Annotated in this window: 46 protein-coding genes, 2 tRNA genes and 1 other RNA gene (2 of these 49 cut by a window edge); 35 read left to right on the top strand and 14 right to left on the bottom strand. The window is 49.0% G+C overall.

Annotated elements, in window-relative coordinates; genetic code table 11:
- The 15 genes from dnaQ to LAT77_RS01430 form a co-directional block, all read left to right on the top strand.
- On the top strand, positions 1-332 hold the end of the coding sequence (dnaQ, locus tag LAT77_RS01500) for a DNA polymerase III subunit epsilon (protein ID WP_290562763.1). The gene continues 421 nt to the left of window position 1, outside the view; the window shows 332 of its 753 coding nt (coding positions 422-753); the start codon falls outside the window, past its left edge; it ends in the stop codon at positions 330-332.
- A 184-nt stretch (positions 333-516) separates the two neighbouring features.
- Positions 517-593, top strand: a tRNA-Asp gene (locus LAT77_RS01495).
- 99 nt (positions 594-692) lie between these two features.
- Positions 693-769 (top strand) — tRNA-Asp (locus LAT77_RS01490).
- Between the two features lie 172 nt (positions 770-941).
- Positions 942-4,478 (top strand): DNA polymerase III subunit alpha, encoded by a 3,537-nt coding sequence (dnaE, locus tag LAT77_RS01485; protein ID WP_290562762.1) that lies wholly within the window; start codon positions 942-944, stop codon positions 4,476-4,478.
- A 16-nt stretch (positions 4,479-4,494) separates the two neighbouring features.
- Positions 4,495-5,451: an acetyl-CoA carboxylase carboxyl transferase subunit alpha gene (gene accA / locus LAT77_RS01480; RefSeq protein ID WP_290562761.1), complete on the top strand. Its 957-nt coding sequence runs from the start codon at positions 4,495-4,497 to the stop codon at positions 5,449-5,451.
- A gap of 12 nt (positions 5,452-5,463) precedes the next feature.
- Complete coding sequence (gene tilS, locus LAT77_RS01475; RefSeq protein WP_290562760.1) at positions 5,464-6,459, top strand: tRNA lysidine(34) synthetase TilS; 996 nt, start codon at positions 5,464-5,466, stop codon at positions 6,457-6,459.
- Positions 6,460-6,767: 308 nt separating this feature from the next.
- Entirely contained in the window at positions 6,768-7,955 is a 1,188-nt protein-coding gene (locus LAT77_RS01470) for an efflux RND transporter periplasmic adaptor subunit (RefSeq protein ID WP_290562759.1), read from the top strand.
- A gap of 2 nt (positions 7,956-7,957) precedes the next feature.
- Complete coding sequence (locus tag LAT77_RS01465) at positions 7,958-11,092, top strand: efflux RND transporter permease subunit (RefSeq protein WP_290562758.1); 3,135 nt, start codon at positions 7,958-7,960, stop codon at positions 11,090-11,092.
- 146 nt (positions 11,093-11,238) lie between these two features.
- Positions 11,239-11,976, top strand: coding sequence for a DUF599 domain-containing protein (locus LAT77_RS01460; protein ID WP_290562757.1), 738 nt, complete (start codon positions 11,239-11,241; stop codon positions 11,974-11,976).
- 36 nt (positions 11,977-12,012) lie between these two features.
- Positions 12,013-13,053 (top strand): succinylglutamate desuccinylase, encoded by a 1,041-nt coding sequence (gene astE, locus LAT77_RS01455; RefSeq protein WP_290562756.1) that lies wholly within the window; start codon positions 12,013-12,015, stop codon positions 13,051-13,053.
- A 165-nt stretch (positions 13,054-13,218) separates the two neighbouring features.
- Positions 13,219-14,400: a thiamine pyrophosphate-dependent dehydrogenase E1 component subunit alpha gene (locus LAT77_RS01450; protein WP_290562836.1), complete on the top strand. Its 1,182-nt coding sequence runs from the start codon at positions 13,219-13,221 to the stop codon at positions 14,398-14,400.
- Entirely contained in the window at positions 14,400-15,377 is a 978-nt protein-coding gene (locus tag LAT77_RS01445) for a transketolase C-terminal domain-containing protein (protein ID WP_126790422.1), read from the top strand. Before LAT77_RS01450 ends, LAT77_RS01445 begins: the two co-directional genes overlap by 1 nt.
- 11 nt (positions 15,378-15,388) lie before the next feature.
- Positions 15,389-17,002 (top strand): dihydrolipoyllysine-residue acetyltransferase, encoded by a 1,614-nt coding sequence (locus LAT77_RS01440; RefSeq protein ID WP_290562755.1) that lies wholly within the window; start codon positions 15,389-15,391, stop codon positions 17,000-17,002.
- 166 nt (positions 17,003-17,168) lie between these two features.
- Positions 17,169-17,852 carry a heme-binding protein gene (locus tag LAT77_RS01435; RefSeq protein ID WP_290562754.1) on the top strand — a complete coding sequence of 228 codons (684 nt, stop codon included), beginning with the start codon at positions 17,169-17,171 and terminating at the stop codon, positions 17,850-17,852.
- Positions 17,853-17,964: 112 nt separating this feature from the next.
- Complete coding sequence (locus tag LAT77_RS01430; RefSeq protein ID WP_290562753.1) at positions 17,965-20,106, top strand: prolyl oligopeptidase family serine peptidase; 2,142 nt, start codon at positions 17,965-17,967, stop codon at positions 20,104-20,106.
- Between the two features lie 80 nt (positions 20,107-20,186).
- Here LAT77_RS01430 and rnhB read toward each other — a convergent pair whose 3' ends face one another.
- The 3 genes from rnhB to LAT77_RS01415 form a co-directional block, all read right to left on the bottom strand.
- Positions 20,187-20,765 (bottom strand): ribonuclease HII, encoded by a 579-nt coding sequence (gene rnhB / locus LAT77_RS01425; protein WP_290562752.1) that lies wholly within the window; start codon positions 20,763-20,765, stop codon positions 20,187-20,189.
- Between the two features lie 18 nt (positions 20,766-20,783).
- Entirely contained in the window at positions 20,784-21,950 is a 1,167-nt protein-coding gene (argE, locus tag LAT77_RS01420; protein ID WP_290562751.1) for an acetylornithine deacetylase, read from the bottom strand.
- Positions 21,951-22,074: 124 nt separating this feature from the next.
- The gene (locus LAT77_RS01415) at positions 22,075-23,631 is read right to left on the bottom strand and encodes an AbgT family transporter (RefSeq protein WP_290562750.1); all 1,557 of its coding nucleotides are present in this window, start codon (positions 23,629-23,631) and stop codon (positions 22,075-22,077) included.
- A 313-nt stretch (positions 23,632-23,944) separates the two neighbouring features.
- Here LAT77_RS01415 and LAT77_RS01410 point away from each other — a divergent pair, with 313 nt between their 5' ends.
- Both LAT77_RS01410 and rrtA read left to right on the top strand, forming a co-directional pair.
- The gene (locus LAT77_RS01410; protein WP_290562749.1) at positions 23,945-26,398 is read left to right on the top strand and encodes a prolyl oligopeptidase family serine peptidase; all 2,454 of its coding nucleotides are present in this window, start codon (positions 23,945-23,947) and stop codon (positions 26,396-26,398) included.
- Positions 26,399-26,989, top strand: coding sequence for a rhombosortase (rrtA, locus tag LAT77_RS01405; protein ID WP_290562748.1), 591 nt, complete (start codon positions 26,399-26,401; stop codon positions 26,987-26,989).
- On the opposite strand, the gene LAT77_RS01400 is transcribed toward rrtA, so the two are convergent.
- The 3 genes from LAT77_RS01400 to LAT77_RS01390 all read right to left on the bottom strand — a co-directional run bounded on the left by LAT77_RS01400 (position 26,946) and on the right by LAT77_RS01390 (position 31,987).
- Positions 26,946-27,443 (bottom strand): hypothetical protein, encoded by a 498-nt coding sequence (locus tag LAT77_RS01400; protein ID WP_290562747.1) that lies wholly within the window; start codon positions 27,441-27,443, stop codon positions 26,946-26,948. The two genes, rrtA and LAT77_RS01400, sit on opposite strands and share 44 nt — an antisense overlap.
- 44 nt (positions 27,444-27,487) lie before the next feature.
- Entirely contained in the window at positions 27,488-27,925 is a 438-nt protein-coding gene (locus tag LAT77_RS01395) for a hypothetical protein (protein WP_290562746.1), read from the bottom strand.
- A gap of 96 nt (positions 27,926-28,021) precedes the next feature.
- A complete protein-coding gene (locus LAT77_RS01390) occupies positions 28,022-31,987 on the bottom strand; it encodes a S8 family serine peptidase (RefSeq protein WP_290562745.1) in 3,966 nt (1,321 codons plus the stop codon).
- A 169-nt stretch (positions 31,988-32,156) separates the two neighbouring features.
- Between LAT77_RS01390 and LAT77_RS01385 the strand changes: the two genes are divergently transcribed.
- Both LAT77_RS01385 and LAT77_RS01380 read left to right on the top strand, forming a co-directional pair.
- On the top strand, positions 32,157-33,089 hold the full coding sequence (locus LAT77_RS01385; protein WP_290562744.1) for a 2-oxoglutarate and iron-dependent oxygenase domain-containing protein: 933 nt from the start codon (positions 32,157-32,159) through the stop codon (positions 33,087-33,089).
- Between the two features lie 9 nt (positions 33,090-33,098).
- Complete coding sequence (locus tag LAT77_RS01380) at positions 33,099-33,674, top strand: thioesterase family protein (RefSeq protein ID WP_290562743.1); 576 nt, start codon at positions 33,099-33,101, stop codon at positions 33,672-33,674.
- A 246-nt stretch (positions 33,675-33,920) separates the two neighbouring features.
- On the opposite strand, the gene fadE is transcribed toward LAT77_RS01380, so the two are convergent.
- Positions 33,921-36,377 carry an acyl-CoA dehydrogenase FadE gene (gene fadE / locus LAT77_RS01375; RefSeq protein WP_290562742.1) on the bottom strand — a complete coding sequence of 819 codons (2,457 nt, stop codon included), beginning with the start codon at positions 36,375-36,377 and terminating at the stop codon, positions 33,921-33,923.
- A 218-nt stretch (positions 36,378-36,595) separates the two neighbouring features.
- Here fadE and LAT77_RS01370 point away from each other — a divergent pair, with 218 nt between their 5' ends.
- Complete coding sequence (locus LAT77_RS01370; protein ID WP_290562741.1) at positions 36,596-37,465, top strand: DUF3108 domain-containing protein; 870 nt, start codon at positions 36,596-36,598, stop codon at positions 37,463-37,465.
- Between the two features lie 73 nt (positions 37,466-37,538).
- Here LAT77_RS01370 and purN read toward each other — a convergent pair whose 3' ends face one another.
- Both purN and purM read right to left on the bottom strand, forming a co-directional pair.
- On the bottom strand, positions 37,539-38,195 hold the full coding sequence (gene purN / locus LAT77_RS01365; RefSeq protein WP_290562740.1) for a phosphoribosylglycinamide formyltransferase: 657 nt from the start codon (positions 38,193-38,195) through the stop codon (positions 37,539-37,541).
- Positions 38,192-39,235: a phosphoribosylformylglycinamidine cyclo-ligase gene (purM, locus tag LAT77_RS01360; protein WP_290562739.1), complete on the bottom strand. Its 1,044-nt coding sequence runs from the start codon at positions 39,233-39,235 to the stop codon at positions 38,192-38,194. The genes purN and purM overlap by 4 nt, the downstream gene beginning before the upstream one ends.
- Before the next feature lie 223 nt (positions 39,236-39,458).
- On the opposite strand from purM, the gene LAT77_RS01355 reads away from it, so the two are divergent.
- The 4 genes from LAT77_RS01355 (at position 39,459) to ssrA (ending at position 42,175) form a co-directional block, all read left to right on the top strand.
- Positions 39,459-40,562, top strand: coding sequence for a GNAT family N-acetyltransferase/peptidase C39 family protein (locus LAT77_RS01355; protein WP_290562738.1), 1,104 nt, complete (start codon positions 39,459-39,461; stop codon positions 40,560-40,562).
- A gap of 62 nt (positions 40,563-40,624) precedes the next feature.
- Positions 40,625-41,227, top strand: coding sequence for an NAD(P)H:quinone oxidoreductase (wrbA, locus tag LAT77_RS01350; protein ID WP_290562737.1), 603 nt, complete (start codon positions 40,625-40,627; stop codon positions 41,225-41,227).
- Between the two features lie 161 nt (positions 41,228-41,388).
- Positions 41,389-41,715, top strand: a complete 327-nt coding sequence (locus LAT77_RS01345) for a YebG family protein (RefSeq protein WP_290562736.1) — start codon at positions 41,389-41,391, stop codon at positions 41,713-41,715.
- A gap of 105 nt (positions 41,716-41,820) precedes the next feature.
- Positions 41,821-42,175, top strand: a transfer-messenger RNA (tmRNA) gene (gene ssrA, locus LAT77_RS01340).
- Positions 42,176-42,211: 36 nt separating this feature from the next.
- Here the strand turns inward: ssrA and LAT77_RS01335 are convergent.
- The gene (locus LAT77_RS01335; protein WP_290562735.1) at positions 42,212-42,352 is read right to left on the bottom strand and encodes a hypothetical protein; all 141 of its coding nucleotides are present in this window, start codon (positions 42,350-42,352) and stop codon (positions 42,212-42,214) included.
- Between the two features lie 685 nt (positions 42,353-43,037).
- Between LAT77_RS01335 and LAT77_RS01330 the strand changes: the two genes are divergently transcribed.
- The 6 genes from LAT77_RS01330 to LAT77_RS01305 all read left to right on the top strand — a co-directional run bounded on the left by LAT77_RS01330 (position 43,038) and on the right by LAT77_RS01305 (position 50,314).
- Positions 43,038-44,516, top strand: coding sequence for a right-handed parallel beta-helix repeat-containing protein (locus tag LAT77_RS01330; RefSeq protein ID WP_290562734.1), 1,479 nt, complete (start codon positions 43,038-43,040; stop codon positions 44,514-44,516).
- Between the two features lie 157 nt (positions 44,517-44,673).
- Positions 44,674-45,948: a phosphotransferase gene (locus LAT77_RS01325; protein WP_290562733.1), complete on the top strand. Its 1,275-nt coding sequence runs from the start codon at positions 44,674-44,676 to the stop codon at positions 45,946-45,948.
- Between the two features lie 346 nt (positions 45,949-46,294).
- A complete protein-coding gene (locus LAT77_RS01320; RefSeq protein ID WP_290562732.1) occupies positions 46,295-46,597 on the top strand; it encodes an IS66 family insertion sequence element accessory protein TnpB in 303 nt (100 codons plus the stop codon).
- Positions 46,594-46,950 carry an IS66 family insertion sequence element accessory protein TnpB gene (tnpB, locus tag LAT77_RS01315; RefSeq protein WP_290562731.1) on the top strand — a complete coding sequence of 119 codons (357 nt, stop codon included), beginning with the start codon at positions 46,594-46,596 and terminating at the stop codon, positions 46,948-46,950. The genes LAT77_RS01320 and tnpB overlap by 4 nt, the downstream gene beginning before the upstream one ends.
- A 114-nt stretch (positions 46,951-47,064) precedes the next feature.
- Positions 47,065-48,648 (top strand): IS66 family transposase, encoded by a 1,584-nt coding sequence (locus tag LAT77_RS01310; protein ID WP_290562730.1) that lies wholly within the window; start codon positions 47,065-47,067, stop codon positions 48,646-48,648.
- 104 nt (positions 48,649-48,752) lie between these two features.
- Positions 48,753-50,314, top strand: a protein-coding gene (locus LAT77_RS01305) for an IS3 family transposase (protein WP_290562729.1) whose coding sequence is annotated in 2 segments (ribosomal slippage) — positions 48,753-49,203 and positions 49,203-50,314 — 1,563 coding nt in all. Because the reading frame shifts where the segments join, the coding sequence is not laid out codon by codon here.
- A gap of 18 nt (positions 50,315-50,332) precedes the next feature.
- On the opposite strand, the gene LAT77_RS01300 is transcribed toward LAT77_RS01305, so the two are convergent.
- A complete protein-coding gene (locus LAT77_RS01300) occupies positions 50,333-50,971 on the bottom strand; it encodes a hypothetical protein (protein WP_290562728.1) in 639 nt (212 codons plus the stop codon).
- A gap of 183 nt (positions 50,972-51,154) precedes the next feature.
- Between LAT77_RS01300 and LAT77_RS01295 the strand changes: the two genes are divergently transcribed.
- The 4 genes from LAT77_RS01295 (at position 51,155) to LAT77_RS01280 (ending at position 53,882) form a co-directional block, all read left to right on the top strand.
- Positions 51,155-51,682 carry a phosphatase PAP2 family protein gene (locus LAT77_RS01295; RefSeq protein ID WP_290562727.1) on the top strand — a complete coding sequence of 176 codons (528 nt, stop codon included), beginning with the start codon at positions 51,155-51,157 and terminating at the stop codon, positions 51,680-51,682.
- A gap of 25 nt (positions 51,683-51,707) precedes the next feature.
- Positions 51,708-51,986 (top strand): peptidylprolyl isomerase PpiC, encoded by a 279-nt coding sequence (gene ppiC, locus LAT77_RS01290; RefSeq protein WP_290562726.1) that lies wholly within the window; start codon positions 51,708-51,710, stop codon positions 51,984-51,986.
- A gap of 113 nt (positions 51,987-52,099) precedes the next feature.
- Entirely contained in the window at positions 52,100-52,858 is a 759-nt protein-coding gene (locus tag LAT77_RS01285) for an SDR family NAD(P)-dependent oxidoreductase (protein ID WP_290562725.1), read from the top strand.
- Between the two features lie 88 nt (positions 52,859-52,946).
- Positions 52,947-53,882 carry a M14 family metallocarboxypeptidase gene (locus tag LAT77_RS01280; protein WP_290562724.1) on the top strand — a complete coding sequence of 312 codons (936 nt, stop codon included), beginning with the start codon at positions 52,947-52,949 and terminating at the stop codon, positions 53,880-53,882.
- 35 nt (positions 53,883-53,917) lie between these two features.
- On the opposite strand, the gene LAT77_RS01275 is transcribed toward LAT77_RS01280, so the two are convergent.
- Positions 53,918-54,862, bottom strand: coding sequence for a phospholipase A (locus LAT77_RS01275; protein ID WP_290562723.1), 945 nt, complete (start codon positions 54,860-54,862; stop codon positions 53,918-53,920).
- Between the two features lie 57 nt (positions 54,863-54,919).
- Between LAT77_RS01275 and LAT77_RS01270 the strand changes: the two genes are divergently transcribed.
- Entirely contained in the window at positions 54,920-55,885 is a 966-nt protein-coding gene (locus LAT77_RS01270; RefSeq protein WP_290562722.1) for a hypothetical protein, read from the top strand.
- On the opposite strand, the gene LAT77_RS01265 is transcribed toward LAT77_RS01270, so the two are convergent.
- Both LAT77_RS01265 and LAT77_RS01260 read right to left on the bottom strand, forming a co-directional pair.
- Entirely contained in the window at positions 55,874-56,776 is a 903-nt protein-coding gene (locus tag LAT77_RS01265) for a DUF1028 domain-containing protein (protein WP_290562721.1), read from the bottom strand. The two genes, LAT77_RS01270 and LAT77_RS01265, sit on opposite strands and share 12 nt — an antisense overlap.
- A 61-nt stretch (positions 56,777-56,837) precedes the next feature.
- On the bottom strand, positions 56,838-57,671 hold the 3' portion of the coding sequence (locus tag LAT77_RS01260; protein ID WP_290562720.1) for an efflux RND transporter periplasmic adaptor subunit. Its footprint extends 378 nt past the window's final position; the window shows 834 of its 1,212 coding nt (coding positions 379-1,212); the start codon falls outside the window, past its right edge; its stop codon occupies positions 56,838-56,840.

The following is a 57,671-nucleotide window of genomic DNA, read 5'->3' as shown; positions in this document are numbered from 1 at the left end:
TAGCCTTTGCTCGCGAACAATTTCCGGGTCAACGCAATAGCCTTGATGCATTGTGCAAGCGTTTCGATGTGGAGAATGGTCACCGTACCTTGCACGGCGCCTTACTCGATGCGGAAATTCTCGCTGACGTTTATTTGTTGATGACCGGAGGGCAGCGCAAATTATTCCAAGCTGCACAGCAACAACATCAGCAAACCGATGGATCGCAAATTCAGCGACTCAATAGTGCCGGTAAATCATTGCGCGTGATTTCTGCGAGTGCCGCTGAGCAACAAACTCATCAGCAATATTTACAAGGTATTTTAGCGGATGCTCCGGAGAAACATTGGTAGTTGACGGTTTTTGCAACATTTTTTGTGTGAATAGCGATCAATTGCCTTAAACATGAGCAAACGAGCCAAAAAGTGTAAAAAAAGGGGTTGACTCGAAACATTCTCCCTCGTATTATCCTCGCCGCGTTGAGGGGAACAGTTTCAGGAACACTTCAAACTGTTTTAACAACGTTACTTGACGGATGGAGCGGTAGTTCAGTTGGTTAGAATACCGGCCTGTCACGCCGGGGGTCGCGGGTTCGAGTCCCGTCCGCTCCGCCACTTTCTCTCATCGAAGAGTAGGCAAGACAAAATCTATTCCGCATTTGAACTACCTCGCGGTTTAGATTTCTGCAGCACTGAGCGGCTGCAATCAAATACGGAGCGGTAGTTCAGTTGGTTAGAATACCGGCCTGTCACGCCGGGGGTCGCGGGTTCGAGTCCCGTCCGCTCCGCCATTTTGGTTCTTCTCTTATCCTGATCCACATTTAATTTGCACTGCAAACGCGGTGATTTTGCCTTTTCTGATTTTCATTGGTTGCGCACCTCTTGCGGGTGACAGCTGCGCCGCTTTCAGGCACAATGCTAGGTCTTTTCAAGTATAAAATAATAACGATGAAATAGGTCCGTATGAGCTCACCAGCGTTTGTACATTTGCGCATCCATAGCGATTTTTCCATGGTCGATGGATTAGCGAAAGTGAAGCCAATTTGCCAACGTGTGGCTGATTTGAACATGCCAGCGATGGCGCTGACGGATGAAATGAACCTTTGTGGTTTAGTGCGTTACTATCAAACTGCCCGTGGCCTTGGCATTAAGCCTCTCATCGGTTGCGACTTCAATGTATTAAGCGCGGATTGGCCGGATGAGCCATTTCGATTAACTGCTTTGGCCATGAATGAAACGGGCTATAAAAACCTCACAGAACTGATTTCTGCTGCGTATCTGCAGGGCCATCGTTGTGGCAAGCCATGTATAGACCAAGCGTGGTTGCAACAATGGGGCGAGGGACTGCTGTTGTTGTCTGGCAGCCGCGACGGTGATATTGGCCGCGGGTTACTGCGTAGTCAACGAAAAGCAGTGCAGCAAAGCGTCGCTTTTTATCAAGCCCATTTTCCTGACCGCTTTTACTTGGAATTAAGTCGCACTGGGCGTCCGGATGAAGAACGGTATGTTCATGCCGCAGTGGCTTTAGCTGAAGAGGCTGACTTGCCCGTCGTTGCTACCAACGAAGTGGTATTCTTGCGTGAAGACGACTTTGAGGCGCACGAAATCCGCGTGGCGATTCATGACAGTTTTACCTTGTCCGATCCACGTCGACCACAACGCTATAGCAAGCAACAGTACTTGCGCAGTGAAGAAGAAATGCAGGAGCTCTTTGCTGACATTCCCGAAGCACTCGCAAATACGGTTGAAATTGCACGTCGCTGCAATGTGACGGTGCGACTGAATGAGTATTTTTTACCGAACTTTCCGACCGGTGGTTTGACGGAAGGTGACTTTCTCATCAAGAAATCAAAAGAAGGCTTAGAAGAACGCTTAGCTTTCTTATTTCCGGACCCGACGGTTCGTGCTGAGAAACGCGTCGAGTATGACGAGCGCTTAGATATCGAACTCGAAGTCATCAACAACATGGGTTTCCCCGGCTACTTCTTAATCGTCATGGAATTTATTCAGTGGAGTAAAGACAATGGCATTCCGGTAGGACCGGGGCGAGGATCGGGTGCTGGCTCTTTAGTAGCTTATGCACTAAAGATTACTGATCTTGATCCGCTGGAGTTCGACCTCCTTTTCGAGCGATTCTTGAATCCGGAACGGGTTTCCATGCCTGACTTTGACGTCGACTTTTGTATGGATCGTCGTGACGAAGTCATCGATCACGTTGCCGAGTTGTATGGTCGTGAGGCCGTGTCACAGATTATTACCTTTGGTACCATGGCGGCGAAGGCCGTCGTCCGTGATGTTGGGCGGGTGTTGGGGCAGCCTTATGGGTTCGTCGACCGAATCTCTAAGTTGATCCCGCCAACGCCGGGAATGACACTTGCCCAAGCCTTTGAAGAAGAACCACGACTGCCCGAACTCTATAATAGTGACGATGAAGTGCGCGAGGTCATTGATATGGCCCGTCGTCTCGAAGGTGTGACCCGAAATGCTGGTAAACACGCGGGTGGCGTGGTTATTGCACCAACAAAAATAACTGATTTCACGCCATTATATTGTGATTCGGAAGGGAAATTCCCCGTCACTCAGTTTGATAAGAATGATGTTGAAACAGCCGGACTGGTAAAGTTCGATTTTCTTGGTCTGCGCACATTAACGATTATTCAGTGGGCGCTCGACATGGTGAATGCGCGCCGGGCCGAGACGCAACAAAAGCCAATTTTTATTGAGTCCATTCCGCTCAACGACCCACGCTGTTTTGAAGTGTTAAAACGGGCTGAGACAACGGCGGTGTTTCAGCTTGAATCGCGTGGCATGAAAGAGCTGATTAAGCGCCTTTTACCGGACAGTTTTGAAGACATTATCGCGTTAGTCGCACTGTTCCGCCCAGGTCCGTTGCAGTCAGGCATGGTCGATAACTTTATCGACCGAAAGCATGGGCGCGAGGAAATTTCCTATCCGGATTCCACGTATCAGCATGATTCGCTAAAGCCGATTCTGGAGCCGACCTACGGGGTTATCTTGTACCAAGAGCAAGTCATGCAGATCGCTCAGGTATTGGCAGGTTATACTCTAGGCGGTGCAGATTTGCTGCGGCGAGCCATGGGTAAGAAAAAGCCTGAGGAGATGGAAAAGCAGCGCGCTGTGTTCGAACAAGGTGCTGCGGACAATGGTATCGACCCCACGTTAGCAATTAAAATCTTCGACTTGGTGGAAAAGTTTGCTGGCTACGGCTTTAATAAATCGCATTCAGCCGCCTATGCACTGGTGTCATATCAAACACTTTGGATGAAGGTGCATTATCCTGCTGAGTTTATGGCTGCGGTTATGTCAGCCGATATGGACAACACGGATAAGATTGTCACCCTCGTTGATGAATGCGAGCGGATGGGGCTGAAAATACTGCCGCCTGATGTAAATCGTGGATATTACAAGTTTTCTGTCGATGATGCGCAGCAAATCATTTACGGTATTGGTGCTATCAAAGGTGTCGGTGAAGGTCCTATTGAGTCAATTATTCAGGCTCGAGAGAGCGGTGGCGCATTCACTGACTTATTTGATTTTTGCAGCCGTGTTGATTTGAAAAAGTTGAATCGGCGAGTGATTGAACGCTTGATTCGGGCTGGCGCGATGGACAACCTTGGTCCGCACCGTGCGGCGTTAATGGCGACGCTTGATAAGGCAATGCGGCAAGCAGAACAACATGCGCAAGCTGAAGCTGTTGGCCAGTCGGATTTATTTGGTGTGTTGGCTGCTGAACCCGAAAACATTGAGCATGAATTCGAAATGGTGTCGCCATGGCCAGAAGCGGTTTGGCTTGAAGGTGAACGTGAAACGTTGGGGCTCTATTTAACGGGGCACCCAGTCAACCGCTACCGCAAAGAGTTAATGCATTATACCCATAGCCGGTTAGCTGAGGTCGATAAAACCCGCAAGGGTGAACAGATTGCCGTCGCTGGTTTGGTCCTTGATGCCCGCTCGATGATGAATAAGAAAGGTCAGCGTTGGGGCTTAATGACACTCGATGATAAGAGTGCTCGACTCGAAGTTCGGCTGTTTAATCGTGAGTTTGAACAGTATGAAGCCTTGCTCGAAAAAGACCAAATTCTCTGGGTGAAAGGAGAGGTACGATTTGATTCTTTCAGCGGTGGCAATACAATGACCGCTAGTGAAGTGATGACATTAGAACAAGCACGAGCACAATATGTGCGTGCTTTGGCTTTAACACTAGAGCTTAACGACAGCAAGGATGCACCTACAGCAGCGGATTCGGCGGCCGATGAAGGCCCTGAAAAAAGGCTAAATGAAAAGCAAGTTGCTGATTTGATTTCAGTTTTACGCGGAGCTTCGCGTGGAACATGTCCTGTGCATCTTTATTGTCGAATGCCAGGCGCGGAGGCACGAGTCGATGTTGGCAGCGATTGGTTTATTGAACCGAATGACGATGTCATCTATGAATTAAATTTACGGCTGGGCGCAGAAAACGTTCGGTTGTGCTTTGAATAAGTATTGGAAACCACGAATGAATCTAAATTTTTTAGAGTTTGAGCAGCCTATTGCTGAACTAGAAGCACAAATTGAAGAGTTACGTGCTGTCGGCGCGAAAGGCGGTCTCGATATTGACTTAGAAAAAGAGATCACGCAGCTACAAAAGAAGCGTAGCGAACTAATTACCAAGATCTTTGGCGATTTAGGCGCGTGGCAAATGGCTCAGTTAGCTCGCCATCCGCTGCGCCCTTATACCTTGGACTACATTAAGCTCATGTTCACTGAGTTTGATGAGTTGGCCGGTGACCGCGCCTTTGCCGACGATAAAGCAATTGTTGGCGGCATTGCTCGACTGGACGGCAAACCGATCATGGTCATTGGCCAACAGAAAGGTCGAGAAACCAAAGAAAAGGTTCGCCGCAATTTCGGTATGCCGAAACCAGAAGGTTATCGCAAAGCGCTACGCCTAATGGAAATGGCCGAACGTTTTAAAATGCCAATCGTGACCTTTATTGATACACCGGGTGCATACCCAGGAATCGGTGCCGAAGAGCGTGGGCAGAGTGAAGCCATTGCCCGAAACTTAAAAGTCATGGCGCGTTTGCGGGTACCGATTGTCTGTACTGTGATTGGTGAAGGTGGCTCCGGTGGTGCTTTGGCGATTGGTGTAGGTGACCGTGTGAATATGCTGCAATACAGCACTTACTCGGTGATTTCACCAGAAGGCTGTGCGTCGATTTTGTGGAAAAGTGCCACGAAAGCTGAATTAGCGGCTGAAGCCATGGGTGTTACCGCGCAACGTTCGTTGGAGTTAGGCCTGATTGATAAAATCGTTGAAGAACCGCTTGGTGGCGCGCATCGCGACTACGCGACGACCGCAACGCGATTAAAACAGCGTATTGCCGACGACCTCGCAAGTCTTTCGGGGTTGTCGCATGATGAGTTGCTGGAGCAGCGTTATAAAAAGCTGATGTCGTTTGGTTACGTTTAAATAGGACCCATGATGGCGCTTCCTGCGTCAGCAGAAACTGACCTTTATCCGCTGTATCGTGATCTGTTGACCTCGTTGGAACTTCCTGCGGGGCAACAGATTGTGGTGGCTTTAGGTGGTGGTGCGGATTCTCAGTCCGTGCTCGACTTAACCTTGCGCTTCCAGCAGGAGTTTCCCGACTTTCACTACCTCGCGATTCACCTTGATCATTATTTCCATCCGGATTCGCCTGCATGGGCTGAGTTTTTACGCACTTATTGTCAACGTGCGGGAATCGACCACATTGTTGAGCCAGTGACCGTGCCGACCGGTAAGCGCTTGAGCAAGGAAGAGCAGGGGCGTTTAGCACGCTATCGCCGTTTGGCTGAGTTAACCAGCAAGAACGCCGTGATTTTATTAGGCCAGCATCGCACTGATCAGGTTGAAACCCTGCTGTTACAGCTCAAACGTGGTTCGGGACCAAAAGGACTCGCGGGAATGCAGCAAATTGCTGAGTTTGTCGATCAGCGCCGTTTAATCCGTCCTTTGCTGAACGTAACGAAAGATCAAATTTATCGTTATGCACGAGCTCATGGCGTCGAGTGGATTGAAGATGACACCAATCATGACACCCGAATCGAGCGTAATTTTTTTCGCCATACAATCATTCCCCAGATTGAAGCGCGCTTTCCGTCATTTCAGCATACAGCGGCGCGCACTGCTGCGTTATGCGGCGAACAAACAGAAGTCCTGCAAGCGCTGTTGAGCGAAAAATTAGGCGACTTTCAGACGGCGGAAAACTGGTTTGAATTAACCAATTGGTGGTCGCTTGATGAAAAATTGCAGCGAGCGCTACTGCGCGCTTGGTTAGAAACCTTTCAAATCACCCTTCCGAGTGCGGCTATCCTATACGAGCTACAAACCCAGTTGCAACGTAGTCGCGGTGGCAAGCAAGTGCGAGTCAATTGGAGCCAAGTTGAAGTGTATCGTCAACAGAAATGGCTAAAGCTAGATTTCCGCGGCCGCTAATATTTCTGCGCAAAAAAGCACCTTTTTCGTTAAAACTTCGTATCTAAGCGGTAACTGGCAGCTGGTATGGAATAATTTTAACAATCTATCGTCTATACTCCACGCCGACTCGTTAACCTTTGTTCTTGACGTATAATAAAAGCCTAATATTTCAGCGACAATTTGTTACATTTTCGTTATGGATATTCGCGTACACTAGTTAGGTTAATGGTAATATAAAAAAAGATAGCACTGTTTTAAATTGCGACACGGTTCGGTTGCTCGATACAGCAACTGGGAATACTACTCTATCAGCGGTTAAATTACTCATGGCAGTTAAAAAGCGTCTCATTATTGTACCGATTTTAATTATTACGGCTGCAATCCTCATTTTCATGGCACTTTCATCTTCACGACCAACGCCACCGCGACAAGGTGTTGAGCGCCTTCCAGTGTTAGTTGAATACACAGTGATAGAGGTAGGTCCGGTGCGTTTTCAAGTACCAACCCAGGGTAATGTGATGCCGCGCTTCGCAACGCAACTGACCGCAGAAGTAGGGGGGCGGATTCACTGGGTCTCACCTCGCTTCGTGGCCGGTGGATTTTTTAGTAAAGGCGAAGTACTGCTGCGCATCGATGACTTTGATTTTCGCACTGCGCTCGAAGAGGCGAAAGCGAACTTGGCCCGTGCTCAAGCCATGGTCGCTGAAGAGCGAGCGCGTGGGCAGGTAGCAGAGGCAGAGTGGCGTTCGATTCAGGCAGGCGAAATTCCGGAATTAGGTTTACGACGCCCGCAGTTAGCAAGTGAACTTGCCAACTTACAGTCGGCACAAGCTCGTCTTGCCCAAGCTGAACGCAACCTTGAGCGTACTGAGATTAAAGCGCCGTTTAATGGGGTACTGCAGAGCCGGAACGTCAATCTAGGCCAATTTATCCCAGCAAATGCGAATATTGGTTCGTTCTTCGGTACTGACGTTGCTGAAATTCGCGTTGCACTTTCTGAGTTCGATCTCGCGCTATTGCCGGCCATTGAACCGGGTGCAGCGGTTGATACCTTTCCGACCGCAATTTTAAAGGCAGAAGTTGCTGGCGAATCGCGTCAATGGCAAGGTCATTTAATTCGCACGGAAGGCGTGATTGATGCGGATAGTCGTGTGACCTATGCGGTCATTGCTGTTGAAGACCCGTATAACCTCGCGGAAGATGCTGATCGTTCAGCCTTACCCTTCGGTCGCTTTGTCCGCATGCAATTACAAGGCATTGAGGTGAATGATTTAGTTGAACTGCCGCGCTATGCAGTAACGAGCAATCAACAAGTTTGGGTGATTACACCTGAGCGCACTTTAGAATTACGCGATGTCGAGATCTTCCGACGCGACCGCAATGCAGTTTATATCCGCTCTGGGTTAGCTGCCGGCGAATTGGTGATGCTGACTCAATTAGAAAACCCTCTGAATGGACTGCGCGTGCGCATTCCCGGTGAAGAAAATCCGCATGCAACGGCTGACGGAGAATAAACATGCAGCGTGAAACTGGAATTATTGCGTGGTTTACGCGCAATCGAGTTGCCGCCAATTTATTAATGTTCTTAATTATTGTTGCCGGTATTGCTGCGGTGTTTTCCATCCGCAAACAAATGTTTCCGACCATTGAACCGAATACGATTTCGGTTCGTGTCTTGTACCCAGGCGCCGCACCGCAGGAGGTCGAGCAGGGCGTTATTATTCGTATTGAAGATGCCATCGATGAAGTCGAAGGTATAAAAAGAATTACGAGTAATGCGCGCGAAGGTATGGGCACGGTTACAATCGAAGTGGAATCGAACTACAACATCCAAGAAGTAATGGATGAAGTACGCATGAACGTGGATGGTATTTCCAGTTTTCCTGCGCAAATTGAACCGCCATTGGTTTATCGAATGCGGCCGCAACGACAGATTATTTGGATGTCTGTCTATGGTGATCTCGATGAACGTTCGCGGAAGAACTTAGCCCGTGAAATTCGGGATGAGGTTCGTTCGATTTCGGGGATTACGCGTGCAACTGTCGTCGGCGCGCGTAGCGATGAGATTTCAATTGAGATTTCTGAGCATGATTTACGTCAGTTCGGTCTAACCTTTCAAGACATAGTGCAAGCTGTTCGCGGCACGTCCATTGATATTCCCGGCGGCACGATTCGGACACCGAATGGCGATATTTTGTTGCGCGCGAAAGGTCAAAGCTATAGCGGCCGTGAATTCGAAGATATTGTCTTATTGCGACGTCCAGACGGCACTCGAATTACCATCGGCGACATCGCGATTGTTCGTGACGATTTTGTTGAAACGCGTGCATTTGCGGAGTTTGATGGCGGCCGAGCGACCTTTGTGCGTGTCGACTCAGTTGGCGATCAAAATGACTTGCAAATTGCGCGTTCAGTGAAGCGTTATGTCGAGCAGAAGAAAAACGATTTGCCAGCAGGGGTTTATCTCGACCATTGGGGGGATAGCTCCTATTACTTGCAGGGCCGACTCGACCTGATGATGAAGAACATGTACTTCGGCATCGTCTTGGTCTTCCTTGCTTTGACATTATTCCTGCAATTGCGCCTGGCATTTTGGGTCATGGTTGGGTTGCCGGTTTGTTTCCTCGGTGCTTTAGCGCTGATGAATCTTGCTGTGTTTGATGTTTCCGTAAACATGATTTCCTTGTTTGGCTTTATCCTCGTGCTCGGGATCGTGGTCGACGATGCGATAATCATCGGAGAAAGTGCCTACTCCGAAATTGAGGCACACGGTAAATCCGAAGAAAACGTAATTCGTGGCGCGAAGCGTGTCGCCTTACCAGCCACATTCGGGGTGTTGACTACGATCGTCGCTTTCGTCCCTATGCTGATGGTTGGTGGCACGATGGCGGGCATTTGGGAGTCCATTGCCTACGTGGTGATCTTCTGTTTGATTTTTTCGTTGATTGAGTCGAAGTGGATTCTACCTGCGCATATTAATGGGATGAAATTTTCTAAGACCGCCGATAGCAAACAAAACGCATTTCAACGTTTTCGGAATCGCTTCGCGGATGGTTTGAAAGTATTTGTGCAGAAACGCTATCGGCCGTTCGCCGAAAAGTGTGTGAAATACCGCTACAATACCATCGCTGCATTCGTAGCTTTAATGATCATTATGTTCGGCTTACTCTCCGGCGGATTTGTGCGTTGGGTGTTCTTCCCGAATATCCCCAGCGACTTTATTTTTGCCCAAGTGCAGATGCAACCGGGTACCAATGAAGAGCGTACCGCTGGCGTTTTACGTGAACTCCGCTCAGTGCTGGAGGAACTCAACGAAGAATACGAGCAGAAGCATGGTGAACCCATGGTCAAGCACGTCAACCTATTCCTCAATAGTGCTGAGTCTGGCCAGGTTATGGTTGAGTTGGAGAAAGGTGAAAAGCTAGAGATTGACGGTTTCGTTGCGGTCAACAATTGGCGTGAGCGAGTCCCTGAATTAGCAGGTGTCAAAGAACTGAACTTCCAAGGCAGTATTGGTGGCGGGCCGAGTTTTGATATCGAGTTCCAGCTCAGTGGTCGTAATCTTGACGAGCTTGCTGCTGCAGCGCGTGATCTGCGTGCCGTTCTGGCGGAATACGGGGGTGTGTTTGATATCTCGGACACATTTGGAACACCGCGTGAAGAAGTTCAGCTGCGCTTGAATTCGACTGCTGACTCGGTCGGTGTAACGCTGCAAGACTTAGCTACGCAAGTGCGCTATGCCTTCTATGGTGCTGAAGCACAACGACTACCGCGTAATGACGAAGAAGTGCGTGTGATGGTTCGCTATCCGCTGTCAGAACGGCAATCAATTGGCAACCTAGAGAGTATGATGATCCGCACGCCTGATGGTCGCGAGATACCGTTTAGAGAAATTGCCGAGGCGCAAATAGCAGACGGTTTTAGCACCATTAATCGGGTGAATGGGGTGCGGTCAGTGAATGTGCGGGCGCGGGTTGATAAGGATCGCATTGAACCGGGCTCGATTGTCCGCGATGTGCAGGCGAATTATCTTCCTGACATTTTGGCACAATATCCGAATGTTCGTTTTGGACTTGAAGGCGCGAGTCTGGACGAAGCGGAGGCGCTGAGTTCCTTAGCCTTTGGTGCGCTCTTGGCATTATTTGGAATTTATGCCTTGATGGCGATTCCGTTGAAGTCCTACAGCCAGCCATTAATTATCATGTCGGTCATTCCGTTTGGTGTAATCGGTGCGATTTTTGGCCACTGGGTGCTGCAGATGCCAATCAGTATTCTTAGTCTATTCGGAATTATTGCATTGGCCGGCGTTGTGGTGAATGACAGTCTGATATTGGTCGATTATGTCAACCAAACCAAAGACAAGGTCAAAGATCTACGCGAGGTTGTCGTGAATGCTGGTTGTGCCCGTTTTCGCGCGATTGTATTGACGTCATTGACGACGTTTATGGGTCTTGCACCGATTGTATTGGAACGCAGTATGCAGGCCAAATTTGTGATTCCAATGGCGATTTCTCTGGCCTTCGGTATATTGTTTGCAACCGTCATTACACTCATACTCATACCGTGTTTGTATCTGGTGTTGAATGATATTAAGCAGTGGTTTGGTCGCGGGCGACCGGTCGTCGCAAGTGACGAAGTAAGCCGTATGTAAGGCATTCAAACGAGTAAAAAAGGGCAAATGAAGATTTGCCCTTTTTTCTGTCATAAAAAACGCTAAACTGTGAGCTTACACTTACCCATCGCAGCATTGGTTTTTATTGCAAATGAACGCGGTTGTAGATTCAGGGAGAGTTCGGCATGTTGAAAATGATCGCTATTCCGTTAATTGATATCATAGCGTTTGCTTGGTTTATGTCATGTTGGGTGGGCTATTCATTTTTTGCGCGGAAACGAGCGAAAACCTACTACTCGCTGTCCAATATTCTGTGTACGTTGCGTGTTGAATGGATGAACGCAGTGGTGCATAAGGAACATCACATTGCTGACGCCGCCTTGGTGGGTAACGTCGAGCGCACGGTTACTTTTTTTGCTTCCTCAACCATTTTTGTGCTCGCTGGTGTATTAACTGTTATTGCCTCGAACGATGCCTTCGTGCGGGTTCTGGAGCAATTGCCATTCACCACCGAACAAAGTCATGGTTTGGTTCTGTTAAAACTCGCTGGTATCGCCAGTATCATGGTATTTGCCTTCTTTAAGTTTACTTGGGCGGTACGTCAATTTGGCTTTGTTTCCATTTTATTGGGAATGGCACCGTCAATCTCGCGCCCGACGGTCGAAAAAGCGCAGCGTGAGGCATTCTCACTCAATGCCGCAAAAGTACTCGATCAGGCAGGACATGAGTATAATTACGGTTTACGAGCCTATTATTTTGCGCTTGCCTACCTATGTTGGTTTGTGAGCCCCTGGCTGTTCATTCTCGCGAGCATCGTGGTTACCGCAGTGCTCTATCGGCGTGAATACAATTCACGTGTGTTACGAGCACTATTGGCCTCGCAAGGGCTCGAGCCCGGACCGAAACAATCTGGCACGGTCTAATCATAGTTTAATCTTTTAAACAGGAGTTACGAATCAATGGTGCAATCATGGCCTGACGATAGCTTTTTAGCATTCACGCGGCAACATGAGTGGGGAGGTTTAGCCCCTGTTTCATCACAGTTAAGCAATGGTGTTCGCGTCATCCAACATGACAGCGGCGTTATTGAATTTATTCCACCTGAGCAATCTGCGGCGCTGGACGTAGTCCTGTCATGCGCAGTCCATGGCGATGAAACCGCACCCATAGAAATTTGTGACGAGCTGATTAGCGCGCTGATGCGAGAAGAGTTCGTGCCGAAAAGTCGCGTGTTATTTTTAATCGCGAATCCGGCGGCGATTAATATCGGGCAACGATTTGTCGAAGAGAATATGAACCGGTTATTTAGCGGTGGGCACAGTCAAGGCGAGGGCTTAATCAACCGTGAACGCGAGCGCGCCAAAGCATTGGAAGGCTTTGTCATTGATTTTTTTGCGGCGACGCCACGCACACATACTCGCATACATTACGATTTGCATACCGCTATTCGTGACTCCAAACACGAAAAATTTGCAGTTTACCCCTACCAGAACGGCAAACCTTACTCGGCTGAACAGTTGCGTTTGTTAGCGGCGCTCGATGTTCCTGTGGTGCTGCTGCATGAGGGGCCAACGACAACCTTCTCGTATTTTTCGGTAAACGCATGTGATGCTCATGGCTTCACCGTCGAACTGGGTAAAGTGCGTCCATTTGGCGAGAATGATATGACGCGCTTCACACAAACCAAAGCGCAACTACTGACGTTGATCCGTGATGGTTTGAACATAGAGGCAACGCCGAGATTAACCTCGGTACAAATCTATCAAGTGCAACGCAGCATTAACCGCACACAAACAGATTTTCAATTGAATTTCCCCGATGATGTGGCGAATTTCACGTCATTTAAGCAAGGTGATTTGCTTGCGCGCGATGGTTCCGAGCCGGTGTATGCTGAACAGGACGGCGAAGCGATTATTTTTCCAAATGCGAAAGTGGCGATTGGTCAGCGCGCACTTTTGACCGTCATGCCGGTGGCTATGGATAAACTCAATGTTGCCTAATCCTTGGCCAGTTGAGTCTGGTCAGAGCAAGCGCTTGGCAAATGTACGCTAGAATGAACACCAATTACGACAGAACTGAACGACAAAGTTTGCATCGCAGTTGACGTAAAGGTAAAGTCTGTCACAAAGTATTAACACACTGAAGAGAACGCTATGGCTACGCAAATGGCAAAGGATCCTCAAAAAACTGCAGTGACTACTGAACTGCAGGTAATTTCCGGGAATGCCCTTGATATTCCTATGTATCAGTTGCTGAAAGAAGACGGCACGGTGCATAAAGGAGTCAAACTTCCGGAAATCGGCAAAGAGCTGGCGCTGAAGATGTTCAGTACCATGCAGTTTATTCGGATTTTGGATGAGCGTATGATCGCCGCACAACGCCAAGGTCGAATTAGCTTTTACCTCTCATCATTGGGTGAAGAGGCCGCAGCAATTGGCTCGGCGGCTGCGCTTAAGTTTGAAGACATGATTATGGGTCAGTACCGTGAGCAAGGCGCTTTGGCGTTTCGCGGGTTTACTATTGACCAGTTCATGAATCAGCTGTTCTCGAACGAGCTTGATTTGGGTAAAGGTCGGCAAATGCCAGTGCACTACGGCTGCGCTGACTTGAACTTCATGACGATTTCGTCGCCGCTCGGCACGCAAATCCCACAAGCAACGGGTTACGCATATGGTCAGAAGCAGTCTGGCGATAAGACCTGTACCTTATGTTATTTCGGTGAAGGCGCCGCTTCAGAAGGTGACTTCCACGCCGGTTTAAATATGGCTGCTGTATTTAAAGTGCCCGTTATCTTCTTCTGCCGGAACAATGGTTACGCGATTTCAACGCCGGCCAATGAGCAATTTGCTGGCGATGGTATTGCCCCGCGTGCTGTTGGTTATGGCATGAAAGCCATTCGCGTCGACGGTAATGATATTTTTGCCGTTTACCAAGCTGTGCAAGAAGCGCGTCGCTTAGCGGTTGAAGAGAATGAGCCCGTGCTTATTGAAGCCATGTCATATCGGATGGCCGGCCACTCAACATCGGACGATCCAAGTGGTTATCGCAGCAAGGAAGAAGAAGAAGCACGCCGCAAACGCGAGCCGATGATCCGCTTCCGCAATTGGTTGGTGAAGCAAGGTTGGATTAGCGAAGAAGAAGCTGACGCACAAATGCAACAGCATAAAGAAGAAGTTTTAGCGGCATTGAAGCGAGCAGAAACTGTTGCTGCGCCGCATGTTGATGAAATTATTGTTGACGTCTATGACGAGCCGACGCAAGCGTTGAAAGATCAACTTGAAGCGTTAAAAGCACACATCCGGCAATATCCAGATGCGTACCCGGCTACCTCAGGAGGCGTTAAGTAATGGCAAAAATGAATTTACTCCAAGCCATCAACAGCGCTCTCGATGTGGCGATGGCAAAGAACGACAAAGTTAGTGTTTTTGGTGAAGACGTTGGCCACTTTGGTGGTGTTTTCCGAGCAACTAGCGGTTTGCAGCAAAAGTATGGCCGTAGCCGTTGTTTTAACACGCCATTGGTTGAGCAAGGAATTATTGGCTTTGCCAACGGTTTGGCTGCGCAAGGGAGTTTCCCAGTTGCGGAAATTCAGTTCGGTGATTACATATTCCCGGCATTTGACCAAATCGTGAACGAAACCGCCAAATTCCGTTATCGCTCAGGTAACGAATTTAATGTCGGTGGTTTAACCATTCGTACTCCTTATGGCGGTGGTATTCATGGTGGTCACTATCACTCGCAATCACCAGAAGCTTACTTTGCCCACACGCCAGGCTTAAAAATTGTTGTTCCACGCAACCCGTATCAGGCTAAAGGCTTGTTGCTGAGTGCGATTTTTGATCCAAACCCAGTTTTATTCCTCGAGCCGAAGCGTTTATATCGCGCTGCGGTTGGCGAAGTACCGGAAGAAGAGTACACACTGCCTATTGGTAAGGCTGAAGTTGTGCAGGAAGGTACGGATATCACAGTCGTTGGCTGGGGTGCCCAAGTCGAAGTGATTGAGCGCGCAGCAGAATTGGCGAAGAAAGACGGTGTCAGCGTTGAAATTATCGACTTACGCAGCATTTTGCCGTGGGATGTCGACACGGTTGCGCAGTCGGTGATGAAAACGGGTCGCATGGTTGTTAGCCAAGAAGCGCCGCATACCATGGCGTTCGGCAGCGAAGTGGCGGCAACGATTCAGGAAAAATGCTTCCTGTACTTAGAGTCGCCGGTGATGCGTGCTTCAGGTTTAGATACACCGTACCCGCTTGCGCACGAAAAAGAGTACTTCTCAGATCATCTGAAGACGTACGAAATGATTAAACGTTCACTGAATTACTAACAGGAGCTTTCATGAGCACGGATTTCATTTTACCAGATATCGGTGAAGGTATCGTTGAGTGTGAAATCGTCGAATGGCAAGTCCAGGAAGGCGATTCAGTGCAAGAAGATCAGGTCGTTGTCGAAGTGATGACGGATAAGGCAGTGGTGGAGATTCCGGCCAAGTTTGACGGTACTGTTACCAAGCTTTACTACGCCAAAGGCGACATCGCTAAAGTCGGTGAGCCACTGTTTGCAATTGATGCCGAAGGCACTGACTCAGCGCCTGCGCAAGCAGAAAGTAAGCCAACGCCAGTTGCACCGGCAGATTCGCAACCAGAAGAAATTCAAGCCGCTCCGGCAGCTGCTGCAGGCAGCGCGAATGACTTTATTTTGCCAGATATTGGTGAAGGTATTGTCGAGTGTGAGATCGTTGAATGGCGTGTGAGCGAAGGCGAGCAAGTTGAAGAAGACCAAGTTGTCGTCGAAGTCATGACCGATAAAGCGGTGGTTGAAATCCCGGCCAAATCTGACGGCGTGGTGAGCAAGTTATATTACGCGAAAGGCGACATTGCCAAAGTTGGAGCGCCGCTGTTTGCGTTAACGGGCGCAGCCGACGCAACAACACCTGCACCCGAATCAGCACCTGCACCAGCGGCAGCGTCTGCAACTGCAACGCCTGCAACTGCAGAGCCAGCGCGCGCAGCAGGTGGTCAGTTTGAGCCACCACAACCGGCTGCAGACGGAAAAGTTTTAGCGAGCCCGGCTGTGCGTCGACGTGCACGTGAAGCAGGAATTGATTTAACTGCAGTGCAGGGTAGTGGCAAAAAAGGTCGGATTCTGAAAGAAGATCTGAGCGCTGCTAAAGCATCCTCTGCTACGACAAACGCTGCTGCAGCACCTGCTGCAACCAGTGCCCCGGCTGCAACACCAGCAACGGGCGGCAAGCGGACTGAGCCGATGCGCGGTGTCCGTGCAGCGATGGCACGGCAAATGGCCGATTCGGTGCGAACCATTCCGCATTTTACCTATGCTGAAGAGTTTGACCTCACTGAGTTACGTGCATTGCATGCGAAACTCAAAGCACAATATGCCGAGCAGGGCGTGCGCTTAACCTTGATGCCGTTCTTTATTAAAGCAATGTCATTAGCACTCAGCGAATTCCCGATTATGAATGCTCAGCTGAATGACGAAGCCACAGAAATCACTTATTTCGACGACCATAACATTGGTATGGCCGTTGCAACCAAAGTGGGTTTAATGGTGCCGAACATTAAGGCGGTACAGCAGAAGTCATTGTTAGAAGTGGCTGAAGAAGTGAACCGCTTAACGGCTGCCGCGCGGGAAGGGAAAGTTGCGCAAGCCGACATGAAAGGTGGCACGATTACCATTTCCAACATTGGCGTTGTCGGTGGCACGGTGACTACACCGATTATCAATAAGCCAGAAGCAGCGATTGTTGCGCTTGGTAAGGTACAAACCTTACCGCGCTTTGCTGCGGACGGTAGTGTTGTTGGCCGCGATATAATGACTGCAAGTTGGTCAGGCGACCATCGGATTATCGACGGTGCGACCATTGCAAACTTCAATAAGCGTTGGCAGCAGTTCCTTGAAGATCCAATGCAAATGCTGACCGTGATGCGCTAAGTGTCTCTGTAAATAATTAGCGCTTGAAGCAAATCGAAACTGCCTAAGTAAGTGAATGACTTAGGCAGTTTTTTTATGGTTGTTAAAAAATAATCATCGCGGATGAAGCCGTTTCGCTGCTTAACGACGTATTTAAAGGACTGCTAGTTAGTGTGAGGGTTAGGCTATGAAAAAATTTGTTTTGGCGAGTCTTCTTGGTGTTCTATCACTAACCTTTTTATCACTGGTCGATGGAGGAACAGCGATGGCAACAGAAGAGCCGAAGTATGAAGTCCTTGAGCAACGAGGACCGGTCGAGCTGCGTTTGTATCAACCTATGCTGATTGCGGAAACTTGGGTAACAGGGTCCATGAATGAAGCGTCGAACCGCGGCTTTCGTGTTCTAGCCGACTTCATTTTTGGTAATAACACTGCGGAATCGGGGCGGAGCCAAGACATTGCGATGACGTCACCGGTGACGATGAAGCCTCAATCAGTCGAGATTAGCATGACAGCACCCGTCACCATGCAACAAAACGACAATCGCTGGCGCGTGCATTTTGTCATGCCCAGTAAGTACAGTTATGAGACGCTGCCGAAACCGAATAATTCGCAAGTGCAGGTGCGCCAAGTACCGACACAAACCTATGCAGTTGTTTCATTTTCAGGCTTTGCCGGCGAGAGACGGACAAAACAAATAGCGACTGAGTTGCTCGCATGGATGCAAGATCAAGGGTTAACTCCCCTAGGAAGCCCAGAAGTTGCCCGTTATGACCCGCCCTGGCGATTACCTTTCCTACGCCGTAATGAAATCATGATTGCTTACTTGGATGACCAGCACGACGATGAGGTTGCGGTTGTCGTGAAATAGCGCTAGCTGCTCGGTATAGCGTTTAATTACTGGGCTTAATTGCATAGGCTTTGTGAGATTACTTTGTTAATCTAGGGTTAATATAACAACAACACTTGGAGAGCCTAGCTTCATGAAATACGCCATTCCATTACTGACGGTTGCCCTGTTAACTGCCTGTGCTGAAGCCCCAGCGCCAGCAGAGACAGACGCCGCGCAATCAAATTTAACCTACCCAGAAACGCGTAAAGGCGATGTGGTCGACACCTATTTTGGTCGCCAAGTTGCAGACCCATATCGTTGGTTAGAAGACGATCGCAGCGCTGAAACTAGCGCTTGGGTTAAAGCTCAGAATGAACTGACATTTTCTTACTTAGAGCAAATTCCATATCGTGATTCTATTCGTGAGCGGTTACAAGACTCATGGAATTTCGAGCGCTTAGGTGCACCGTTTAAAGAAGGCGATTACACCTATTTCTATCGCAACGATGGCCTGCAAAACCAGTTTGTTTTGTACCGTCAGAAAGATGACGGTGAGCCAGAGGTGTTCCTCGACCCAAATACGTTTAGTGCTGATGGCACAACGTCTATGGCTTCTTTGAGTTTTTCGCGTGACGGTAGTTTAGCGGCATATGCGATTTCTGAGGGCGGCAGTGACTGGCGGAAGATCATCGTGATTGATGTCGAAACTGGCGAACAAATTGGTGATGTGCTCGAAGACATCAAATTTAGTGGCATTAACTGGGTCGGTAACGAAGGCTTTTATTATTCAAGCTATGACAAGCCGGACGGCAGCGCTCTTTCGGCAATGACCGAGCAGCATAAGCTGTATTTCCATCGTTTGGGTACACCTCAGTCCGAAGACCAAGTCGTGTTTGGTGAGAAGCCTGAGGAAATTCATCGTTACGTGGGCGCTAGTGTCACCCGTGATGACCGCTATTTATTGGTCTCGGCATCAGTATCGACTTCGGGTAACAAACTCTTTATTAAAGACCTCGAGAATCCAGAAGCTGGCTTTACAGCAATTGTTGAGACGCCAAGTCACGATGTGAGTTTACTCACCGCTGAGGGTGATACCCTGTATTTTCTAACCAACCGCGATGCACCGAACCGTCGCGTGGTCATGGCGAATGCGGCAAATCCGCAACCTGAGCATTGGCAGGATGTGATTCCGGAAACCAATCACGTGTTACGTGCGAGTACCGGTGCCGGCTATATCTTTGCTAATTACATTGTCGATGCAGTCGCGCAAGTACAGCAATACGACTTAGAAGGTAATTTGGTCCGTGAAATCGATCTGCCTGGTGTGGGCAGTGCCGGTGGTTTCGGTGGTAAGGCAGACGCCGAGGAGCTGTTCTTCAGTTTTGCCAATTACACGACGCCGAGCAGCATCTATCGTTTCGATCCGCATACCGGTGAGAGCGAGCTGTTTAATCGCCCGGAAACTAACTTTGACCCGGCAAATTACACGTCTGAGCAAGTGTTCTATACCTCGCAAGACGGTACGCGGATTCCAATGATTATTAGCTATCGCAATGATCTTGAGCGTGATGGCAGCAACCCAACCATTCTCTATGGCTACGGCGGTTTTAATATCAGCCTGACGCCTTCGTTCAGCGTTGCTAACGCGGTTTGGATGGACATGGGTGGTATTTATGCCGTTGCCAATATCCGTGGTGGTGGCGAGTACGGTAAAGCTTGGCATGATGCCGGTCGCCAATTAAACCGTCAGAACGTCTTCGATGACTTTATTGCTGCGGGCGAGTATCTCATTGAGGAAAATTACACCAGCAGCAATAAATTAGCGATTCGTGGTGGGTCGAATGGCGGCCTGTTAGTGGCAGCGGTGTCGACCCAGCGCCCTGAGCTGTTCCAAGTCGCAATTCCGGCCGTTGGTGTGTTAGACATGTTGCGTTACCACACCTTTACAGCCGGCGCGGGTTGGGCATATGACTACGGCACATCCGAGCAAAGTGAAGAGATGTTTGAGTATTTGCTGGGCTACTCGCCTGTGCATAACGTCCGTGAAGGTGTGAATCACCCAGCAACGATGGTGACCACCGCTGACCACGATGATCGCGTTGTACCGGCGCATTCATTCAAGTATGCCGCTGAGTTACAGGCGAAAGATGGTGGCGAAAACCCACAGTTGATTCGCATTGATGTCAATGCGGGCCATGGTGCGGGAATGCCGGTGTCAATGGTCATTGACCAAGCTGCCGACGTGTTCTCGTTTATCTTATACAACATGGGCTATAGCGAACTGCCACGCTAAGTCTCTAAACCAATTGAAAAAGGGCTATGCGGTAATCGCATAGCCCTTTTTTCATGTTTACTAGCGTTAAATCTCTGCGACTAAAGAAGGTCACGCACTGGGCGGAAGCTCTTACGATGAATCGGGCTAACGCCATGTGCTTTCAGTGCAGCTAAATGCTCAGCAGTACCGTAGGCTTTGTGTTTGGCGAAATTATACTGCGGGTAAAGCTCGTGCCATTCAAGCATTTGCCGATCTCGCTCGACCTTGGCTAGAATCGACGCAGCACCGATACAGGCTTCTTTTAAGTCACCGCCAACAATAGCTTCGGCCGGTACGGCAAGTTTCGGCAGCCGATTGCCGTCGATCAAAACCAGCTCGGGACGTTGATGTAATGCTTCGACGGCGCGCTTCATGGCTAACATGGTCGCATGCAGAATATTCAATTCGTCAATTTCTTCGACGCTACAGTGGGCTATCGACCAACATAGCGCTTTTTCACGAATTTCGAGATTCAGTGCATTGCGCTTTTTCTCGCTAAGTTTTTTCGAGTCAGTGATTCCCGTAATTGGATTGTTTGGATCAAGTATCACCGCAGCTGCAATGACGGGACCTGCAATTGGGCCGCGACCCGCTTCGTCGACTCCACAGGTCAGTAGAGGGCGTTTTAGTTCAGACACGTTTTCGTCCTTTTTATTCTAAAAGCAGGTTTTCACAATCAGTTCGCGCAGCTGTTGTTGTGCTGGCTTTATTTCCGCCAGGGTGATGTACTCGTCCGGCTGATGCGCCTGACGAATAGAGCCCGGGCCCATAACAATGGTTTCGCAACCTAGATCATGAATAAATGGTGCTTCGGTACAATAGTTAGCGGGTTCAGCGTTCTGCCCACTGATCGCTTCAGCCAAACGGACTAAAGCGGCATCGGCTTTGGTTTCATAGCCAGGAATCGGTTCATGCATGGCGATAATGTCGAGTGCATTCGGATAACGCTCTCGAATGGGCGCCAATGCGCCGTTAAGCATGTCATTCAGTGTATCGATACGCATACCCGGTAATGGCCGCATATCCATGTGTAGCTCGCAACAGGCACAAATACGGTTCGCTGCGTCGCCGCCGTGGATGTGGCCGAAATTCAAGGTTGGATAAGGGACTTCGAACGCGGGCTCATGAAACTTGTCTTTCAGGCTTTGCTCAAGAGTTTTCAGGGAACCAAGCACTTCGTGCATTATGCTAATCGCGTTTACACCTGCAGCGGGGTTAGAACTGTGGCCTGATTTCCCGGTGATGCGAATGCAGTCGGTCGAGTGACCTTTGTGCATACGCACCGGAACCATGTTCGTCGGCTCGCCAATGACCGCGTATTCTGGTTTTAAGTTGGCAAAGCGATGCAGTTCACGGGCACCCGCCATGGATGTTTCTTCGTCGGCAGTGGCTAGAATTCGCAGCGGCTTTTTTAATTTGCTGAGGTCAAGATCACGCACCGCTTCGATGACGAAAGCGAAAAAGCCCTTCATGTCAGCACTGCCTAAACCAAAGAGTTTACCGTCGGCTTCGGTGAGGGTGAATGGGTCACGCGTCCAGCGACCTTCGTCCCACGGCACCGTGTCGGTATGGCCTGATAACAAGAGACCTGCAGCACTACCGTCGGTTGGCTCAGGGCCGATACTGGCCAACAGATTATACTTGCCCGCTTGGCGCTCGAGTTCTTGTATCTCAACATGAAAGCCTAAGCTCGACAGCCACAGACCCAGTAATTCAATGACTTGTCGGTTCGAGATATCCCAAGTGGGTTCAAGACAACTAACCGATGGGGCGGCAATTAAATCACGGTACATATCCATGAACGAAGGCAAAGTGCGATGCATAAAAACTCCTAAGCAAGTCGAAGGGTACATCTTACCATGGCGCAGAAAAGAAAGGAGCTAAACTCGGTGAAGAGTTCAGCTCCTTTTTGTCTATCTTTTAACCAGAGGTTATAAGGCGTTACGTTTAACCAGCTGGGTAAATATAGTTGGCTTGGACACCGAGTGGGATTCCGATCATCCAGTAGAGCAACAAGAAGATGGTCCAAATAATACCCAAGGCGACACTGTATGGCAGCATCATCGAAACTAATGTACCGATACCTGTGCTCTTCACATAGCGTTGACAGTAAACCACAACGAGTGGGAAGTAAGGCAATAACGGCGTAATGATGTTACTCACCGAATCACCAACACGGTAGGCCGCCTGAGTCAGGTCAGGTGAGATACCGAGCTGCATCAGCATAGGTACGAAAATTGGAGAAATCAGTAACCATTTTGCGCTGGCAGAGCCAACGAATAGGTTAATAATCGCAACCAACATAATGATACCCACCAAGGTCACCGGGCCTGGAACAGCCATCGCTTGCAGGAAGTTCGCGCCTTTCATGGCCAGTAGAATGCCGAGATTCGAGTCACCAAATGCCTTGATAAAGAGCGCACAGAAGAAGGCCATGACCAGGTAGTAAGCCATGGTTTCCATGGTTTTCGACATTGCCATGATGACGTCTTTGGACTCAGTAAAGGTTCCAGCGACATAGCCGTGAACAATGCCAGGTACCCAGAACAACAAGAAGATAATCGGTACAATCGACTGCATCAGTGGTGCATCAAATGCAGCGATTTCACCCTCAGGTGAACGCAGCGCTGAGGTTTCTGGCAAGGTCATGACCACGAGTGCAACAATACCTGCAAGCATGGTTAGGCCACCGGCGGTAAAGGCTTTGCGGTCTTTGGCAGAAACTTCTTCGATTTTTGGCATTTCTTCAGGGTCACCGTCAACTTGGGTGCCTTGCAGCCGTGGCTCAATGATTTTATCAGTTAAGTACCAACCGACTAATACCACGACAATGCTCGACGCAGCGGTAAAGTACCAGTTGTTCAGTGGGTTGAGCAGAATCGTTGAGTCGTATAAGCGTGCCGCTTCTTGGGTAATCCCTTGCAACATCGGGTCGATCGCACTGGGTACAAAGTTTGCGGAGAAACCACCTGACACACCGGCAAACGCTGCGGCGATACCCGCAAGAGGGTGACGACCAGCGGCATAGAAGATAATACCACCAAGCGGAATAACGAGAACGTAGCCAGCATCAACTGCGGTATGGCTGACAATTGCCACTAAGATCAAAATTGGCGTGAGCAAGAATTTCGCTGTGTTGTTCAATAGCAACTTAATGCCAACGTTAATAAAACCACTGCGCTCTGCCACACCAATACCTAGCATAGCAACAAGCACGACACCTAACGGCGCAAATGACGTGAATGTTGTAACCATGGTGGCGAGGAAGTTCGCGAGGGCGGCGGGTGCGAGTAGGTTATTAACGACAATCTCGGTACCTGTTCGCGGGTCGATTTCACTATAACTAAATTGGGCGAACAATAAGCTCAGTGCCCAGACAATCACTAATAATCCAGCAAACATGACGGCTGGATCAGGGAGTTTATTGCCGATCACTTCGATTTTATTGAGGAAACGGTTGAGCAGACCGTTTTCTGTATCCTTGACTTGCTTGTCAGCGCTCATAATGAGTCCCCGTGGTTAACCACTGTTTTTGTTGTGTTTTCGGTGTGAGTTCGAATAAATCTCTAGTTAAAATGGCAGCTTCAGCGTCATTTTGCCTAGAACTCGAACAAAAATCGCATTTAGCATACATCCTTCAAGCCGTGATCGGTAGCCTTGTCAGACGCGAATTTGCGATCAGATTTCTTTTTTCTCAAAATAATCGTGTTTGCTACGAGTTTTATCGCATTCTTGTGGACGAAAACTGCCGATTTCAACGGAAATGTGTAAGATAAGCTTTAGATTTTAATGATAAGAACGTCAACAAGGGTTTCCTATGCGAATTTTAGGTTCACAGTTTTCATTGCGAGGCGTCGCTATTGCTTTGGCCGCGACGGGTCTCTTTAGCGCAGCATCAGTATCAGCCGCGGAAATAGAAATTGCCAAACAGGATGTTCGTGTCCATCCCGTGAGAATCACTAGCAGTGACTCGGATCAAGCCGATGCGTTACGCGATAGCGCTGTGCGTCCTTGGTTAGCTGATTTTAATGCATCCGATACCTCGTTAGCGGATAGCATCAGCGGCGAGAGCAGTGTTTTAAGATTGCCGCTCAGTGTCGATCGTTTCACCCGTGGCAGCATCGAAGTGTCAGGTGCAAGCCACACCTCTGTGTATCTCAATGGCAGTCGCATCGCCAGCGGTAAGCATAGTGTTGACGTGAATTTGCAAACTGGTGATCACAAGCTGATTATTTTAGTTGAAGGTGTTGAGGATTGGTCAGCACTGACTCTGAACTGGCAAGGTAAAGCCGAACATGACACGGTTGCGACGCAATGGCCGGAGCATTGGCGTTTGAGTGAACAGTCGATGTTCGATGCGCCAACGGTGAGTTCAATCGACTTGTCGGCGGACGGTCGTTATCTGGTCTGGCGGGAAAGCGCCTATTCACCGACGACCGGTAATAGTGCTCAGAATGAATTAGTGATTAAAGATCTGAGCGAGAATCGCATCGTCTATCGTTGGCAAAACGCGAACGCAGGGCAGTTTGCTTGGCACCCAAGTGCTTCTCAAGTTGCTTATATTAGTGGCAACAAAATTGAAATTTTAGATTTGACGGACCTGTCGGTCACCACGGTGACTGCAGAACAACGCGGCATGTCTGGTTTACGTTGGTTAGACGACAGCCGTTTAGTCTTCAACTGGACGAAAACAGCGGAGAGTGACTCTGGTCTCAGTAAACGTTTTCAAGCTCTTGAAGATCGTTGGTCGAGTTTCCGCAATGTAACGCAAAATACGGTTAATATCGACAGTGGACTGGTTCAGCAGCATACCTTTGGTGGTTCTGGCCACAGCCTTGCGGATACGCATCGCGATGGCGACCGATTGTTAGTCAGCAGCCGTCTCGTCGATTATGCTGCGCCACCGCATTTTGCTGTGCAGTTGTTCGAAGTCGACGTCGCTTCCGGCGAAACGCGTGATCTGGGTACCCATCGGACATTTAACCAAGCGGTCTACGGTGAAGAGGGCATCTATATTGTTGCCGGCCCTGAATTTGCCGATAACGCCGGTCGTGATCCTCGTCTTGCGGAAGACTTGTTAACCAATAACTATGATGGTCAGCTCTATCGTCTCGATGCAAATCAGCAGGTCACTGCGTTGAGTCGAGAGTTTGATCCAGCGATTAGTAGTGTTGCAGTGCTGGGAAATCAGCAATTATTGTTGCGCGTAACAGAACGTGATGGCACCCAGCTCTATCGTTTTGATCCGCGTACGTCACGTTTTATGCGAGTCAGCACGGATATCGAAGTTGTCTCGAACGTGACTTACAATCAGTCAGCATTGCCAAAATTGGTGATTGCCGGCAGTGGCGCAACGACCCCGCAAAAAGTGGTGAGCTTAGACTTGCAGGAAGGGCGCTTACAAACCCTGTGGGACAGTGCTGATGTCGCCTATACTGCGAATCGTATCGCACCGGTTGAAGAGTGGAACTTTACCAATCGTCACGGTGATGAAATTCACGGCCGAGTGTATTATCCGCATAACTTTGACCCTGAACAGACCTACCCAGCGTTAGTTTACTATTATGGCGGCACAACACCGGTTCAACGTGGCTTTACTGGTCGTTACCCGTTTAATCTATGGGCTCATCAGGGGTACGTGGTGTATGTGTTACAGCCGACCGGCGCTATTGGTTATGGCCAAGAGTTCTCGGCGCGGCACGTTAATGCCTGGGGTGAATACACGGCCGAAGACATTATTCAAGGCACGCAAGAGTTTCTTGCTGCGCATCCTTTTGTTGACGCTGACCGTGTGGGCCATTTAGGTGCTTCTTACGGTGGCTTTATGACCATGTTGTTGGCGACGATGACGGATATCTTCTCGGCCTCAATGTCCCATGCTGGTATTTCGAATATTACGTCCTACTGGGGACACGGTTGGTGGGGCTTCTTGTACTCTGGCGAAGCCAGCAAGGGTAGCTTCCCATGGAACAACGCGGATTTGTATTCGCAACAAAGCCCGGTCTTTCATGCCGATAAAGTGACTGCGCCAATGTTACTGATTCACGGTGATGCGGATACCAACGTTCCGCCGGGTGAGAGTCACATTATGTACACGGCACTGAAACTGTTGGATAAAGAAGTCGAGCTGGTCGAATATAAAGGCCAGGATCACCACATTATTGGTCGCGATGCGCGCTTCCATTGGTGGGCAACCTACATGGCTTGGTTTGATAAACATCTGAAAGACCAACCAGAGTGGTGGGATTCATTGTATCCAGAGAAGAACTAAGTGATTCAACTGCCTCTTGAACGGCAATACCTAGTACCAGCAGCAGTGATGTCATTGCTGCTGGTCTTTTTTTATCTGTTACCAGCAAACCTGCATGAGGCGCTCAGTTATCAGCGAGAGCTCATTGCGGAAGGGCAGTGGTGGCGGATCATGACTGGGCAGTTACTGCATTTTGAATGGCGGCATTTGCTGTTGAATGTGGCTGGTATTTGGGTGATGTTCTTGCTCTTTGCCGAGCATGCACCAGCTTGGCGCTATGCTTACGTGGTCATAGCCCTCACCGTGTTGACCGGTATCGGTGTGTACTGGCTGGCGCCTGAACTGCAATACTATGTTGGTTTTTCCGGCGTCCTGTATGCCATTTTCGCGTGGGGAGCGTGTCATGACATTCGCCAGCGCATTAAACTTGGCTACCTACTTTTATTCGGTTTAGTGCTCAAAGTCAGCTGGGAGCAGTTTTTCGGGCCGTTGGGTAATCAGGCTGCAACCGAATCACTTGCGGTCGCAGCCCATTTTTATGGGGTACTGAGTGGTATTACTGTCGCACTTATTCAGATAAGTGTCGCGAGCCAGCAGCGCAAACACCATTAATTAGTTGTGGCTGTACCGGCTCTAGCATGGCGCAGTCGGACATCATACCTTCTTGCTGATTATACTGTTCAGTGAGGCGGTTATAACGCTCGACCAGAGGCAGTAATACCTCGTCATCTGTGACTTGTCGCGAATAGATTAACCATCGACTCGGGCCGCCACAGGGTTTGCTGCCATAACCGACTACTGCACATGCTTGGACATTCTCCGCCGTTGGTATGGCGACTAAAGCGTTAATCTCTTTATTGAGCAATTCAATATCGCTTGCGTCCACTTCACGATCTTCGTTTAGAATTTGGTCGAGGTGCTGGACAAAGGCGACGTCGATCAGCTGATAGCCGCTTTCATCGGTTTGAGCATTTTCATAGTCGGCTAGTTGTTGGCTATCAACGCAGGCAGACAATATAAGTGCGCTTAATGCAGCGAAGGTGAACTGCAGCGGTTTTACAGCCATTGAATAACTCCTATCTCGGTTCTACCCGTATCTAAATCAAACTGTTACATATATGACAGTGCAGTACCAACACAAATTCCGTCACGAATTGTCAATTGAATTTCGGCCAGCTCAGCACAGTCAGAGACTTGACCTAAAGTGCGCTGATAGGTTTCGCTGAGCTGATTGTATTCGCCTACTAAAGCTTCGATGGTTTCGCCATCGGTGACTGCAGTGGAATAGATCAACCAGCTTGCAGGACCACCACAGGCGTTGCGACCAAACTCAATGGCTCGACATTGGTTCGGATGATCGGCTTGTGGATTACCTACTAAACGGAATATTTCCGCTGCCTTGTCGCTGATTTGCTCACTCAAGGTCGTTTCACTCAGTTGGTCATTCTCGGTAACTTCGATCACCTGCTCATCGGAACTTGGTGAACATGCCGCGAGCACGATTAACATACTCAAGGGCATCAATAAACGCATTGAATTCATTTTCATTGAACGTTTCCTTTTATCGGTGTGTTCATAATCGTTTAGTTTATAAAAAAGGGGCTCGCAAGCCCCTTTTGATGTTCTTAACATTAAACTCGGTGATTATGACGCGATTTTAATCGTCTTGCGACGACGTAACCACACGAGTGGTAAACCGAGTAAAACAACAAGTGCGCCGAAACTTCCTTCGTACCACTTTTTGCTGCTGTAGCGGTTAAGTTCAACCGAAACTTGTGCGCTGTCAGACAATGAACCGTCTGATACGGTGACTTCGAAGACTAACGTCGAAGCAGAGCCTGATTTCGGTGCGATGAAACTTGCTGTCGATGAACTGGTGTTGTTCATTTCCGCAGTTGGACCGCTTACTTGACGCCAGCTGTACGTTAACGGGTCGCCATCCGGATCAGAACTTCCGGCAGCACTCAGGTTGACGGTGTCACCAGCGCTTGCTGCTGTTGCCGAAGCAGATGCAGCTGCAACCGGTGCCGAGTTTTCAATGGTCACCGTCACTTCGCCTGGCATGGTGAATCGACCTGCGCTGTCGACTAAGCGATAGGTGAACGTGAAGTCACCGCCGCGGCCAGATGCACCGGTAAAGGTTAGCTCACCGTTGCTGATGCTCGCAACACCGCTCGAGGCTTGTCCAACTACTTCCGCACTCAAGCTTTCGCCGGCTTCGACAGAGACTGGCACAAATGCAGAGTATTCAACGCCATCGTTGGCAACCGTGACATGACCTAACGCACGCTCATCAGCCGCGCTAAACCCTTCACCAACAGGGATTGTGACTGGCGTATTTGGTGTGCCCTCAGCCGTTAACGCTGGCGCAACACCCATTAGACCAGCAGTACCTTGATAGGTCAGATTGACAAACGAATCAGCCGGAGTGAGGCTCACTTGACGGACATCACCGCTGCTGATTGAACCGGTATAGTTGAAACCAACAGTACCTGCAGCGTCTTCGAAGCCGATACGCGCTTCAGAAGGCAAGGTGCTTGGAATGTCGATATAGTTGAAGTACTGCTCACCGGTCGTGATGTTGCTCCACAGTGCGAACGTATAGTGATCGTCACTTGGGATACAACCTGTTGCTGCAGTCCATCCTTCGCAATAACGAATTTCATTCCACTCAACCATCAGCCACTGATCACCACCGATGGTGACGGCAGCAAAGTAGATTTCACCACCCAGATCGCCACCTAAGGCAAAATCAGCCCAGAGAGGTGCCAGCACGTTATTCGGTGGTGTGCTATCCGGCATGGTTTGTGGTTGGAAAGAACCATTGTGGCTTTGATCACCAGCATTCAGGAAGCCGTTCGGACTAATCTGGACCTGATCATAGTTCACGCCATTATAGTTAAATCCGCCAACGCCACTGACGGTCAGTGTAAGACGTTCATCATCACAACCTTCCGAGCAACCGAATGATTGCGGAGGACTTGATAAAATCTCTGTCAATGAACGACCGTTGAGGTTCGATGGTAGGTTCGCTGCGCTAAGATCTGTGGCAGCAGTACCATCGAGCATTTCACCGACCCATGTAAATGAACGTTGATCTGCAGCTACGGTTAAACTCGTGCGGCTGGCATTCACTTCGTCGGCAGTAATGCTGTCAGCTACCAATAAAACGTTATCTGGAAGTTCAACGGTAATTTCAACAGCACCGTCAATGTCTTCACCATTAACGCGAGATTCAATCGTGACACTCTCACCTGCTTGCACCGGACCAGAAGTCACCGAGGTGCTCACGAGTTGGCTATTGTCAGATTTCACGGCGTGAACCGCGAAAGGTACAATCGCTGTGGCGTAGTGACCAGCACGATCGGTGGCAACAATATGACCGAACTGCCAACCTTCAGGGGCATAAGTCGTGTCAATCTCGATATTAATTTCAGCCGTTCCATTGGCATCAATCATGACGTCTTCGTTATCAAAATGAACCATCGTATGGCTATTGTACGGCACATAGCTGAAGGTCCACTCTGTTGTTTCACCCATCAAGTTGGTGATGGTGCGATCGAAAGAACAGGTTGGTGCACATGCAGTTGATGCAATCGATGCAGTGTCAAATGCAATGGCAGTACCTAGTGCAGCTTCAATGTCTAAGCGACCCGCACCCATGGCGAATGGTGTTGCTAGGTCTTGAGCATTTTGCATACGAACATTCGGGTTACTTGAGGTCATCAGTACGGATTTAATCTGATAGGCATCAAGTTCCGGACGTAATTGACGCAGTAGTGCCGCAGCACCGGCCACGTGAGGGCTAGCCATACTGGTACCCGAAATAGCACCGTAACCACTGGCCGTTGGGTAAGCCGATAAAATATTGGTACCTGGGGCAGCGACATCTGGCTTCAAGAATGATGCATCACCGTTTGGTCCACGCGAGCTCGTGGCTGCCATGATATCCACATTGGTCGCATTGATAAGCTGCTGGGCTGGGTTCATGGTTGCTGTGTCACCCTGTGACCAAGCGCCAATCATAGCTTCACCTGCGCTTTGCGGAATGGCAATACTCGGCAGTGTTGTGCCTTCCATCGCCATACCAAAGGCACCGGCTGCGTTGTTGTAGACAACCATGCCAATTGCACCAGCATTTTGAATATTGGTTGCTTTGTCTATGAATGAACATTCACCACGTTGAACCATGACAATATGGCCATCGAACAAGGTTTCATCGCCGAAGTCTGAACAGGCGAGGACATCGCCTTCTGACTCTTCGGTTAATGCTTCAGAAACAGGCATCCACGGGCCAGAAATGGGTTCGTCGAGGTTAAAATCACCACTTGCAATCGCGGCATTGACTTCAATGCCAGATGCACGGAATGGTGCGCCAAATGTACGGCCAGTTTGCGTATTTGCAACTGCAATGCCGGATTCGGCACAGGCAGGACAGCCGATGGTTTTATCACCCGGACCTGAGTTACCGGCAGACGTTACCACCACAACATTTAAACTTTCTAAGGCTTCAAAAATCGGTGGGTAAGGGCTCGCTGAAGGATGTGTCCCAGCACCGCCACCCCAAGAGTTGTTAATGACGTCCGCGCCATCAAAGAAAGCGGCTTCAAGTGCGGCTGCAAGCTGATTACTAAAGCCAGTGGCACGACCATCGGTACCGACGAATAGTGCTTTGTAGGCCATGACATAAGAGCCCGGAGCAACCCCGGAAAAGCTTAAGGCAACACCTTCATGGGTGGTGCTGACTAAGTTTCCTGAACTCGTACCGGCAACGTGGGTACCGTGGCCGCTTAAATCATGTGGCGTGACGGTTTCTTGCGGATGCAAAGTCCCAGTATTCGCAGGAGGGAAACTGCGGGCGACAATTAACTTGTCGTTACAAAATTCTGGCTCAGTTGTGGCACAGTAATCGTTACCGGGCAGTGAATCTGGAGCGCTGAAGCCGTTACCGGCGAACATTGGATGATTAGGAAGAATACCGCTATCGATGACTGCAACACGGACACCTTTGCCGGCTTCAGCGCGACTACCAACCATATCCCATGCAGCTTGCGAGTTGATCAAGCTATTCGATGCATCCATTTGAGCGAAGAAACGCTCATTTTGAAACACGCGCTTAACGCCTGGCATGCGGGCGATCTCAGCGCGCGCTTTTGCAGAATTAGGCGCTTCGACAACAACGGAGTTCGTCAGGCCTTGAAAGCCTTGAACAAAACTTACACCCGGCAGCACATTCGAGAGTTGGCTGACAAACGCGGCTTGCTCGCTTTGAAGAAACTGTTGGTAGCTTGCAGCTGCTGCGGAGCTAACAATTTCACTCGGGCTCATGCCTGCACGGGGTGCAGTCGCTGCATAACCTTCAATACCGCCGCGATAGGTAGCGACCGGTTGATGCTCTAACTCGATAATTAGGTAATTTGCCTCAGCAAATTCAAGCGTACGAAGGCTCTTCTCTTTGTCGACCATAGGTGACACGACTTCGGTGGCATTAAAACCATCACGTGGTTGAATTTGCTCAAACCCACTGGCGAAAACGCTCACTGAGACCACCGAGAGCACAGCTCCGGCGACTAAGCTCAGCTTTAATTTCTGGCTGGTATTTCTAGTCATTATTATTTTCCTGTTGTTGATGCGGAAAAGCGAGGCGTAAAAACACGACTGCTATTCGTGATACTAAACGAATCTGTGGTAAAATCCGATTAACTTCATTGATGAATATGTTACAAAGTATTAACAGATTCGTCAGGTTTTTAATTGATTATTTATTAGGCACTTGTTCATGCAATCAATCCCACATGTTGACATGTCGGTATTTCAGTCCGACTTTGCTAAGTTTGTTCAAACCATCGGTGAAGGTTATGAGGTGAATGGTTTTGTCGCATTAACCAATCATGGCATCCCGAGTGAGACAATTCACCGCGCCCTTGACGCGACTCGCGAGCTTTTCGATTTACCCGAGCAAGTGAAAAAGCAATATCACAAGCCGGGCTTAGGTGGTGCTCGTGGTTACACCCCGTTCGGTACTGAGATCGCGAAAGATGCCAAGCATGTTGACTTAAAAGAGTTTTGGCATGTCGGTCGTGAAGTTGATAATGATACGGACTACCCAGGTTTGGTGCCTAACGTATGGCCGCAAGAGCTACCGTCGTTCAAAACAACGACGACCGAACTTTTCGCTGCACTCGATGAACTAGGTAATCAAGTATTAGAAGGGATTGCGGTGTACTTAGGTCAACCGCGTGACTACTTCCGCACGCGTGTGAATAAAGGCAATTCAATTTTACGTCCACTGCATTATCCGCCAATCGTTGATAAAGGAACACCATCGGTGCGTGCAGCAGCGCACGAAGACATTAACGTTATTACCTTGTTGATTGGCTCACGCGAGCCCGGCTTAGAAGTGCTTTCGAAATCAGGTGAGTGGATTCCAGTCACTATTTTGGAAGGTGCGATTATTTGTAACGTGGGTGATATGTTACAGCGTTTAACTAATGGTGTTCTGCCGTCAACGACGCATCGCGTGGTTAATCCGCCGGCACCATTTAACGAAGTTTCGCGCTATTCAATTCCGTTTTTCTTGCACTTCAATCCAGATGTTGTGATTGAAGCATTACCACAATGTGTAACGGACGAGAATCCGGTGAAATGGCCACCAATTACCGCTGATGATTATTTGATGGAGCGATTACGTGAAATCGGGTTGGTCAAATAAGGCAGTGGCATGAATCTTTTACTTCGACTGTTGTGGATTCTCTTTCGACGTCGGAAACAGCCTCGATGCGGAGCGTTTGATACGCTCCGTGTTCGATCTAGGGTGTTTCCAAATGACCTTGATTTAAACATGCACGTGAACAACGGGCGCTATTTGAGCTTCGCAGATCTCGGCCGAGTTGACTGGTTTTTTCGCAGTGGCGCATGGGATGTAGCTCGTAAAAAAGGTTTCATTCCGGTCATTGGCGATGTGAACGCGCGTTATATTCGCCAGCTCAAAGCGTTCGATCGGTTTTACATTGAATCGCGTTTACTGGGTTGGGACGAGAAGTGGGCTTTTCTAGAGCATAAAGTTCTCGATAAAGAAAATCGAGTCGCCGCTTTGATTGTCATCCGCGGTATGTTCTGGAGCAAAAAGAAGGGTGGTCTTAGCCCCGAAGACTTGATTGCCGAAACTGGGCATGGACATTTGCAGTCGCCAGCATTGCCTGAGTGGGTGGAAGCATGGCGAAAAACCTTGGATGCTTTGTCAGCGCAAGCTCGTAAAGATCGGGAAATTCAGCGCGAGTTATCGCGCGACGCCTAGATAAAAAAACGCCCCAAAGGTTGGGGCGTAGAGAAGTCGCTTGCTGGACAAGCGAATCAGGGTTGCACGATTGATTGCGATCGGCAAGATTCACTTTAAAGTAATTTGGCAGTAATGCGACTTGGTTTACTGTTTCTTTACTTTTTAAACTCCCCGAGTCATGACGATAAAAAAAACGCTGGCGGTTATTAACCGGCCAGCGTTTTTGTTTTTGGCTCTTGCGGTGGTTGCTATAACCGCCGCGGATTAAGCCACTGACTTTTCTTTGCCGACCTGTGCTAACGCATAGTCGCGTGCGGCTTGACCTGCCAGTAAATCCGCTGGGTCAAAGTCATCGACATTGATCACACGTAAACGACCTTCTTCCGCACGTTTAAACAGTGCAACCTCTTCGTCGCTGAGGACGCCAAGCTCTTTCCCTTTCAAGCCAATTTCATGTAAACGCATGAAAGGTAAGCGCTCGCCAGCTGCTTTTTGTACTTTGTCGTGCAGTGGTTCGATGGCAATAATGTCACGCAGGACTTGCTCAACATAGCCAAACGGACCTTTCTCAGACAAGAATTGACCTTCACCTAAGCGCGCACGAGTTGCATTTGGCTCCATCAGCATGCGGCTGATTTTGTGGCCAAGCTTGTCACTTGGCGCTTTAACGATGCGGCCAAACGGGAACATGATACCTTTCAGGACTGAGCCAATGGCACCGAAGTTCTCGAGGAACTCAAGCTGGCTTTGCTGTAACTTGTTTAAGCTATCTTGCATCGCCCAGTGGACGAGTGGTAAATCGTCAGCAGGACGGCCATCGTCTTCAAAGCGTTTCAGAATTGCTGAACCGATAAATAGGTAGCTCAGCATGTCGCCTAAACGCGCCGACAAGCGCTCACGGCGTTTTAACTCGCCACCCAACACACCCATTGCGACGTCTGACATCAGTGCCAGGTTTGAGCTAAAGCGTGTCATTTGGCGATAATAATGCGCCGTACTGTCGTTGGCAGGAGCGGCGGTGAAACGCGCGCCAGTTAAACCTAACCAAAGAGAACGAACAAAGTTACTAAACACAAAGCCGATATGACCAAACAGTGCTTTGTCGAAACGATCAAGGCCTTCTTTACCAGGTACCGCAGCCGCTTCCATTTCTTCTAACACATAAGGATGGCAGCGAATCGCGCCTTGGCCGTAGATCATTAAGCTACGGGTCAAAATGTTTGCACCCTCAACTGTAATAGCAACCGGTGTGCCTTGGTAGCCTCGGCCAAGATAGTTGTTTGGACCTAAACAAATCCCTTTACCACCATGAACGTCCATCGCGTCGTTCATACATTGACGGAGTTTCTCAGTCATGTGGTATTTGGAAATGGCAGAAATCACTGACGGCTTCTCACCTTGGTCAAGACCGGCGGTTGAGAATTTAGTCACTGCGTCCATTAAGTAAGCGTTACCGCCAATGCGCGCCAACGCTTCTTCGACACCCTCCATTTTACCAATCGGTAATTTGAACTGGCGACGAATGCGGGCATAGGCACCGGTCACTAATGCTAATGACTTGGCGCCACCAGCACTGTTCGATGGCAGTGTGATCACACGGCCGACGGAGAGACACTCCATCAGCATGCGCCAGCCTTTACCTGCCATTGCTTGGCCACCAATGATGAAGTCCATCGGGATGAAGACGTCTTCACCTTGAATTGGACCATTATGGAATGGCACGTTCAACGGTAAGTGACGACGACCAATGGTCATGCCTTTAATATCGCGCGGCAACAAGGCACAGGTAATACCAATGTCTTCTTGCTCGCCAATCAGGCCGTCCGGATCGTACATTTTAAATGCTAAACCAACCACAGTCGCAATTGGTGCAAGGGTAATGTAGCGTTTGTTGAAATTCAGACGAATACCAACAACTTCTTTGCCTTCCCATTCGCCTTTGCAGACAATGCCCGTGTCAGGAATTGAGCCTGCATCTGAGCCGGCTTCTGGGCTAGTCAGAGCAAAACACGGAATTTCTTCACCCGTGGCTAAGCGCGGCAAATAATAATCTTGCTGTGCTTTAGTGCCGTAGTGTTGCAGGAGTTCACCTGGACCTAATGAGTTAGGAACACCAACCGTACTGGCGAGAATAGTCGAGTGGCCAGCAAGTTTTTGCAAGACGCGTGACTGAGCGTAGGCCGAAAACTCAAGACCGCCATACTCTTTCTTGATGATCATGGCGAAAAACTTGTTGTCTTTCAGGTATTGCCACACATCTTCAGGCATGTCCGCCAGTTCATGGGTCGCTTTCCAGTCGTCCAACATGGCACACACTTCGTCACACGGGCCGTCTAAGAACGCTTGTTCTTCAGCTGAGAGTTTACCCGCTGGAATGCTGTGGAGCTTCTTCCAATTTGGTTTGCCCGAGAAAATTTCACCGTCCCACCAAACCGTACCCGCTTCGAGCGCGTCACGTTCGGTTTGTGACATTTCCGGCATGATTTTCCGGAACACAGAAAGAATGCGTTTAGCGATGACGCCTTTGCGAATAAAGCTAAGGTTAAGCGGCAGCAAAATAATGGCTGCAATCACCCAAGGGATCCAAGCAAAAACAGAGAAGAGGGTACCCAAGGCCAGCATGACTACTGTGCCAAGGGTAAAACTGCGCAGTGAAACGCGATGATATAACAACGCTCCCAACACGATAAGGGTAGCAATACACCAGATAGCGACACTCATGTTAATCTCCTGAGGTTTGAGGTCTGACCAGTAATCCTTAAAACTAGAACAATTTGCACTAATTTGCAAGTGGTGAAACGGTGTAGTTACCCTTAGATAACGTGAGTTATCGCCGTTAGATCACCCGCTCTGCATGTCAACGAATGTCAATACGTTTGAACTTGCGGCTGGGCTTTGAGTCTGACATGCTAAATCGCCATCGTCAGAAAAGGTCGTCTATGGATCAGTTTAAAGTACGTCACGGTATTGTTCGCAGCGTTATTGCTGTGGTGATCGCGCTACTCCTGTTAGCATTGTCGATGTTGATGGTGGTGTATGCGGACGAGCAGGGGGATGAACAGCCGCAGATGAAAGCGGATACCGAAGTTGAATACGTTGCCGATGAGGGTGCTGACGCGGATCAGTCGGCGGAGCAGCAAGCCAAAACCATCGCCCACGCTATTACCCGCGCCTATCGGGCCGAATATGACTTAAGCCGGCGCGGCCGCACCCATGGTACAGCACTGCGTGAACTTAAGCATAACGATGATGGACTATGGCAGTACCATACCAATACAGAAGCATCACTCTTGTTTTTGTCCGATCGGCGCTACAACGACTCGACGTTTCAACTGATTGGCGCGCAAGTGCAGCCGTTGCATTATGTCTATGAACGTCGTGGCACTGGCTCGAATCGGTTTTATGAAGTGACCTTCGAACGTGAGTCCGAAACCTTGCGAGCAGAGACCGGCGATACCGTACATGCTGAATGGCGTGACGATTTATTGGATGCAAATACCGTCCTACATCAATTACAGATTGATGTCGCAATTGGAGCTGAAGAGTCATTTGAATACTTTCTCATCGATGAAGATGGTCGCGACACGTCGTACATGTTTGCGATTGATAAACGCGAGCAGATTACCGTCATGGGGGAGCGTAGAGAAGCGATACGTGTTAGCCGGGTTCGCGACCATGACCGTCGCCAGACTTATTTTTGGTTCGCACCCGAACTGAATTACACCATGGTGCGCATGCAGCAAATCGAAGGTGGGAAAGAGCAAGCGCAAGTTAACGTAACGCAATTGATTTTTGCCAACGACAACTAAGGTTTAACTTTTATCCAGCTAAGAAAAAACCGCGCCGAGCGCGGTTTTTTATGTATGGTGAATTGTTATGAGCTTATTCGTCGGAAGCGTAGCCGTGCGGACCAAGTCCAGCACCATCAAGATGAGCCTTGCCATCGATTAAACGCAAACGATCACTACAGAACCAGCGCACAACTAATGGGTAAATACGAAATTCTTGTTCGTGCACACGTTCTTGTAAGTCTTCAACCTCATCACCGGCGAAAATTGGTACTTTCGCTTGTAAAATGACCGGACCACCATCGAGCTCTTCGGTAACAAAGTGGACACTGACGCCGTGCTCTTCATCGCCTGCGTCGAGCGCGCGCTGATGCGTATGCATGCCTTTGTACTTCGGCAGTAAACTCGGATGAATATTCAACGTGCGATCAGCAAACGCACTGACAAAAACTGGTGTCAATATGCGCATAAAGCCGGCAAGGATGACTAAATCTGGCTGATAGCTTTGCACGCGTTCAACCAATACGTGGTCATAAGCCTCACGACTCTCGTAGCCTTGGTGGGGTACGCATTCTGTGGCCACTCCCAGCTTTTCGGCTTTGGCAAGACCGGCTGCGTCGGCTTTATTGGCGATGACGGCAACCACGTCGGCGTTAATTTTAACCGCTTGGCAGTGCTCAACGAGGTTGACCATGTTACTGCCAGAGCCGGAAATTAGGATAACAATGCGTTTTTTCTGTTGCGCTGTCATTCAACAAACTCAACTTGTTCTTCGTCACCTTGACGGTCAGCGACGGTACCGATGACCCAAGCATTTTCGCCTTGCTCATTGAGCACAGCCACGGCTTGGTCAGCTTGGTTAGCAGGCACAGCAATAACGAGGCCCACGCCACAGTTAAAGGTGCGGAACATTTCTTCGCGAGCGATATTGCCGTTCTCTTGTAACCAGCTGAAAATCACCGGCCACTGCCAGCTATTACGTTCAACGACCGCTTTACAGTGTTCTGGCAAGACGCGCGGAATATTCTCTTGGAAACCACCGCCAGTAATATGTGAAATCGCATGAACATTGACTTGCTTAATCAGCTCAAGAACAGGCTTCACATAAATACGCGTAGGTGCCATGAGGTGGTCGGCAAGCGGCTTGCCATGAAAATCTGCGCTTAAGTCAGCGTCAGCGACTTCGATAACTTTACGAATAAGCGAGTAGCCATTGGAGTGAGGGCCGCTTGAAGCGACGGCGATGAGGGCATCGCCAGCTGCAACTTTGCTGCCATCAATAATGTCGGCTTTCTCGACCACGCCGACACAGAAACCTGCCAAGTCATAGTCACCCGCTTCGTACATGCCTGGCATTTCAGCAGTTTCGCCGCCAATCAAAGCACAGCCCGATTGCACACAGCCTTCACCGATACCCGCAACGACGTCAGCAGCAACGTCAACGTCGAGCTTGCCGGTGGCATAATAATCGAGGAAAAATAAAGGCTCGGCGCCTTGAACGATAAGATCGTTGACGCACATCGCGACCAAGTCAATACCGACGGTATCGTGTTTCTTGAGGTCAATCGCTAAACGCAATTTGGTGCCAACACCGTCGGTTCCAGACACCAGTACAGGCTGCTTGTAGCCTGCAGGGATTTCGCAGAGTGCGCCAAAGCCACCGATGCTGCCCATAACTTCTGGGCGAGTGGTGCGACGCGTCACATGTTTAATGCGTTGTACTAATGCGTTACCCGCGTCGATATCGACGCCAGCGTCTTTGTAACTGAGGGAAGGTTTCTGTTCGTTCACGACGAGTCCTCTTAAGGCTTGGTGTGCCGGGTTGGGTGCCAACCGCGATTGCTCCAAATGCAAATCAACGGAAGTATGGCGGTGTCGGGCGCATATTTTAGCAGCAGCGGGCTTGGACTTGAATCGAAAAGCGAATTTTTTTCATCCGACCTCTTGCCGGCCTCGTAAAAAGAGCGTCCAATAGTTGTTTCATGCTTGTTCATCACTAACCCAAGGGACATGAATGGCCGTCATTCGACCTGCCGAAAGTAACGATATTGCTGCACTCCTGCCGATTGACTTGGCATGCTTTCCATATGACGCGATGAGTAAGCGTAGTTTTCGGCGTTTTATTCAGCACGAGCATGCCGATTTTGTCGTACTTGAAGGTGATGGCCGCGTGATTGGCTATGCAATTTTACTTTTTCGCCAAGCGACCAAGTTATGCCGCTTATACTCGTTTGCGGTTGCGCCAGAACATCAAGGGCAGGGGCACGGACGCGCGCTAATGGCCTGGTGTATAGAACGTGGCCAAGACGAGCATTGCTTATTTTTACGCACGGAAGTGAAAGCTGACCAAGAGCAGGTGCTCGAGTTTTTTCACGCCTTTGGTTTTGTTCATCTTGGCTTGCGCAGCGATTATTACGATGACCACTCAGACGCAATCGTTTTACAAAAACAGTTACATTTCTTCGATTCGTCGCGGGTACCGCGCTTGGTTCCCCATTTGACGCAAAGTACGCCATTTACCTGTGGGCCAGCAAGCTTATTAATGGCTTTGGCATGGTTTCAAGAGCCGGCTGCCCAACCGCAGCATGAAGAGCTCGAAATTTGGCGCGAAGCCACCACTATTTACATGACGTCAGGGCATGGTGGCTGCGGACCGCATGGGTTAGCGAGAGCAGCGCTAAAACGTGGCCTAACGGTTAAGGTTTGGAGCAGTCAAGCCGGTCCGGTGCTGATTGATTCAGTGCGCAATGAAGAAAAGCGAACGGTAATGAGTCGCGTGCAAGAAGTGGATATCGCGGCGTTAAAGACTGCGGGAGTGAAGATCAAGGTTGCCGACTATAGCCTTGCTCAGTTGCAGCGTGATCTGTCGAGCAATCACCTCGTCATCGCTTTGATTAGTACTTATCAATTTGACCGATCGAAAGCGCCACATTGGGTTTTAATTACAGCGATTGACGATGAGTATGTCTATATCAACGATCCTGACGATGATTTATTGCCATGGCAAACCGTGACAGAGCGGCAGTATTTGCCGATTCCGCGAAATACCTTCGAGAAAGCCTTTGCGTATGGCACTTCGCGGCTGCGAACGGCGATTGTCGTCGGCGCAAAAGCCTAAGAGACTTGCAGTGCCCATGTTGCTATGTCAACGTGAACGACGTCTGTTAATAAGGAGCTGTTATGACCAAAGTGTTAGTGCTTTACTACTCGAGCTATGGCCATGTCGAACAAATGGCGCACGCGGTTGCCGAGGGCGCGCAGGCTGCTGGCGCAGATGTTGATATTAAACGTGTTGCCGAGCTGGTTCCTGAACAACACGCAGAGGAATCCGGCTATAAGCTTGACCAATCAGCGCCGATAGCGAAGCCCAGCGACCTTGTTCACTATGACGCGATTATTTTCGGCTCACCAACACGCTTCGGTATGATGGCTGCGCAAATGAAAAACTTTCTCGATCAGTGCGGCTCCCTGTGGGCCAACGGTGAATTGATCGGCAAGGTCGCCGGTGTGTTTACGTCGAGCGCGACGCAACATGGCGGTCAGGAAAGTACCTTATTAAATTTTCACACAGTACTCATGCATTTCGGCATGGTGGTGGTCGGTTTGCCCTACAGTTTTGCCGGGCAAATGATCCTTAGTGAAGTCACCGGTGGCAGCCCTTACGGGGCGAGTACGATTGCCGGCGGCGATGGTAAACGGCAGCCGAGCGATAATGAACTTGCTGGTGCACGATTTCAAGGTAAACACATCGCTTCGATCGCAACGAAGCTTGCTCGTTTTTAGTGCTTAAAGTTCTCACGGAAATCGCTTACCAAAGTATCAGGCCTATCACGTATCAAGCGTCAATTGGAAAACAACGTGTAGAAAGCGAGTTGAGAACCTTGCGTACTCGGCGATAAAACTGTATAAATAAACAGTGTTTTAATTTAACAAAGGGTGCAAGCATGGCAGTCGTCACGCAATATCTCGTAGTTCGCAATGGGGAGCAGAAAATGACCTTTACTTCCAAGGCTGAAGCGGATGCCTACGACAAAATGTTGGATATGGCAGAGGGCTTGATGCCATTACTGGAAAGTAGCGAATTGTGTAGCAACGATCAGCAAATTGAAGATCTTGCGATGTTCTTGGCGAAAGAGCGGGAAGGGCTCCTTGTTGCTTTAGGCGCAAAAAAGGCGAAGCCGAAAAAGCCAAAACCCGTAGCAAAAGCTGAAAATTCAGAGAGCTCAGTAGAAAAAGAGAGCTCAGCAGAAAAAGATAGTGCTGCGGCTTGAAATTAGATTTTCTGCCCATATCTAATGGGTAAGGACGATTGGAAGTTGGAAGCGTAATTTCCATAGCGTTCAGACAGTGAAACAAGTATACTGTCAACAACATCAGGGGCTGATTAGGATTCGACGGGATATATAAAGCTCAAGGTGCATGCCGAGGTGAGGCTGGCCTCGTAAAAAGCCTCAAACTTATAGTTGCAAACGACGACAACTACGCTCTAGCGGCATAATAGCCCGCTAGCTATCCACTGGCGCTTAGTCTGAGAGACCAGGTCTGGATAGTCATCTAAATCAGACTCGTGTGGAGGCTTCGTCCGGAGCTGAAGCATTAAAACCAATCGGACTCGCGTTTGAATAGCCTGCCCCTCGGCGCTTCAAACGTTAACTAAAAGAGACGGCTAAGCATGTAGTACCGAGGGTGGCGATATTGCGGACGCGGGTTCAAATCCCGCCAGCTCCACCAAATAAACAAACCCTGCACCGAAAGGTGCGGGGTTTTTTATTTGTGCTGGCGTGGATGCAGAGCCCGCGTTACGGGTTCACCAAAACGCCAGGAGCGTTTTGGAACGGCGGCTTTATCGCCGGCCCGCAGGGCGTAAGCCATGGATGGCTTGCGTAAATCCCGCCAGCTCCACCACATAAGATAGACGCCCTAAGATCTTTTTAAAAACAAGGTCTTAGGGTCTTCTTTACCCTCTTGTTCGGGGAGCCTTCTCGGGAAACCAGTTCCATCATATAATCCTGCCGTTGTTTAATTTACGGAAGCTAGACAATGGCCCGCTGGAAAAAACCTTCAGGTAAGTCCCATATCAGCCTTAGAGGCGACACTTATTTTGCTCGCCTTACTGTTCCTCCAGACGTCCGAGACGACTTCGGTAAGTCAGAGCTTGGGTATTGAAGTGTGAATCTTGTCCAAGAAAAGCGCCGCCCTCTCAACCGGACATTCTAAGTTGGTGTTGACAGGAACGATGGATGATAACTTTGCGGTGCTGCAGGACTGACTCGATAGCGAGCCTGAGTTCATTGATTCGCCAGATGTTGAGGATGAAAGGCTACCGGAGTTTCTCCCTTCATTCGGTTACCCTAAAAGTTTCGGGACTCGTATAAACACGCTGAGACACTGTAACTTTTACTCTTTCGAGCTTCATGACTTTCAATAGTGAAAGGTGCTTGCTATAATCGCTCTGTAGCATTTGAGCGTCGTAGCCATTTAATGTGTGTTACCAGATAATGTTGAAAAAACCTAGTAACATTACACCTCTATATGTCATTATGTTGAAACTAGTAGAATGCTATTTAAATTTTTAGTATTTAAGGAATAGCTGATGATCTACATTAAACCCTTAATCAGTATATCATTTCTGTCCATTCTTTTTTTGACTCCGAATACAGTTAAAGCAAGCTCTATCAAAGGTGTGATTGACTCCGTAACCAAGGCTACAGCCAATGCAACTGTTGTGCGTGGATGGGCTTGTTCGGAATATATTGATTCACCTGTGTCAATCAATATTTATGCGCGCGGGCTGGATGGCAGCAAAACATATATTGATTCCTCATTAACATCTATTGAATCAGAGGCTGCGATACACAACATTTGTCAAACGGACAATTCCGTTCCGCATCGATTCAAATACACAATATCAAGCAATCTCTCCCAAAAGTATGAGGGTTTATTTGTGCATGTTGAAGTTGAGGAGTCTACATTGAGACACTCTGGACGCTTCCCAATTGATTTTCACGATAGTCTTTATTCGGAAAGCAAGACTCAATGTAGTTCAAGTTTTGTCGCACGTGTCTTAGAGAATAGGACAGATGGAATTCACGTAACATGTAATTTAACAATCCCATCAGAGAGCGTGGTGCAAAGAAAGCTTCTTTTTGTCGGTGCAGAAAGCTCGAATATAGATATAAACTGCAATAATTCGGAACTACCAGGGGTTGCAGTCTACTCGAGAAAAACCATTCTAGATGTTGAAGAAATCTCGCGCTGGACACCACCGAAAAACATAACATTTACTAACTGCAAATTTAATAGTATCGTTTCAGTTATGGGGGTGTCAGCTACTCCTCATAGTCAATCACTTTCACCTATGGCGTCTCATGACTTAAGGCATAGCTCTTATTCCTTCTATCATGCAGAAAGGGTTCGTTTTTATTCTCCGAAGAACGTATCATTCATTAATTCCACTTTTGATGTGGATGGTACTAAACTTTATTTATCGCCCGGCTCTCAAGAAGTAAATGTCATCGGATCAATTTTCAAGGGCAATAGCGATGAAGTATCCATTTATATAGATGCTGAGTCAACGGCGAATAAAATTGAATCAAACTACTTTATTGATAATAATCCGACTGGTCGCGAAACAATCGCTATTGACGGAGCGTCTTATAATATTATTAAGAACAATGTTTTCGCTAACTCTTCTCGAGGTGGAATTTTTCTTTACCGTAACTGTGGCGAAGGTGGCGCAGTAAGACACGAAACACCGAGTTTTAATATTATTGAATCAAATTATTTCTACAATGACTCTAGCAGTACTCCTGTAATTTGGATAGCGTCTAGAAATGGCAATAGAAATTACTGTAATGCAGATAGCGGATATCCCTTTGGAAGCTCTATCTCTGACTTGGATCTTGCCGAAAACAATGTCGTTTCATCAAACCTATTTGAATACGGCGTGAGAATTCAAGTCGATCATCAGCCCAATATAGTTAATAGTAACTCGGTAATGAGCGCATATGATCCTCCAATATATCAACCTTGCACCGATTACACAGATCCGAAGTGTCTAGAGGAGCCGTAATAAAATGAATTCCTGAGTAATGATTATAGTTAGAAATACTATTTCTAAGATAAGTACTTCGCTAGTTAATTTATCGCATATAAAAGCTAAAGCTTCGATGTCTAACGGGTTTCTTGGACGTTTATTAAATGTAATGCGCAACTAGGTGTTTACGATTATGCGTCTGTTTAGAATCGAAACGTTGAAGATTTCAGAGCCTTACGGGTGGATTGATAGCTTTGATGGAACGCGACTCCAAGGGTGGATAGCTTCTCAAAGTAGAGATTTGCGAATTGAGGTATTAGTAAACTCCAATTTGATTGGCCAGTATACTTGTGACGTTTATCGACCAGATATTGAGAATTCTTTACATGAGAAATCATCGGGCTCTGGTTTTGATATACCACTTTCTATCCGGGAACCTGCTTTAGTAGAAGTAAGGTGTGCTAATACACACATTAGCTTAAATGGCAGCCCCTTTTTATATGCCCCGAATACGTTTCTTTCCTTACAAACACTAAAAAGCATTAAAAGTTTTTCTGAGCATTTGGCATATGATTTTCATGCATTGTTTAAAATTTTGATTGAGCTCGGAGTTGCAAGAAATAAGGAACAATTATCTAGTATTGAAGATACTGTTCAAGTTGCCCCTTTATATAGTTATAAGAAGAAGTTAACGGGATTGGTTTGGTTTTTTCCTACGCTTGGGAAAAAAATTGTTCAACTGAACAAGCATGAAAAGGAAGCTGCACGTATTCAACAGTTGCATCACCAACTGCATCACCAACTGCATCACCAACTGCATCACCAAAATAGCCAAGGGCATACTTTTAAAATTCCTCGTTTACTAGGTTTGATTTCGCTCCCTAGCAAAGAGTCACTTAATCAACCTATCCAAGCTCTTATATATCAGTTCATAGACCCTGTGCAATGCAATGACCAGAATAATGAAGAGAACCTTCGTGTTCACATGATAAGAGCGTTGCTGGAGTTGAATCAGTTTGAAGATGTCAGTTTGCGAGGCGCGCATCCGTTTAAAATTGTTCGATTACTTCGTGACTTGTTGAGGCTATTTACTGAAAGGGAGTGTTTTTCTGAAAAACTCTCAACGCTCAAGTTGCTATTGCGGTTTTGGAGGTTGCCATGCGTTTTTTCTCATGGCGATGCACATCGAGAGAATTTTCTCATTGAGAAGCAAAGTCGAGACTTATACTTAGTGGATTGGGGTCATTATGGGTATTTACCTTTGGGATTCGATATTGCTTATTTGATTAAAGACCAAGATATTAACTCTGCGATTTTGCTTATGAGAAACGCCCTTTCGTTTTATGACCAAAGCTACTCGGACAAAATTCAGTCATCAGTTCTTCTGAATATCTTCTATATTAGGCACATAAAAGGGGCTGGGTCTGCTAACCACAAACGGCTCTTAAAAAAGCTACTCTGTAGGTAATTGATACTCAAAAGCTGGTGGGGTAATGATATTACCCAGTAAGCGTAACGCCAACCACACCTATTTAGCCATATCTTGAAGCCGTAGACTACCACCAAGTTTAATTAATAATGTGGTAGCCAGATGAGTCGAGTACATCGAACCATAAGCGTAACGCCAACCACACCTACTCAGCCATAGCTTGAAGCCATAGGCTACCACCGATTCTAATTGAAAAGGTAATAGCATTATGAGCCAAACATACCGAACCGTAAGCGTAACGTAAGCGTAACGCCAACCACACCTATTCAGCCATAACTTGAAGCCGTAGGCTACCACCAAGTTTAATCAACAAGGTAGTAGCCAGATGAGTCGAGTACATCGAACCCGCGAGCAATGGCGTGAACTGATTAGTGAATTTGAACAAAGCGATCTCAGCCAGAAAGACTTCTGCGAGCCTCGAGGCATCAACCCAGCTTACTTCAGTCAACGTCGATTAGCGTTGCATCGCGAAGCTGAAGATAATGATGATGGCTTTGCTTTGGCCGTTCCTCAGCCCCCAAATTCGCAGCAATCAGTACAGTTACGCATCGGTCAAACCGAGTTGGTGTTACCGCTTTCGGTGTCACCACGTTGGGTGGCGCAGTTGGTTAAAGAGCTCAGTGCATGAAAATGTTCGTTGAGCCGCCGGCCATCTATTTGCACAAAGCGCCGGTCGACTTTCGTAAAAGCATTAATGGTTTAAGTGCCATTGTTGAGAGCGAAATGGCGCTCTCGCCGTTCAGTGGTGCGCTGTTTATCTTTTGCAATCGCCAACGCGATAAGCTCAAAGTGTTGTACTGGGACAGAACAGGCTTTTGCCTTTGGTACAAGCGCCTTGAGAAGGCGAAGTTCAAGTGGCCACGCAAGATGCCAGGTAGCACCATCACGCTCACTGAGCAGCAGTGGACTTGGCTGCTCGACGGCCTCGATATTACCTTGATGAAAGGCCATCAGCCGCTCCATTTTAGTGCAATGACCTGATCGTTTTTGGCCATATAGGGATCAAGCATAACAGCGATTTATCGATCACCAATCGGTCTAAGAAATCCCTTATCAGTAGCGGCTTAGCACCTCGTGTTGCGGTATAATAGCCGTATGAAAAAGCTTGATACCAACACACTTCCAGATGACGTTGAAGCACTCAAAGCGATGGTGCTTGAACTACAGAATCAGCGGCTTGAGCAGCAGGCTGAGACGGCTCGCTTGCAGCAAGAAGGCGAGCGCTGGAAGCGTGACTTTTATCAGCTATTGGAAAAATGGCAATTAGAGCTCAAGAAACGCTTTGCTGCCAGTTCAGAAGGCTTGCCTGGTCAGGGCGACCTGTTCAACGAAATCGAAGACATCCTCAACCCTGACGCGGATGAAGTGGCTGCCGAGCAGCACATTGCTTACACGCGCAAAGTTGGCCGCCGTGCCCGTTTAGATGCCTCACTGCCGCGCAAAGACGTTATCCACGATATCAGCGATGAAGAGAAAACCTGCGAGTGCTGCGGCACCGACATGCATCGCATGGGCGAGGATGTCAGCGAAAAGCTCGATTTTATTCCTGCCAAGGTGCAGGTGATTCGCCATGTACGGCCGAAGTACAGCTGCCGCACCTGCGAGCAACACGGAACCGAGACGAAGATTAAGCAGGCACCGATGCCACCGAGCATGCTGCCCAAGAGCATTGCTACGCCAAGCCTGCTCGCTCAAATCATCACGGCCAAGTTCCAGTATGGCTTGCCGCTGTACCGCCAAGAAACCATGTTCAAGCAGTTCGGTGCGGACATCAGCCGCCAGACCATGAGCCGTTGGTTGGTGGCCGTGAGCCAAAAGCTTGAGCCGCTGTACCAGTGCCTGCACGATATCTTAGTGCAACAGCCGGTGCTATGGGCAGATGAGACGACACTTAAAGTCATCCAGTCGGAGAAAAGCAAATCCTACATGTGGGTGTATGGCTGTGGCGGTGATAAACCGCCACCTGATAGTACCTCACCATTACCCAACATCGAGCTCTATGACTACCAGGATGGCCGTGCCGGCGTACACCCGAAAGACTTCCTGCAAGGCTATCGCGGGCCCTTGCAAGTAGATGGCTATCAAGACTATGAGCAAACCGAGGCCAAACTTGCAGGTTGCTGGGCACATGCCCGACGTAAGTTCGTGGATGCTAAAACCGTGCAAGGCAAAAAGAAAACCGGCCGCCCCGATGTCGCGATTAAGTATATCCAGAAGCTGTACCGCGTTGAGCGTCTGATGGCCAGTAAGTCAGCGGACGAGCGCTTACAGGCACGACAAACTGAATCGACAAAGGTGATGAATAGCTTCAAAGAATGGCTTGATGCCCAGCTTACCCAAGTGCCACCGATCAGTGTGCTCGGCAAAGCCGTGCAATACACCCTAAACCAGTGGTCAAAACTGCAAGTGTACTTAACCGACGGGCGCATCAACATCGACAACAACCGCGCCGAGCGCGCCATCAAACCGTTCGTGATAGGCCGCAAAGCCTGGCTGTTCGCGAACACCCATGGCGGTGCCGATGCCAGTGCGGTGCTCTACAGCCTGGTCGAAACCGCCAAAGCCAATGACCTGCAACCGATTGACTACCTGATGAGCCTGTTTGAGCAGTGGCCACTTATCAAAGACGGCGATGATATCGATCACCTGTTGCCTTGGAACATCAAAATCTCGGTCTAGCGTCAATTATCTTGATCGGTCGAATGGCCAACAAAACTGATCCACCTTAGAACAAAACCACGATCAACGTGTGCTACTAGCGACGCTTACGTTAGGGCTTAATAGTGCCACGCTATTCAGAAGAACGTAAGCAATCGATCTTAAGTAAAATGATGCCGCCGTTGAACATGACCATCGCAGAAATTGCACGAACGGAAGGCATTGGCGAACAAACCCTTTATAATTGGCGTAACAAAGCCAGAGAACAGGGTCGTCCAGTGCCAGGAAACAAGTCAACACCCGAACAATGGTCCGCTGAAGCGAAGCTTGCGACCGTGATTGAAACCGGCTCCATGAGTGAAGCCGAGCTCAGTGAGTACTGCCGTGAGCGGAGGCTTTACGTTGAACAGGTGAAAGCCTGGAAAGCCGACTCACTCAAAGGTTTTGCCAGCTCACGCGAGCAAGAACTCGAAGCCAAGCGTCAGCGCGAAACTGACCGCAAAGAGATTAAGCAGCTCAAACGGGAGCTGCGCGAAAAAGAAAAAGCCTTAGCTGAAACTGCAGCTTTATTGGTACTCAGAAAAAAGCTGGATGCGCTCTGGGAGAACGACGACGAGGACGATTGACCTCGGTCTCACAGCGCATTCAATATGTGTCGTGGATACGTGAAGCGAATCAAACGGGTGCTCGATTACAGCTTGCCTGTGACGAAGTTGGCATCAGCCTGCGCACGTATAAACGCTGGTATCGCGGTGGCAAAGTAACTGCTGATAAACGCCCTGAGGCAATACGTCCAGCGCCGCTGAATAAGCTTAGCGAGCACGAGCAACAGATCATTCTGGATGTGTGCAATGAAAGTCGCTTCGCCAGTTTACCGCCAACGCAAATTGTACCGGCGTTGCTGGATGATGGCTTTTATTATGGCTCTGAGTCCACGTATTACCGGGTGCTGAAACAGCACGGACAGTTGCAGCATCGCGGCCACAGTCTTTCACCTCGGGTCGCAAAAGCGCCAGAGACGTTCACGGCTACAGGGCCGCGTCAGGTGTTCTGCTGGGACATCACCTATTTACCCAGCAATGTACGGGGTCAGTTCTTTTACCTGTACATGCTGGAAGATTTATACAGCCGCAAAATCGTCGGCTGGGAAGTCTACGCAGAAGAGTCTGGCGAGTTGGCAGCAGAGCTCCTGCAACGCACGTTGTTAGTTGAACAGTGCGCCCATAGCGGCCTGGTGCTGCACTCAGACAATGGTGCGCCGATGAAAGCGCAAACGATGCGCGAGAAAGCCTATGAACTAGGTGTTAAGACCTTGTACAACAGGCCACGCGTCAGCAATGACAACCCGTTCGCTGAGTCGCTGTTTAGAACTTGCAAATACCGCCCTGAGTGGCCGTCAGCGGGATTTAAAAGCCTTGATGAAGCACGGCAGTGGGTATTGAAATTCGCGCGCTGGTACAACTACGAGCACAAATACAGCAAGCTGCGCTTCGTGACGCCAGAGCAACGGCATACAGGTCAGGACAAAGCTATATTGGCAGCGCGCAAGTCAGTGATGGAAGCGGCGAAAGCAAGACACTCAGTTCGCTGGGGAAAACGCCAGGTTCGAAACTGCACGCCGGTTGGGCCAACCACCCTTAACCCGGCAAAAGAGCAGATTAAACAGCAGCAAAAACAGGCGGCTTAAACGGCCTGATGGTGACAACTAGCTTGAAAAACACCGGCCGGCTTCGGTATTTACTTGCACGGTATAAATGAATTGTTGGCCAACGAATTCGGCACGAGTGATCACCGGTTGTTTGGCTTGGATGTATTCTTGCAATAACCAAAGACCATCAAGCGGCTCGTCGATGTCACTCCGTTGCAGGTAAGCTTCAAGTTCAGCGCTGTCATTGAAGCGTTGTACACCGAGTCCTTTACCACCGCGATTGGGTTTAACGATGAGTGGCCAATGGTTAAAGTCTTGTGCCGCTTGAACAAGGTGCTGTTTACCAACAACTGCGTGGGTTTTCGGTACGCGTAGTCCAGCTCGCTGTAGTGTGGCGTATTGGGAGAGTTTGCAGATTTCTAAGGCAAGCACATGGGGGCCGTTAACGACGGTTCGCTCGGCGCTTTCTAACCAAGTTAGTGTGGCTTTGGTTAGCTCTGGGGCGAAGCGGTGACCACGCGTGTGAGAGGACGCACTCATGCGATTATAATACACCGCGTCTTCTGGTTGCTGGCTAAACGGCACAACACCAGTGTCAAGAAACCACTCGGTGGCCGTCACGCCACGTTGTTTGAATGCGTCTCGTAATGGAACGAGCCATTCTTCATTTTCATGAATGATCACTATCGGTTTCATCGCGGCCTCTGAATAAATTTTCAATGGACTGCTATTACAGCGGTTGCCGCTACTTTGATCAATCGCAAATGGTTATAGCTTGGAGTTTTTTGACCTAAGCCGCTGAAACTGTTTGGCATGCCAAAGGCTTTGCGCAACAATAGCGAAAATTAAACAATTGGGTTCGAAAAGGAAGGTGTTGCCATGGGCAAGTCTCTGCGGATTTTGCTGGCTTTGTCGTTGTGTTCAACCACTGTTTCAACAGTTCAAGCATCTGAGACTGCTGGTGACATTCTGCGCGTTGCGCTGCCGGCAGCTGCTTGGGGTATGAGCAAGTATGCTCAGGACGATGAAGGGACGCGACAGTTCTACTACAGTTTTGCCACCACAGTGGTGAGTACTTATGCGTTGAAACAAGTGGTGAATAAGCAGCGCCCGGATGGTTCGGACAACGACGCGTTTCCATCTGGACACGCGTCCATGGCCTTCCAAGGCGCCGCATTTATTCAGCGCCGCTATGGTTGGGCCTATGGTGCACCGGCGTATGCCCTCGCAACTTATATTGGTTATACGCGGGTGGATAGCGACAAACATGATACGACGGATGTCGTTGCTGGTGCACTTATCGGCTTTTTGAGTAGCTACTACTTTGCAGAGCCGATTCATGGCTTTCAACTGACGCCAACGGCTCAGTATGGCAGTGTCGGTTTACAGTTAACGCGCCGTTTTTAATCACAGCTTTTCAAGGAGTTCATTCATGGCCAAAGCAGCAGCAGTGCATATTTTGGTAAAGACCAAAGAGCAGGCGGAGCAGTTAAAGAAACAGCTTGATGCAGGTGCAAACTTTCATGAGTTGGCCAAGAAGTACTCGATTTGCCCGTCGGCCAAGCGCGGCGGCGACCTTGGTGAATTTCGTCCGGGCCAAATGGTTAAAGCGTTTGATAATGTCGTTTTCAAAAAGCCGATTCTCACCGTACATGGCCCGGTAAAAACTCAGTTTGGTTATCATCTGATCAAAACGCTTTACCGCAGTTAAATCCAGTCGTCTGCTCTGACGCGACAATTGATCGCGTACTTCCTTGCGGTAAATCAAAAGTATATACCGGACGCTTGTTATACTGATTAAAAATCACACAAGTGGTGGAAGGTATGGGCCTAGCAAATAAACCTGTTGCATTAGTGACAGGAGCCGCTGCCGGTATCGGCAGAGCGACGGCACTTGCGTATGCAAAAGCAGGTTGTCATCTGGCGATCAGTGATGTTCAAGCTGATAAGTTGTCGGCAGTTGCGCAAGAAATCGCAGCATTGGGTGTTGAAGTTCTCAGTGACGTCCATGATGTCGCCGACGAATCTGCGGTTCGTCAGTTTCATCAACGTGTCGGCGACAAATGGGGACGGCTCGATTATGCCTGTAACAATGCTGGCATTGAAGGTAAGCAAGCAGAAACCCATGAAATGGACATGGAAACCTATGACCGGGTGATGACGATTAATGTGCGCGGCTTGTTTGTCTGTATGCAAGAACAAATCAAGTTAATGCTACCGCATGGTCAAGGTGCGATTGTGAATCTTGCATCGATTGCAGGTCTCGTCGGCTTCCCGTCAATGGCACCTTATTGTGCATCAAAGGGAGCTGTGGTGCAGATCACCCGTTCAGTTGCGGTCGAATACGCGGAGCGCAATATTCGCGTCAACGCGATTTGCCCGGGCGTGATCAAAACAGACATGGTTGACCGTGTCACCAAGCAAGATCCAGAAACTGAAGCGGCTTATGCTGCGTTTCATCCGATGAACCGGATGGGCACCGTCGCTGAAGTTGCTGACACCATTGTTTTTATGTCGTTACCGCAATCTGGCTTTATCACCGGCCAAGCACTCGCGGTCGATGGTGGCATGGTAGCGCGCTAGGCGCATGAAATTCGCCAAGGACCTCGTTGGTTTGTTATGATTTGCCGACACGCATGATGTGTAAACTAACTAACCAACTGAGGTCTTCATGTCTGAATCTTTTCGTTATCATATCGGTACACTCGGTGAGCCATGGGGCGATGCTGAGAAGCAACAGTGGCTGGCAGAACAAACGGTCAAGCGTAGCTACTTTGATGATGTGGTAACTCGTATTGAACAACTTCGTCAGGACTTTTCCGTCGAACAGTATGGTGAACTCGCCTATGCGGAAAAAGTTGGCCGCAATTACCCACTGTATCTCGTGAAAACGAAGTCTTGGAATGACCAGTTACCGACGATATTAGTCACCGGTGGCGTACACGGCTATGAGACCAGTGGAGTCCACGGTGCCTTGCGTTTTCTCGAGACTCGCGCTGCCTATTTTGAAGATTTTTGTAATGTGATCGTGGCGCCGTGTTTAAGTCCTTGGGGTTATGAAACGATTAATCGTTGGAACCCACATGCAGTTGACCCGAACCGGTCGTTCTTGCAGCCTGTTGCGCCTGCTGCCGAGTCTGGCCTGTTGATGCAAGCTGTGGCTGACGTTACTGACCAGTTATTACTACATATTGATTTACATGAAACAACGGACACAGACAACAGTGAGTTTCGACCGGCGTTAGCGGCACTGAAAGGCACTGTGAATGACAATTGGAATATTCCTGACGGTTTTTATTTAGTCGGCGACGCCAACAAGCCGGAACTTGATTTCCAACGAGCGATTATCGCTCAAGTGAAACAGGTGACACACATCGCTGACGCTGACGACAGTGGCCGCATTATCGGCGAGCCACTCGCTGACCATGGCGTGATTCTTTATGACGGCAAGGGTGCTGGGTTGTGCATGGGTCTGTCGAATGCCCGCTATGTGACGACGACGGAAGTGTACCCAGACAGTGCCAATGCAACGCCGGAGGCCTGTATTCAAGCGCAAGTTGCTGCCGTTGAAGGAGCACTGAAGTTTGCGCTGGATGGGATCGCCTAGTTTTGATAAGCGATTGCACCATTTTGGTGCAATCGCTAAAAGTTAAGTAGCAAGAATCCAATCCCAATCCGATTTTGCCGGTGGTTGTAATCGAGCATGGTTTCCCCATAGCCGGAAAACACTTGCAGATAAAGACGCAAACCATCGGCTTGTTGGGTTAAAGGGTAGGTGTAGTCAAACTGCCAAGAGCCGCGTTGTTGTGAGAGCTCGCGTGCGCGTCGAGTGACACTTGCGGTCGACCGCCCGGGTAGCCATGAAACCCGCACTTCAACGTTGCCACGGTAGCGGATTAAATCTGGATTATCGTTATCTTCAAGCTTCTCATTAATTCGTTGTTTGTAGGTTCCTTCAATCATCAACTCACGCCATTGAGCGGTTGCTCCGCCATACACATAGTTCCAACTGCGGGAGAGAGGGTCGCTTTGACCATTAGACTCGTGGGCTAAACCGACTTGAACAAAACGCAACTCGACATCGCCGGGTAATGGTGTCCAATTTGGTTGCATCGGCACCACATAAAAAATTTCTGGGCGATGGTTGGTGCTGCGAAACGGTCGTGAATCTCGCTTATTGTAGGCTTGCCACATTGAGACTTGGGTGTAGGCGGCCCAAATATCTGCATTCGGTAAGAGAAAGTCTTCAAACAACTTGGTTCTCAGCGAAAGCTGCAACTTAATTTCATTGTTTTTATAAGTGTCATTCGGCTCAGTCGGTCCGAGTGTAGGGCTAACCGGCGCGTTGTTGATCGACGACGTGTAGTGCAGGGGTAAAATAAAATTAGGTTCAAATGTGCTGACGCGGAATGTGCCACGTTTTGATTCTGGGGTTAGTTCCCAAAATCGAGTGAGCGCATCGTCTACCGAGATCGTTGACAGCTCCGGATGCTCATTGTCGTCCCCTCCTGGCTCGCCGAGGGCAACCCCGGACAGAGAGAGAAAACACACAAGACTCGACAAATAAACGTGACTAAATTGGCGCATAGTAAGAAAATCCGATAGGGTTAAGGGCTATTTGCATTGATAACTATAAAAATAGCCATGAAATTATTTAAAAAACCAGTGCATCCGCGCAAAAACTTTAAGATTCGCCAATATATCGCAAGTAAGTCGATCCTGCACCTGACCGTCGTTTATGTCGGTATCAATGCAGCAATTGCGCTCACGTTGGCCTTGGCCTTAATTGTAATTACGCGACAACCGGCTGAGTTCGTCAATTACTTTTATTATCTTTACACCGAGCTGTTTGGAAAAGAGCCGACGTGGACGCTTCCTGATCGCTTTATGTATCAGAATATTCGTGCCTTTTTGGCGACGTTATCATTATTGTCGCCGGCAATATTTTTGGGTATCGTGGTCTACAAGTTCTTTGTCCTGAAGCGTGATAATATTGTTTTTCGAAGCTGTTGTGACACGTTTGAAGAAAATGGCGAGCAATTTATAAATGTTCACTTTTATATCTCGTCGTCCTTACGTCTCATTAATCTGCAGTTTTCGGCCTTTCTGCGTACCTATGAACAATGTCGAGAAAATGCTTCAGACAAGCTCTATCCGATGAATACCTTTGAAATTCCGCTGAACGGTGATGCCTTTTATCCCTTACCTTATAACTACGTCCCGAGTCGTTTCCGCGTCAAAATTAAAGGTAACCCGATGGGCATGCCACGCAATGAAGGTGTCTCCGTCGCGATTCAAGAGGGCGGCAAAATTCAAGTGAATACACCGGAACGAAAGTTTATTTTAGATACCAAAGCGGGCGATTTTTGCGAATTGTATATCCTTGCTCGCGGCGAGGTTCCGGATATTCAGTCGCATTTTTATGAAATGAAGTGCTACGAAATTCCTGAAGCACTTTCTCCTGATTCGCTGCCAGCGATGCGAACGCGCTTTGTCCGCGAGAAAGACCAGTTTATTGTCGAGAATTGGCAAGATTTCGAAAACGGCAAATTGAATCGGCGCCAGCGCCGTGCCGCCCAAAAGCGTTCTGGGACATTCTCAAAGCGGTGAGGTTAATAGTCGCATGAGGGCATGGCCTTCACTTAACAAGATCTGACTCACACGCTGATTGTCAGGGTCAAAGTTAGAACTCAGATTATGGTCAGCGAGGATATTTTTAATGGTTGCCGTGTCGTTAATGTCCAAGGCAATTTGGTGTTTGTTGAGCTGTCCAAGAATTGCAAAGAGCAATTGTAATTGATGGCTTTCGAGGTCATCGAGTGCAACCATGTGTAAGTCAAATTGCTGCGGGTTGTATAATTTAAATAAACTATATAAGTCGCGTAACTGCAACAGTGGACGAGGGTGGGCGTCGACCCGTAAGTCGACAAGTGTGTCAGAGCTGCCGAGGTAGCCCGCGTTAGGACGCTTGATTAGCAATGCTGCGGCAAGTTTACCGCGTTTGTCGCCACCTGCTTGTTGCCCCGCGATCATCGCTTTAAGCATGGCATCACCGATTTCATAACCCGCACGTCGACTGGCGCTGTAGGTTTCTGCAACCTGTTCGCAGGTGCCCGCTTTGAGCATGTTACCGAGAACTAAAAAGTCATTTCCTTGTATACTTTCGACTTCGTTGGTGCACTCAGGACCATTAAAAATAGTCGCTTCTCCGGTAAGATCCATCAATGCGACTTGACGCTTGCTGGCAATCGGATCGCCACTTAAAAACACGTCCAAGGCTTGCGTCGATGTTTGTCCTTGGCGCATGGCTTCCAGCGCAGCGCCTGCTGCGTCTGGATTGGCAAAGGATTGCGAGACGACTAAGCCAGCTTTACAGTCAATCCATGGCACGAGGGCGCCGACGGCCAAATAGTTTGAGGCCGTAAGAATCGCCCAAGTGTTGGTCTCTGGCTCGCGAGCAGCAAGCGTAAAAGTCGCAATCCTTCCCGGAAGATTAGACACAATCAGAACTCCTTATTGTTGCGAACGGACAGCTTAGCAAGTTTCGCATGGTCGTCCAAATTCATAGTGCCCGAACACGATCGCCGTCTTGCAGGCTGGCGGGAGGATGATTCACGATCTGCGTTCCGGGCTCGACGCCACTCAGAATTTTTTGAACGATACCACTTCGCCGTCCGACTTCAACGGCAACCAACTGGGCGCGACCGTCGACCACCGTGAATACATGCCACCGGTCACTGATACGAAACAGGGCACTAATCGGCACAAAAGTGGTTTCATCGTCCTCCCAAATGACAATTTCAGCCTCGACGCGAAAGCCTTCGCCCAAGCGTTGCCACTGCTCTGGTGGCGACTCTAACGTTGCGTAGGCAGACACGCGCTGTTCATCAATCCCTAGGGCCGATACTTTGGTGAATCCGGCTGGGTCGACGAGACGAATACGGGCAACTAATGTGTCATCACCACCCCAGCGATGAATCTCGACGCGCATACCCGGTTGTACGCGCACGGCGTCTTGTGACAAGAGGTCGATACGCACTTCAAGATCGCTTAAATCGCCTAGCTCGACAATCGCTTCGCCAGCACTGACGACCCCTTCACAGCAACGAAAGCGGCGTAACACAACACCGTCAATGGGCGAGGGAATCGCTAATGCCTCGGTTTCGGTGCTGCTCCGTGTTCCTTCGGTAATGGCCAGCACCAAGCGTGCGTTTTCAAGCTCCGCCTGACTGGCGCCAAGACTTGCGCGGGCTGAGCGTTCGCTGGCTTGCGCTCGAAGCAATTGAATTTGGGCGCGGTCGAGCTCGGTTACAGAAACGGCACCTTCGTCGGCGAGTTGCCGGAAGCGGTTTAACTCATTCTCTGCATAGCGTACATCGGCTTGGCGATTTTCTAG

Origin of the sequence: Aliidiomarina sp., from assembly GCF_022565475.1 — a bacterium.
Classification (GTDB): Bacteria; Pseudomonadota; Gammaproteobacteria; order Enterobacterales; family Alteromonadaceae; genus Aliidiomarina.
The sequence above is the reverse complement of the archived record's forward strand: the minus strand, read 5'-3'. Positions and strand labels throughout refer to the sequence as shown.

Coding starts and splice junctions, on each gene's coding strand:
- dnaE (WP_290562762.1), top strand. CDS start 942: ATGAGCTCACCAGCGTTTGTACATTTGCGCATCCATAGCGATTTTTCC.
- accA (WP_290562761.1), top strand. CDS start 4,495: ATGAATCTAAATTTTTTAGAGTTTGAGCAGCCTATTGCTGAACTAGAA.
- tilS (WP_290562760.1), top strand. CDS start 5,464: ATGGCGCTTCCTGCGTCAGCAGAAACTGACCTTTATCCGCTGTATCGT.
- LAT77_RS01470 (WP_290562759.1), top strand. CDS start 6,768: ATGGCAGTTAAAAAGCGTCTCATTATTGTACCGATTTTAATTATTACG.
- LAT77_RS01465 (WP_290562758.1), top strand. CDS start 7,958: ATGCAGCGTGAAACTGGAATTATTGCGTGGTTTACGCGCAATCGAGTT.
- LAT77_RS01460 (WP_290562757.1), top strand. CDS start 11,239: ATGTTGAAAATGATCGCTATTCCGTTAATTGATATCATAGCGTTTGCT.
- astE (WP_290562756.1), top strand. CDS start 12,013: ATGGTGCAATCATGGCCTGACGATAGCTTTTTAGCATTCACGCGGCAA.
- LAT77_RS01450 (WP_290562836.1), top strand. CDS start 13,219: ATGGCAAAGGATCCTCAAAAAACTGCAGTGACTACTGAACTGCAGGTA.
- LAT77_RS01445 (WP_126790422.1), top strand. CDS start 14,400: ATGGCAAAAATGAATTTACTCCAAGCCATCAACAGCGCTCTCGATGTG.
- LAT77_RS01440 (WP_290562755.1), top strand. CDS start 15,389: ATGAGCACGGATTTCATTTTACCAGATATCGGTGAAGGTATCGTTGAG.
- LAT77_RS01435 (WP_290562754.1), top strand. CDS start 17,169: ATGAAAAAATTTGTTTTGGCGAGTCTTCTTGGTGTTCTATCACTAACC.
- LAT77_RS01430 (WP_290562753.1), top strand. CDS start 17,965: ATGAAATACGCCATTCCATTACTGACGGTTGCCCTGTTAACTGCCTGT.
- argE (WP_290562751.1), bottom strand. CDS start 21,950: ATGCATCGCACTTTGCCTTCGTTCATGGATATGTACCGTGATTTAATT.
- LAT77_RS01415 (WP_290562750.1), bottom strand. CDS start 23,631: ATGAGCGCTGACAAGCAAGTCAAGGATACAGAAAACGGTCTGCTCAAC.
- LAT77_RS01410 (WP_290562749.1), top strand. CDS start 23,945: ATGCGAATTTTAGGTTCACAGTTTTCATTGCGAGGCGTCGCTATTGCT.
- LAT77_RS01400 (WP_290562747.1), bottom strand. CDS start 27,443: ATGGCTGTAAAACCGCTGCAGTTCACCTTCGCTGCATTAAGCGCACTT.
- LAT77_RS01395 (WP_290562746.1), bottom strand. CDS start 27,925: ATGAAAATGAATTCAATGCGTTTATTGATGCCCTTGAGTATGTTAATC.
- LAT77_RS01390 (WP_290562745.1), bottom strand. CDS start 31,987: ATGACTAGAAATACCAGCCAGAAATTAAAGCTGAGCTTAGTCGCCGGA.
- LAT77_RS01385 (WP_290562744.1), top strand. CDS start 32,157: ATGCAATCAATCCCACATGTTGACATGTCGGTATTTCAGTCCGACTTT.
- LAT77_RS01380 (WP_290562743.1), top strand. CDS start 33,099: ATGAATCTTTTACTTCGACTGTTGTGGATTCTCTTTCGACGTCGGAAA.
- fadE (WP_290562742.1), bottom strand. CDS start 36,377: ATGAGTGTCGCTATCTGGTGTATTGCTACCCTTATCGTGTTGGGAGCG.
- LAT77_RS01370 (WP_290562741.1), top strand. CDS start 36,596: ATGGATCAGTTTAAAGTACGTCACGGTATTGTTCGCAGCGTTATTGCT.
- purN (WP_290562740.1), bottom strand. CDS start 38,195: ATGACAGCGCAACAGAAAAAACGCATTGTTATCCTAATTTCCGGCTCT.
- LAT77_RS01355 (WP_290562738.1), top strand. CDS start 39,459: ATGGCCGTCATTCGACCTGCCGAAAGTAACGATATTGCTGCACTCCTG.
- wrbA (WP_290562737.1), top strand. CDS start 40,625: ATGACCAAAGTGTTAGTGCTTTACTACTCGAGCTATGGCCATGTCGAA.
- LAT77_RS01345 (WP_290562736.1), top strand. CDS start 41,389: ATGGCAGTCGTCACGCAATATCTCGTAGTTCGCAATGGGGAGCAGAAA.
- LAT77_RS01335 (WP_290562735.1), bottom strand. CDS start 42,352: ATGTGGTGGAGCTGGCGGGATTTACGCAAGCCATCCATGGCTTACGCC.
- LAT77_RS01330 (WP_290562734.1), top strand. CDS start 43,038: ATGATCTACATTAAACCCTTAATCAGTATATCATTTCTGTCCATTCTT.
- LAT77_RS01325 (WP_290562733.1), top strand. CDS start 44,674: ATGCGTCTGTTTAGAATCGAAACGTTGAAGATTTCAGAGCCTTACGGG.
- LAT77_RS01320 (WP_290562732.1), top strand. CDS start 46,295: ATGAGTCGAGTACATCGAACCCGCGAGCAATGGCGTGAACTGATTAGT.
- tnpB (WP_290562731.1), top strand. CDS start 46,594: ATGAAAATGTTCGTTGAGCCGCCGGCCATCTATTTGCACAAAGCGCCG.
- LAT77_RS01310 (WP_290562730.1), top strand. CDS start 47,065: ATGAAAAAGCTTGATACCAACACACTTCCAGATGACGTTGAAGCACTC.
- LAT77_RS01300 (WP_290562728.1), bottom strand. CDS start 50,971: ATGAAACCGATAGTGATCATTCATGAAAATGAAGAATGGCTCGTTCCA.
- LAT77_RS01295 (WP_290562727.1), top strand. CDS start 51,155: ATGGGCAAGTCTCTGCGGATTTTGCTGGCTTTGTCGTTGTGTTCAACC.
- ppiC (WP_290562726.1), top strand. CDS start 51,708: ATGGCCAAAGCAGCAGCAGTGCATATTTTGGTAAAGACCAAAGAGCAG.
- LAT77_RS01285 (WP_290562725.1), top strand. CDS start 52,100: ATGGGCCTAGCAAATAAACCTGTTGCATTAGTGACAGGAGCCGCTGCC.
- LAT77_RS01280 (WP_290562724.1), top strand. CDS start 52,947: ATGTCTGAATCTTTTCGTTATCATATCGGTACACTCGGTGAGCCATGG.
- LAT77_RS01275 (WP_290562723.1), bottom strand. CDS start 54,862: ATGCGCCAATTTAGTCACGTTTATTTGTCGAGTCTTGTGTGTTTTCTC.
- LAT77_RS01270 (WP_290562722.1), top strand. CDS start 54,920: ATGAAATTATTTAAAAAACCAGTGCATCCGCGCAAAAACTTTAAGATT.